The following is a 57,671-nucleotide window of genomic DNA, read 5'->3' on the forward strand; positions in this document are numbered from 1 at the left end:
TACCGCAAACAACAGGGGTGGCAAGCTTTTTTTATCATTCATTGCGTAAAATCAACAAAAAATCGGGGTACGTCTTTAAAACTTTTGACAGTACCACCACTTTGCACGGAGTGGCAGGTATGATAGCCTTGTTGACCCGCAGTGAGCTCCCTTCAAAGCTGGTTTCCTAGCAGGGGAGTCATGCCTGCAGGAGCTCCGTGTCAAGCGGTTAAAGATAACAGGCTTATCCGGCTAAGAGAGCCAGTTCTTCTTGAAAGCATTCTGCGTGTGTCTTATAGCTGAGGATCTTATGTGATAGTTGGTTACAGTATCTTTCCACATAGGAGATCGTCGCATTCGACAAGGAGGGAATCGCTTTTCCCTTGGGGACAAAACGCTGGATGAGCCCATGTGACACTCATTCGTTCCTCACAGGAGAGGGAGGTATAAGGATGAGTAAAGTACACCTCGGTTCCTTCCTTCTCCATGGCGAGGTTCAGATCCGCAAATTCCGATCCATTATCGGCCTTAACGGTTTTAAATACGCTGAAGAACAAAGAGCCATAGACCTTTGTGAGTTCGACCATCGCTGTATTGACACTCTTGCTCGCTTTGGATGAAATCTTGAGGATGATCTCATTGCGCGTCTTTCACTCTGTTAGGGTGAAAAGAGCCTCATCCTAGCCTTTTTTCCCGATGACCGTATCGCTTTCCCAATGGCCCAATTCTTGTCGTTGCTTGACTTTGATCGGACGCTCCTCAATACTATGTCCCAGAACCCGTTTGTGTTGGCGGGAACGTTTCTTCTTCGTGTTGAGGCGAACTTTCATGGGCAAATCCATGTTTTTGATGCTCGGGAAGCCTTAGTCAATATAGTGATACAGTGTTTTTGTACAGACGGTCGTCCCCACGAAGAGACCATGCCGTTTCACATAGCCAGAAACGGCGTCAGGGGACTATTGGTCATCCAAGATCTTGGATTCCGCAAATTGGACAGACTCAATGGCTTGATTCAATTTCATCTTTTTCTCTCCACAAGCCTTTCGATTCTCTTCGTACCGGAGTTGCCCTGTTTCGGGGAAGCAGGTCTGAAATGTCTTCAGATCCGATGTAATTTGAGTGACCGGACCGTTCTTCAACTCCCATGAAATGGTGTTCTTATGGCAACCCACCACATCGACCTGCATGGATTTTCCTTCCGTATGGAGTGCGGCAATTTTTCCGCGCCAATAAAGCGGTTAGATGTTTAAACGTCCGTTTCGTTGGGGTAGAATGAGATAGAGGCTATAGATAAACCCTCCGTACGATTTTTGTTTTCGTCGACTTGATTTTATCTATAGTTTTTCACGTTTTTAGCCTCGTTGCCTTTAATTATACATCTAGCCAAAAAGATTCCCCTTAAAAACGCCACCGCTTTGGAAGCAAATCGTTGATAGAGTCCTTCACTTGTTAGGGAGCATGCATGCCAAAGCTCTAAATTCGTACATAGTCGGACAAGGGGTGAGGACCAGCGAAGCATCCTCCCCATGTACATAAGACAAAAAACGCTTCAGCCGTTAAAGAGCGTTGTCGTTGAATAATTCCCCACTTCACAAGCCATATGATTTAACTCCTTTGCGGATAACCATTGGCGAAGCGTTTCGATCCATGGTTTCGTCGACCAAGTGATGTGCATAAAAAACACCTTTTCTAGCTTTTGATTTCGTTAGAAAGGATAATAACTTTTCGTCGTCACTATAAAGTATTTTTTCTAAACTTGATGACTATGGGCTAATTCTCCCGACATACTGGATTGTCCGGTTTTTATTTTCAGTTATATGAAAAAATTATGCAGAAAATTTTGATAAAGTGTTATTTTTTGAATTGACGTTACAATTATTTTTGTATATAATAGTTCCATAAGAAAAAAAGAGAAAATAAATAGGAGATGAACATGGAAGAAATATATAAAAAAATCAGAGATATACGTAAACAGCGTGATTTGACACTGAAAGAGCTAAGCGAAAAAACAGGGCTGTCTATCAGTTTTCTCTCTCAAGTTGAGCGGGGCTCCACTTCTCTTGCCATTACGTCTTTAAAGAAAATCGCTGATGCTCTTGAAGTTCCAATAACAGACTTTTTTGAAAATGAAGAAAATAAGAATTTTGTTGTCAAGCTGGAAAGTCAAAAACCATTCCGAATAGAAGATTCAAGCGCGGAGTACATTCGATTGGGAGGAAATTTCAGTGGAAGATCACTGGAACCACTAATTGTAACCTTGGCACCAGGATTTCAGGGCGATGTATTTAGCCATCCTGGGGAGGAGTTCTATTACATTCTAGAAGGGGCAGTAATTTTTAATGTGGATGGGAAAGAGTATTTAGTTAAAGCTGGAGAATCAATTCATTTTCCATCCAGTTTGCCACATTCTTGGTCTAACCCGTTGCCCCATAAATCAAAAATCCTCTCTATTACAACACCAGCTATTTTTTGAAATAACTGGTGTTATATAAAAATTAACAAAATGTTACTTTATAATTAGGGAAGGTGTTTTTTATGCGCGTAGCAACTGATATTGGCGGAACATTTACTGATCTTGTCTATTTGGATGAAAACGGTCGTATCGGAACTGCTAAAAGTGATACGACTCCTCCTAACTTTGAACAGGGAGTTATCGATGTTATTAAGAAAAGTGGGATTTCTCCAGAGGCGATCACCACGTTTATTCATGGTACAACCGTTATTATTAATGCTTTAACGGAGCGTAAAGGAGCAAAAACTGCATTGATTACGACCAAGGGATTTCGTGATGTCCTTGAAATCGCCCGTGGGAATCGCCCGGATCTATTCAATGTCCGCTATAAAAAGCCGACGCCTTTTGTCCCTCGCTATCTGCGCCTCGAAGTCAGCGAACGCTTGAATTATAAGGGAGAGGTGATTACCGAATTATCTGTGGAAGAAGTAAAGGCAGCCGTTGAGCAGTTGAGAAATGAAGGAGTAGAGGCCATTGCTGTTTCATTCTTGCATTCCTATGCGAATCCTCTGCATGAAAAGTTGGCAGTAGAAATAATTAAAGAGGTTTGGCCAGAAGTTGCTGTAACCGCTTCCCACGAAGTAACCAGAGAATGGCGTGAGTACGAACGTACTAGCACGGCTGTATTAAACTCTTATGTCAAACCGATTGCATCTTCTTACATTGATAAATTGGACAAACATCTTCAGGAAATCGGAGTCACCGGAAACAAATACATCATGCAGTCCAATTCTGGAACGACGACCTTTGAACAATCGAAAGAAACCCCAATCAACATGGTAGAGTCTGGTCCTGTAGCTGGTATTTTTGGTGCTGCCATTTTAGGGAAAATCCTTGGAGAAAAGAATATTATTGCCTTTGATATCGGTGGAACGACCGCTAAGTGTTCTTTGATCGATAACGGGGAAGTGAAAGTAACAACGGAATACAAAATTGAAAGAGATGACCGCAATGCTGGATATCCAATTAAGGTACCAGTGGTTGACATCGTTGAAATCGGCAACGGAGGAGGTTCCATTGCATGGATTGATGATGCAGGTTCGCTGAAAGTTGGCCCGCAATCCGCAGGAGCCATGCCGGGTCCGGTAGCCTACGGCCGCGGTGGTGAAAATCCGACGACAACGGATGCAAATCTCGTAACAGGACGTCTATCGCCTGAAAATTTTCAAAATACAGTTAATATGGATGCAGTTAAGCAAGCGATTGATGAAAAAATAGCGAAACATTTTGGTATCTCCGTGGAAGAGGCGGCTCTCGGTATCATTCGTATTGCCAATTCCAACATGTTGAATGCATTAAAATTGATTTCCGTTCGCAAAGGATATGACCCTCGTGAGTTCTCTTTAGTGGCATTTGGCGGCGGTGGTCCGATGCATGCTTTAGCCCTAGCCAAGGAATTAGGGGTGAAGAAAGTGATTATTCCGGTTGCTGCTTCCGTGTTCTCAGCATGGGGCATGTTGATGACTGATCTCCGGCATGACTACATTCAAACGTACATCCGTCGAGTAAACGAGTTGAATTTAGATGAATTAAATAGCGAATGGTATCAATTAGAGGAAGGAGCCCTAAAGCAGTACTCCCAAGAAGGAATTACTGAAGATAAAGTATTATTTGTTCGCTATGCCGATATGCGTTATGTTGGTCAAGAGCATGCTGTTAAAGTTCCGGTACCAAACGGTGTCATGGATGAAGCAGCTGTTCAGGAGATGGTTTCCCGTTTCCATAACCTTCACGAGAAGCACTACACATTTAAATTAGATGGAGCGCCAACAGAAATTGTGAACTTGCACCTGACCGCATTCGGTGTGGTACAAAAGCCGGAGATCGCTCGACTAGAAAACGTAGGAGACAATGCGGGAGAAGCATTAAAAGAGGTACGCCCAGTTCTGTTCGAAGACCATGGATGGATTGATACTAAAGTCTATTCCAGAGAAGTTCTAAATGCCGGCAGTGTGATTGAAGGACCTGCTATTGTTGAAGAACAATCCTCTTCTACTGTCATTTATCCTAGACAAACTCTAGTTGTAGACGAATACGGCAACTTAATCATTAACACGGGGGTGTAACGCACAATGGAGGCTAAAGTGAAGCGTGATCAATTTACACTTGAGATCGTAAAAGATTCGTTAATTGCTATCGGGGAAGAGATGTTCCACACGCTCGCCCGGACCTCGATGAGCCCTATTATTTATGAAGTGCTTGACTTTGCGAGCGGGTTGACGGATGCAAAGGGTCAACTACTAACCCAAGGAAACGGGGTTACCGGATTTATTGGGATGTTAACCTTTATGGTGAAGCAAACATTGGAGAAGTTCGGTAAAGAGGGAGATTTGAAACCTGGAGATATTATTATCATCAATGATCCATACGGTGGAGGGGGGTCTCACTTATCAGACGTCGGGTTGGTTATGCCTATCTTCTATGATGGAGAGCTAGTAGCTTTTTCTGCAAACAAAGCTCATTGGACGGAGGTAGGTGGTAAAGATCCGGGTTCGTGGACAACAGATTCAACCGAGATTTTCCAAGAAGGACTTCAATTCCCGTGCGTAAAATTGTTCGATGAAGGTAAACTTAATCAACCATTGGTAGATATCATCGCTGCGAATGTACGCTTCCCGGATTTGTCTCTCGGGGATATGTGGGCTCAAGTGGCAGCACTTCGTACCGGTGAAAAGCGCTTCCGTGAGCTATGTGATAAATATGGTAAGGACGTGGTGATGGATTCGATTGACCATCTTTTGGGGCATGGTGAACAACTCGCCTTAAAGGAAATTGCGAAACTACCTAAGGGTACGTTTGAAGCACAGGACTTTATTGACGACGATGGTCTTGGAAACGGTCCTTTCAAGGTTCAAGTGAAGGTAACCATCACGGATGATGAGTTTATTTGTGATTTCCGTGGAAGTCACCCGCAAGTACTTGGTCCGGTTAACTGTTCTTATACAGCGCTTGTTTCCGCTGTACGTACGATTTTCTTAGCCGTGACCAATCCTTCTCAAGATGTGAATGATGGGGTATTCCGACCGTTGAAAGTCATCGCGGATGACCGCTCTATTTTCTCTGCGGAACGTCCTGCTGCCGTATCTACGTATTGGGAAACGATGCTATACGGTGCTGACTTGGTTTGGAAAGCTCTTGCGCCTGTCGTTCCTCACCGTTTGAATGCCGGACATTTATTATCTGTTTGTGGTGTGGTTTTGTCTGGTATTCATCATGATACGAATGAGCCGTTCCTAATCGTTGAGCCTTCCGCCGGTGGTTGGGGGGCCGGAGATGGTTTGGATGGAGCATCGGGGCAATTCTGCATAGGCGACGGTGAAACTTATAACGTACCTGTAGAAGTGGCCGAAACACGTTACGGTATTATGGTTGATGAATACAGCCTTCGAACGGACGGTGCGGGCGCTGGTGAGTTCCGGGGAGGTTGTGGAGTTATCCGCTCATATAGGGCAATGACTGATGGTCAAACTGTTACAGCTACTTTCGGACGTCACAAATTCCTGCCGTGGGGCTTTAGCGGTGGGCACGATGGTTCTCGTAACGAAATTGTAATTGTAAAAACAAATGGAGAAGTAGTTGGACCGTTTGGCAAATGTGCACGTTTCCCGCTCAATAAAGGTGATGTAGTTCGTTTGATTACCGCTACCGGAGGCGGATATGGAAATCCTCTTAACAGACCGGCCGAAAAGGTTGCTTTGGATGCAAAGAACAGCTATATTTCTGTCGAACAAGCAAAAGACATCTATGGCGTCATTCTAAATCCAAAAACATTTGAAGTGGAAGGCCTGACGCCGGTACGCAAAAAATAAAGGGAGAGACATTCAGCTATGATCGTAGTTAACACAGGGTCAGTCAAACCGGACAATCGCCCAGCGGTATCTTTAAAGACTCTATTTTCTGAAAAGGATTTAAATGGCGGCAGAGCCAAATTTGGTGTGATCACCATTCCTCCTAAAACAAGAATTCCATTGAGTGGGACGGGTTGTCATGAGGAGGATGAGTATTCTATTGTCATAAAAGGATCCATTATTACTTGGAGTAATAATCAAGAATACCGGCTGAATGCCGGAGACGCATCCTTAATTCCCGCTGGAGAAGCCCACTGGGCTTATAATGACGGGGATGAAGAATGTGAGATCGTCTGGGTGCTTGTAAAACGATGAACAGTTAAAGGGGGTGTCATCTTCGTGGACAGCCCCTTTAACTCCTTACAGGGAGGATGTAAGTATAGATGAGTGTATGTGTTCAAAGAATGAAAAAAGCGCAAGCGATTTTGGAAAAGAACGGTTGGGAGGCGGTGATCGCTTCTTCTCCAGCAAATTTTTTCTATTTTACAGGAACTTGGCTGGATTCTCATGAAAGACTTCAGGCTGTCGTTATTCCGAGAACGGGATCGGCATCGATTATTGTTCATGAAATGTCACGGGAAGAAATTTCACTGCCAGATGAAGTACAGCTGATCCTTTGGAAAGACGGGGAGTCTGCTGTAAAAACTTTAGCCGGGCTTTTACCGGAATATGGTGTGGTCGCTGTAGATAATCAGTGGCCCAGTGAAAAATTGATTGATCTCATGTCCATTCGTAAACATCTTTCATTTGTTAAGAGTACACCAGTCATAGGTGCTCTTCGTTTAAGGAAAGATGAAACAGAAATTGAACTTTTACGAAAGTCAGGAGAAATCGCCGATCGTGTGATGAAAAAGATCATTTCTTTTGTAAAGCCAGGGATGACAGAGAAGCAAGTAGCTGATGAATTAAAAAGGCTCTTTCAAATAGAGGGTGTTGAAAGACTATCCTTTCAACCTATCATAGGAGCAGGAGCCAACGGAGCCATTCCTCATCATCAATCCGATGAAACTCGCCTTACCGAAGGGGACATGATTGTGATTGATATGGGTGGAATTAAGGATCACTATTGTTCAGATATGACCCGGACAATTGTTATAGGGGAACCGACAGAAGAAATGGTCAAGGTGTATGAAATTGTACGCAAGGCTCAGGACGAAGCGGTTAAAGCGATTAAACCCGGTGTCCCAATGAAGCTCATTGATCAAGTTGCTCGTAGCATCATTTCCGAAGCGGGGTACGGGGAATTCTTTACACACCGAACCGGTCACGGATTAGGAATTGAAGTTCATGAGGAGCCATACTTGACTTCGAATAATGAACAGCTTTTGGAAGAAGGAATGGTGGTGAGCGTCGAGCCGGGCATCTATTTGAGCGGGAAGTTCGGAGTAAGAATTGAGGATATTGTTGTTGTAACGTCAAACGGTGCGGAAAGGTTGAATCATTTTCCGAGGGAACTGATAAGAGTATAAAAACCTGTATGGAGATGGGGCTGTCTCAAAGGGTCATTAAATCGACCTTTTTGAGACAGCCTCTTGATCATTTAAAAAGTATGAGCTAAATCTTTTGCTCGTGCAATGGCATTTTCCTTAATTTCTTGTGCTTTATCAGGCATTGCGGCATGCCCTTCAACAAATAAACCTTCAAAAGAAGGAACGCCAAAAAATTGCATGACTGCACCTAGATAGCGGTGCCCCATTTCCATTTCAGCCGCTGGGCCTTCTGAATAAAAACCTCCACGAGCTTGAATATGTAAGGCTTTCTTATCAGTTAATAGACCTACTGGCCCTTGTTCTGTGTACTTAAATGTTTTACCAGCAACGGCAACAGCATCAATATATGCTTTCATGACTGGTGGGAATGAAAAGTTCCACATAGGAGTTACAAATACATATTTATCTGCTGAAATAAATTGTTCACATAACTCTGACAGCCGGCCGACTTTTGCTTTCTCTTCAGAAGAAAGTTCTTCAAACCCTTTCCCGGATTGAAGTTTCCCCCAGCCGCTTAATACGTCGTCATCGATTTGTGGAATGTTTTCTTTAAAAAGGTCAATATGCACAATTTCGTGAGTTGGGTTTACTTCTTTATAAGTTTCAATAAAAGCCTTTCCTGCTGCCATGCTATAAGATTGGGTGTCATCAAGTGGATGAGCTGTGATGTACAATACTTTTGCCATGTTGTCTCTCCCTTTCATGTAGTTTTAGTCATTTTAGTTTGCGATTAATTTACCCAACTTACCCAGCAAACTTTGAATTAAAATATTTTTAACCAGAGATAAATATATTATATGCGACATTGTTTTTCAACTAATTTGCATTCTATATATAGACCCCCATGCCGAAAAAATTCAATAAGGAGTTTCTCAAGTGATCCCAGACCGGTTAATGATGGGGAATTAGGGATGAGTTAGATATTGTCGATTTCTCAGCGATATGCTAATCTATCCATACATGTGCCTCCTTGTCTGGGTAGCTTGGTCATACAACAAATCGACTCATGTTTCTTTTATGACTAAAATGCATGTTAGTGGATTTACTCAAGTACCGTAATGTAATATAAAAAATAAGATTGAATTTGATGAACTTGGAGGTAGCAATGGAACTTTTGGAGGTATTTAAAGCCTTGTCCAATGAAACAAGGTTGCAGATTGTACAGTGGTTGAAAAATCCTGAAATTCACTTTCCGAAGCCGCAACACGGGGATATACACGAGGACGGGGTTTGCGTGAGCGACATCCATAAAAAAATTGGCTTGTCACAATCGACTGTGTCCCTTTACCTATCCATACTGCAAAATGCCGGATTAATCAAGGCAAAACGGGTTGGACAATGGACTTATTATAAACGGGATGAGGAGAACATCAAAAAAATCATTGAATTGTTATCGAGGGATTTATAAATCAAAACCCTCACTTATCACTTAAATCGTAAGCACGATTACAGAGGCACTTACGATGTTTCCAATCCCTTGGGGACAAAACTTTTTCACCTAAAAATCACTTTATTTATTAATTTTTAAAAAACGGAACTCACGAAAAAACGAGTATCCCCCTGATGTGTCAATCCTGTATAAGGGATTGGTATGATCTATTGGGAGTGCACAAACTCTTGTAAAATCAACATTGCTAAAAGCTTATTAAAATTTTGTTGTTGATTTTTTTTATTTTTTTTTATATTATTATATCGATAATTCTAGATATTTATAAAAACAAGATATCCATAGATGGTTATTTTTTACATTATTATATCGATAATTCTAGATATCTGTAAATATAGATATTGAATAATGAGTATAAACTGATTTGGTAAACATAAATGACGTATACCGTTTGACTGTTGAGTTGTTCTTTCCTTTGGAGTCGTATGAAGGTAGTATTCCAGAGGTGGGCATTGAAAAGCAGTTTGAACTGGCAAAAAGAAATGTAGATGTGGAGGAACGATGATGAACCGATTTGATAAGCATAAAGGATATTCACGCATGTTTAAAGAAAACCATCTGACTCTTGGGCTGTTTTTCCCGATCGAATCATACGAGGGCAGCATTCCGGAGATGAACATTGAAAAGCAAATGAAACTGGCAAAAAGAGCGGAAGAGCTCAATTTTGCAGCATTGTTCGTCAGAGATGTTCCGTTACATGACCCGTATTTTGGGGATGTAGGCCAAATTTATGATCCATGGGTCTATTTAGGGTATATAGCCGCCCATACTAAAAACATTGCTTTGGGCACCGCAAGTATTATTTTAACATTGCGCCACCCTTTGCATATTGCGAAAGCAGCCGCTTCCGTCGACAAACTATCTGGCGAACGCTTGATTCTCGGGGTGGCGACTGGAGATCGTCCGATCGAATTTCCAGCTTTTTCAGTTGATCCTGAGAAGCGTGCCACTTTGTTTCAAGAAGCTGTATTGGTAATGAAAAAAGCGTGGAAGGAGAACTTTCCTACGATCCAATCACCACGAGTCCATATGCTGAACGGGGATCTTTTGCCTAAACCGCGCCTGTCGGACATTCCGGTGCTAGTAACCGGCCACAGTTCTCAATCCGTCGAATGGATTGCCGAAAACAGTGATGGTTGGCTGTATTATCCACGAAATTTGAGATTCCAAGCGGAACTTATTAAAAATTGGCGCTCTCACACTGATGAGTTTAAACCATTCAGTCAGTCCTTGTATATAGATTTGATGGAGGACCCAAATCATCCGCCAGTCTCTATTCATTTAGGATTCCGGGTTGGACGCAATATACTCATTGAATTCCTTGAAAGTCTGAAAAATGCGGGCGTCAATCACGTGATGATCAATTTAAAATATGGCCATCGTCCTGTGGAAGAAGTAATTGAAGAATTAGGAGAAGAAGTTGTTCCGCACTTTCCAGCACTGACCGAAAAGTGACTTAGTAAATCGTAATGTTTCACGAAGAAGGACTGGGGTGCATTACCGTCTTTAAGAATATCATTATTCATGGGGACAGATAACGATATTTTTTTAAGCGTTTACATTGGACATGAAGGAGGTGATAAATCACAAAAGCACGAGTGTTGATTATCTATTATTTTACTTAAAAATACAGAATCGTATGGCTGAACACAAGCTTTTCTGCCACATCCCTCGAACAAGAACGCCAGCGGGCAAATTCATTTGCCCGCAAAGCGTTCATTGTTCGAGGAGGGCATGCGTATAGCATGCCCAGTCGGCAAGCGAATCGCTTGCCGACTTCGGCAGAAAAGCTAGGAATAGAGCCATCCAAACTGGTTTTTATTGGTTAATCAACACGCCTGTCGCAAAAGATAACCTGCTGCTAGTACGAACATCGAGAAAAAATAATCGTCCGATGTCGTGGGACGAAATAGTTTTATCAGTTATAGTAGAAGCCTGTGAAGATAAGAATCAAAGGGAGAGGAGACGGTCAAGCATGATACGGGATATTGATTTACAATCGATTCAAGAAGTAAGGGACTACCTTGAGCAAGCGAAATCAGCGCAAAAAATTATCGAAAAAATGACACAAAGCGAAATTGATAAGATTGTTGAAAACATGGCGAAAGCGGCACGTGAGGAAGCAGAACGACTAGCGGCTATGGCTGTAGAAGAGACTGGGTTTGGTAAAGTTGCCGATAAAGTCGTGAAAAATTTGTTCGCTGCTAACGACGTTTACAACGCCATTAAAGATATGAAAACGGTTGGAGTGATTCGTCGCGATGAACAAAATCGCGTATGGGAAGTCGCACACCCTGTAGGGATCGTTGCAGCCATCGTCCCATCTACAAATCCAACGTCAACAGCCATCTTTAAATCACTAATCGCAGTTAAGGCAAGAAATGCCATTGTTTTTAGTCCGCATCCATCGGCTGCCAAATGCACAGCGGAAGCGGCAAAAATCATGCAAGAAGCAGCGGAGCGCGCTGGAGCTCCAAAAGGTCTGATTTCTTGCATTACGCAACCGACATTGGCTGCGACGAATGAATTAATGAGACATAAATTAACAGACGTCATCCTTGCAACAGGCGGCATGGCTATGGTAAAAGCGGCTTACAGTTCTGGAAAGCCTGCATACGGCGTAGGGCCTGGGAATGTACCAGTCTATATTCATGAAAGTGCCAATATTGCCAAAGCTGTTCAACAAATCATCCAAAGTAAGACTTTTGACAACGGAACCATTTGCGCTTCCGAACAAGCACTGATAGTTGAAGAATCTATTAAAGCACAAGTTGTTTCTGAATTGAAGAAACAAGGAGCTTACTTCTTAACTGAGGAGGAAAAACAGAAGGTAGCCTCCATCATTATGGTAAATGGGGCGTTAAACGCAAAGATCGTTGGAAAATCGCCGCAAGTAATTGCGGAAATGGCTGGAATTGAGATTCCATCGGACGCGAAGTTACTTGTTGCCGAAGAGACTAACGTAGGAAAAGAATATCCATTCTCAGTAGAAAAATTGTCTCCAGTTCTAGCTTTCTATACTGTAAAAGGTATGGAAGAAGCAAGCGCTATTGCTGTAGCGTTGCTTGAATTAGGTGGACTAGGTCACACTTTAGGAATTCATGCTGAAGACGAAAAGGTAGTAGAAGCGTTCACGATCGATAAGCCAGTTTCACGTGTAATTGTAAATTCTGGTACGACATTTGGCGGAATCGGTGCCACTGTGGCAATCCAGCCATCCTTGACATTGGGATGCGGTTCGTTTGGTAATAACATTACTTCTGACAATATTGGAGCTCAGCATCTGCTCAATATTAAACGTGTGGCATTTGGAATTCGCGAGATGCCGGAACAAGAAACAAATTTGAATGAGGAAAATCCTGCACTAGTCTAAAAAAAGCAATAAAAACAAACCCAGTGATAAACTGGGTTTGTTTTTATTTGAGATGTTATTGCGGTATAGTAGGTTTCCGAATGTAAGGCAGCATGAGCAATCTGCTTGGCACGGAAGATGCCAGGGAATTCGGTTTGCTGCAGATCATCTTTTTTGTGCCGTTCCGTTCGATAAGTGAACAGAGATCCACTTAACTGTGTCGTCAACTTGAGTTGCATTTCGTTTAGCCGTAACATAAGTCATAAGAAGTAAAACGAACATGGAGGTAAACCAACAGTTAAATAAATTTTATAATTTTTTATAAAATTCTATATACAATTTTTGTTTTTGCGACATAATTGTATATAGAGGTGATCTTGATTGAAATATTATAGCATTGGCGAATTTGCTAAACGGATCGGCAAAACACAACAAACATTGAGAAATTGGGACAAAAACAATGTTCTAAAACCTGCGTATGTCGCACCATCGGGGTTTAGATATTATTCAGAACAGCAACTTCATCAAATTCTTGGCATAAGAAAACCTATTCTTCCTAAAAAAGTTATCGGTTATTGTCGAGTGTCAAGCCAAAAACAAAAAGATGATTTGGAAAGACAAGTGCAATATGTTAGAGAATACATGATTGCGAAAGGTTATCAATTCGAGATCATCACGGATATAGGTAGTGGAATCAACTATAACAAAAATGGCTTAAACAAACTGATGGATATGGTAACGAATGGAGAAGTTGAAAAGATCGTCATTCTTTATAAGGATAGGCTTGTTCGGTTTGGCTTTGAACTGATCGAAAATATATGCAATAAATACGGAACGGCGATTGAAATCATAGACCACACAGAAAAGACCGAAGAACAAGAACTTGTCGAGGATTTGATTCAAATCATCACCGTTTTTAGCTGTAAACTACAAGGAAAAAGAGCGAATCAAGCCAAGAAAATGATTAAGGAGCTGACTGAAAATGATTAAGACGTACAAAGTCATGCTTCTGCCCAACCATAAGCAAAAGACAAAGCTATTTCAATGCGCTGGTGTTGCCAGATGGGCATATAACTTTGCATTAGCACAAGAACAAGAAAGCTATAAGCAGGATGGTAAGTTTTTAGGTGATCGCGAAATAAGAAAAAGGCTGACGAAGCTGAAACAAACGAAAGAGTACGGTTGGCTGAATCAATTCTCGAACAACATCACAAAACAAGCGATCAAAGATGCGACAACTGCCTACAAAAACTTTTTTGAAGGACGGGCCAAGTTTCCAACGTTTAAAACAAAAAAACGAACGCGACCAAGCTTTTATCAAGATACCGCAAAAATCAAAGTGACCGATACGCACGTGAAGCTAGAGAAACTCACACCTTCGAAAAAGAAAAACAAACAAAAATTCAATTGGATTCGTTTGGCGGAACGAGGTCGTATCCCACATGGAAAACATGTAAAATACGTGAACCCACGAATCGTGTTTGATGGGTTGCATTGGTTTTTAACAATCGGTGTAGAAGAAGTCGAAGTGAAGCATGAAACGTACACGGAAGGCATCGGGATTGATTTAGGAATAAAATCTCTAGCTACCGTCAGCAATGGCATGGCATTTCCGAATATCAACTATACGCCGAAAGTGAAAAAGCTTGAAAAACAAATCAAGCGACTACAAAGAAAACTGTCGCGAAAATATGAAATGAACAACATTCAAACAGAAGGAGGTGAATTCCGTTACAGAAAAACGGAAAACATCAAGAAACTTGAATTCCTTGTGTTGAAAAAACGCCGAAGGCTGAAAAACATACAGCTAAACCACACCCACCACATCACAACAGCGTTGGTGAAAACCAAGCCAGCGTATGTCGTGATGGAACATTTAAATACAAGTGGCATGTTAAAAAACAAAAAGCTATCCAAAGCGATCCACCAACAAACATTCCACGAGTTCAAACGACAAATGACGTACAAATGTGCATGGCATGGCATCGAGTGGATCGTGGCAGATCGTTTTTATCCTTCCAGCAAAAGGTGCAGCAATTGCGGTCATGTGAAAGAGAAACTTTCTCTATCCGAACGAATATACCGCTGTGAAGAATGTGGGATGGAAATCGATCGCGATGTAAATGCGAGCATCAACTTGAAACAATATGCCGCATCCATCATATAGCACGACATGTACCCATACGTTAGTGGGGAAGTAAAGCCTTCGGAGCGCCACATAAAACGAGAGTAGCTTTGGCGAAATCGGGCGCGATGAACAAGGAAGGAAACGTAAACTTTATAAATTTTACAAGATAGTTTATAAGGTTTTGTAAGTTTTCTGTAACGGAGAAAAAATGGTGCAAGCAAAGACAAATGCGATGCGTATCCTTGATAAGAAAAAAATCTCTTACAATGTTATTGTCTACGACAGTCACGATGGAAAAATCGACGGCATGTCTGTTGCTCATAAAATTGGGAAAGACCTTCAATGCGTATATAAAACATTAGTAGCGCAAGGGAGCAGCGGAAGCATTTATGTATTTGTTATCCCCGTACAATCGGAACTGGATTTGAAAAAAGCAGCGAAAGTAACGGGCGAGAAAAATGTCGCACTCGTACCGATGAAAGATATACAAAAGTTGACGGGCTACATTCGCGGAGGGTGTTCACCGATCGGCATGGTAAAACCTTATCCGACCTTTATTGATTCCAGCGCTTCTCAACTTGATGAGATTGTTGTCAGCGGCGGAAAAATCGGGGTGCTAATCGAACTTAGCGTGGAAGATTTACAAAGCGTAACAGAAGCTGTGCTGCAAGAAGTGGTAAAATAAAGCATGAATAAATGGAAAGATTAAGTGCCTGTCACTTCTAAGTTTGATGGAATCGGGGGTGGCAGGCACTTATTTTAACAGCTTTTTATTCGACTTCATCTTTCCAATTCATCCTGTCACTTGAAAACCGCGTTCACTTAGCCATTCGCAAGCAAGACTGCTTCGATTGCCAGAGCGGCATACGATAATATATTCTTTCGCTCGGTCAAGTTCATTTAGGCGCTGTAATCGTTCGCCAAGCGGAAGGTGGCGTGCCTCGGGAATCTTCCCTTGTGTCATGTTCATGTACATCAAGTACTTCCCGTATGACATTGTTCTGCTAGAATGGATTGTATTTTTTCAGGGTGTATATGTTCGAACATCATCCACCTTACTTTGCTCCGAACACTGAAGCATATAATTTATAGCCGCCGTCTAAGTTTTTCGCCGCAAACCCGTTTTCTTGCAAAATGCGTGTCGCTAAATAGCCGCGCAAGCCGACTTGGCATGTGACATAAATCGTTTTATCTTTCGGAAGTTCGCTCAACCGTTCGCGAAGCTCATCGAGCGGAATATTGACCGCGCCGCGAATTGCTCTGTGCGCGACTTCTCCCGGCGTGCGGACGTCAATGAGAAAACCGCCGTTGGCGACGATATCGTCAATTTCATGCCATTGAACGGTTTCTGCCATTCCGTCTATGATGTTCGAAGCGACATAACCGGCCATGTTCACCGGGTCTTTGGCAGATGAGAACGGCGGAGCGTAAGCAAGCTCTAAATCAGGCAATTCGCGAACCGTTAAGCCGCCTTTAATAGCGGTAGCGATCACGTCGATCCGTTTGTCGACTCCGTCTTTTCCGACCGCTTGTGCTCCGTAAATATTGCCTGTTTCTTTATCGAAAATGAGCTTTAACGTCATTTGTTGGGCGTTTGGATAATAACTTGCATGGCTCATCGGATGAGTGTGCACGACTTCGTACGGAATACCGAGCTGTTTTAACGTTTTTTCGTTATTTCCGGTTGCGGCAACCGTTAAGTCAAACACTTTGGCGATCGCCGTTCCGAGCGTGCCGTTATATTTTACATCAAGCCCGTGAATATGGTCAGCGACAAGGCGTCCTTGCCGGTTGGCCGGCCATGCGAGCGGTACGAACGTTTCAAACCCGTGAATATAGTTTTTCACTTCAATCGCATCGCCGATAGCGTAAATGTTCGGATCTGACGTTTGCAAATGTTCGTTCACTTTAATCGTGCCGCGGATGCCTAACTCAAGACCAGCTTCTTTTGCCAATTGGCTTTCCGGCTGAACGCCGATCGCTAAAATGATCATATCTGCTTCAAGCACACGTCCGCTCGTTAATATGATGCGGCGGCCGTTATGTTCAAACGCTTGCACCCCATCTTCTAAAATGAGCTGTACGCCATGTTCTTGCATATGAGCGTGAACAATCGCCGCCATTTCATAATCAATCGGCGCCATGACTTGGTTAGATCGTTCAATAAGTGTAACGTTCACACCGCGTTCGACTAAGTTTTCGGCCATTTCAATGCCGATGAAGCCGCCGCCGATCACAATAGCATGTTTCGGTTTTTGTTCGTCGACATATGCTTTAATTTTATCCGTATCTGGCACGTTGCGGAGCGTAAACAACGCTTTTGCTTCTTCGATTCCTGGAATCGGCGGAACAATTGGTTTTGCCCCCGGTGACAATAATAAGATATCGTACGTTTCTTCGTATTCTTCCCCCGTCTGGACATTTTTTACCGAAACCGTTTTCCGGTCGCGATGAATCGCTGTCACTTCGCTGAAGTTGCGAATATCAAGACGGAATCGCTTCGACATTCCTTCAACGGTTTGTACTAATAACTTTTTTCGGTCGGTAATGACTTCCCCGATATAATACGGCAACCCGCAGTTGGCGAATGAGATATATTCGCCTCGTTCAAACATGACGATCTCGTATTGTTCGCTTAACCGACGAAGACGTGCCGCCGCAGTAGCTCCCCCTGCTACTCCGCCGACAATCACAATTTTTTTCATAAGCTAGCCCCTCCCATATAGATTTACGCGGTTTTTATCTTTGTCTGAACTTGTTGTTCCACACAGCAAACTCCTTTGACTCGAAAGCCGTATCGCTTTAGCTTGCGCACTCCCAGATTTGTCGTGATGGAATCCGATGTCACAACAATGACATCTTTGTAAGGGAGTTGCTCATAGTTGCGCTTTAAATACGATAGCGGCAAGGAAATCGCTGTTTCGATTGGCAACGTCGTCATATCGTTATAATCGCGTAAATCGACGACGGCAATGTTTTCTTTTTTTATAATGGATAGTTGCTGTAAAGAGACCGTCGGAATACGGCAAACGGGAACATATCGCACATATAGGTTGTATATCAAGGTTGCTATGAATAGAAAAAACAAAAACTCCATTTCGTTCTGTTGATCCCTCCAATCATATACCCTATAAGGTATATTAACGATTGTTTCGATTTTTGTCAATGATGTTCACATTTACGTAAAAAACATGGTTGTTTTCACCATATTTTCACCATTCTTTTTTACAATGAAATCAGCAAAAGGAAGAACAAAGTAAAAAGGAGTGGTACGATGAACATGCAACAATACGAGTATACGAATCGTCCGCCGAAAAAAAGAGGATTTTTCTCGTTTTTATCCGCTTCGATCGTTGGAGCAGTGATAGGGAGTGGGGTTACTCTTTACATCGCTCCTGTTTTAGGGATTTATACGCAAGTAGAAAGCAAGCAAACAGCGGTGGCACAACAAGAAACGAAGACAAACAACACGTTGCCGCTTCAGCAAACGGCCAGCACTTCGAACAACATGGTTCAAGCGATTGATCAAGTAGCGGAAGCGGTCGTAGGAGTGATTAACATTCAGAAACAAACGGATATGTTTTCGAACGTTTCTCAAGAACAAGAAGCAGGTACAGGATCAGGAGTAATTTTTAAAAAGGATGGAAACGTGGCATATATTGTGACGAACAATCATGTTATCGAAGGAGCCGATAAAGTGGAAGTATCCTTTGCGAAAGGAGAACGCGTCAAAGCCACTGTTGTCGGTGCCGATCCGTTAACGGATTTAGCGGTCTTAAAAATGGATGGACAACATGTCCAAAAAGTCGCGAGCTTTGGCGATTCGTCTTCGCTTCGTATCGGGGAGCAAGTCGCTGCGATTGGAAATCCGCTAGGGCTAGATTTATCGAGAACGGTGACAGAAGGAATTGTGAGTGGAAAACGAACGATTTCCGTTTCGACATCAGCAGGAGAATGGGAATTAAATGTCATCCAAACCGATGCGGCAATTAATCCAGGCAACAGCGGGGGGGCGCTCATTAATAGCGCCGGACAAGTTGTCGGTATTAATAGTTTAAAAATTTCGCAGGAAGGTGTAGAAGGATTAGGGTTTGCGATTCCAAGCCAAGATGTGAAACCGATTATTGAACAGTTAATGCAATATGGAAAAGTGAAGCGCCCGTACCTTGGTGTGGGGCTGCAAGATTTAAGTGAGATTCCAGCACAGGTTCGGTTTGAGCAACTAGGTTTGCCTGAAAATGTAACAAAAGGGGTCGTAATCACAGCGGTTGAGCCTTCTTCTCCAGCCTCCCGTGCAGGGCTTCAAGCGAAAGATGTCATTGTAGCGATCAATCGAACAAACATCGATAGTGTGAGCGCATTAAGAAAGTATTTATATACAAAAACGAAAATCGGGGAGAACATTCAAATGCAGATTTTGCGCAATGGAAAAAGTATGACCGTATCTCTTCAATTAAGCGAGCGCGGGGAACGTCAATAAATATAAATGAAAATGAGGGATGAAAATGGCAAATGGAAAATGGTTAAAATGGTTCGTCGGCCTTTCAAGCGTTGCGATGTTTACAGGTTTTGTCGGTTTGTCACAACAATATGATGAAAAAAGTGTGACCGTGGCTACAAACGATTCGAATGATCAAGGATTGACAAACAATGAAAATAGCGAAAATGTCTTTCCTGATTTCGGTACTTCTTTTGACGACCGTTCATCGATCGAGGGGCCAAATTCATTTCAAGCCCCTCAAACAGATCATGAACAAAGTCAATATCGGGATTTTAGACAAGATCATTCGTTTAGCGGCAATACTGATCAGGGCCGCATCCGTTCCAGAGCTTCTTAACAAGGAAGGGAAAAATGATGCATGAATTTCGCGCGATGAATACGACGATTTGTACGTTTGGGCTGAGGGAAAAAGAAAGGAAGCAAGTTGAGCAATGGTTTGCGTTTGTGGAAAAAACGTTAAGCCGGTTTCGGGAAGATAGCGAGCTTTCGCAATTGAACCGTTCCAACGGCCGGCCTTTTTTACCTTCGAATTTGTTGTTTCAAGTTATGATTGAGGCGGATTTTTATTATGTGGAAACAGGTGGCGTGTTTAATCCGTATCTTGGCCACGTGTTATGCGGGATCGGATATGACCGCAGCTTTGAAACGATCTCGCCTCATTTTTTATATACGCGGCAAGAAAAACACGAAGTTTCCCGGCCTGTGATGATTGATCAACGGATGAAAAGCATCACATTATCTTCAGGCGTCTCTGTTGACCTTGGAGGAATTGCGAAAGGATGGAGCGCTGAGCAGATGAGCCGTCAACTAAAACAAAACGGTGTTTTGCGAGGGGTCATTGATGCAGGAGGAGATATTGTCATATGGGGAGAAAATGAGAAAGGATGGGAAGTGTATATTGCGGACCCCTTTCACCCAGAGAACGATCTTTTGTTTTTGAAATTACATCGAGAAGCAGGAATTGCGACAAGCAGCACGATGAAGCGGCGTTGGCGTGACCAAAATGGTACGATGTTTCATCATATTATCGATCCACAAATCGGGCAATGTAGCGACTCTGATCTCGTGCAAGCAACCGTTTTTGCCCCAGATGTAACAACAGCGGAAGTATACGCAAAATGCTTGCTTATTCTTGGTTGGGAAAATGGGATCGCATGGATGATAGAAAAACGAGCTGATCTTGGCGCCATTGGTGTTCGGACAGACGGTTCGATCGCAATAGGCGGACAACTGTCTAATTATTCAGAGGAGGTGCATAAACTTGGACAGGTTTTTAGCAACAGTTAGTGATGTGTTGCCAATTTGGAATACAACAAGAGCTGCGGGGCTCACCTCGTATGTTCTTTTGTTTGTATCGATGGTCGCCGGCATGTTGCAAAGTTTTTCGTGGATGACACCAAGCGGCCGCAAAACGCTTAACATCTTGCATCAATCGTCCGGTTGGTTTGGCTTGTTGTTTGGAATGGTGCACGGATTCGTTTTATTTTTTGCTCAAGAGAAGGGTCTTTCGTTAAAAGAAATTTTTGTTCCATTTGCAGCTCATACTCGCTCACTGCAGATCGGATTAGGGATCATCGCGTTATATATGGTCATTTTAGTTATGGTCACATCCGATTGGATGAAACAATTCGGGAGAAAAGTATGGAGATCGATCCACTATCTTTCGTTTCCTGCCTATCTGTTCGCGCTTGCTCACGGAGTATTGCTCGGACCGGATACGCAATACCGTGAAATAGTCATCATGTACGTAGTGACAGCAGGAATCGTCGTGATTTTGTTCGTGCTGCGCATGACACAAGGGACGTCTCGAAAACATGCATCGTTCGCTAAATAAAAAATAGCGGTCATCGTTTTATTCAAACGGATGGCCGCTATATTGTTTTTTTGAGAAGATGCAACGAAAAATAAAAGTGGTTGGGCAGTAGGCAAATAGATACAATTTCTATAAGGTCGGGCGATTGTTTTTTTACCGAATTATATTGTGAATCGTGGAAAAAGAATGTATGATAAAAATGACGGTATTTTCCACGAATCGGATGTATTGGTAAAGAATATGTTAATAGTAATTATGTCAAAAGGGGAGAGATACATGGTGACAAAACCAGCGGGCTTTTGGAAAAGGTTTCTCGCAAGCCTTTTAGATGGCATCATAATCGGTATTCCGTTAGCAGTGATTAGTTATTGGATAAAAGGAGATTGGGGAGGAGACGCTTTTACATCCATCATAAATGTCTTATACTTCTGGGTTGTTCCTGTTATATGGTCTGGTTATACAGTTGGGAAAAAAATCATCGGTATTCGCATTGTGAAAATAAACGGGGAAAAGCTCGGATTCGGCGCGATGTTTTTGCGCTCGATTGTTGCTTCTCTTCTTTATGGTATTACGTTAGGTTTCGCCCTGCTAATTAGTGCGATTATGGTCGCAGCGCGCGAGGACAAACGGGCGATTCACGATTTTATCGCCGGAACGTATGTAACGACAGAATCACCAGCCAGTTCGTAGATGGTATACGCCGAAGCGAAGAAATGATGTGTATTGATAAAAATAAAATCACCTCGAGTTTGAAACAGGCACCCGGACAAGGGGCCTGTTTTTTTGGTACAATCATTGTGGCAAAAGATTAATTAAAGGATAAGAGGGACGTATGTTGAGCAAACAAGAATGGTTATGGAACGAAGCAGAACAATTTATTCGCTTATGCTATCAGGAACTAGGAAAAAGTGGCGAAGAAACAGAACGGCGTTTGCGGGAAATTCAACAAGATATTTTCCGTACCGGCACGTATATTCATACATATGAAGAGCTGGAGCACGGCGCAAAAATGGCGTGGCGCAACAGCAACCGCTGCATCGGCCGCTTGTTTTGGCAGACGTTGTATGTGTTTGATGCGCGGAACGCTGAAACAGAGGAAGACGTAGTAGAACATTTATTTCATCATATTGAATTTGCAACAAACGGCGGAAAAATTCGCCCGACGATTACGGTGTTTAAGCCGAATGGAGAGGTGCGCATTTGGAACCACCAGCTCATCCGTTATGCAGGGTATGAGACAGAACATGGCGTGATCGGTGACTCGTCCTCACTTTCTTTTACAAAAGCATGCGAACAGATGGGATGGAAAGGAGAACGAACGAACTTTGATTTATTGCCTCTCGTCGTTCAAATTAAAGGGCGGCAACCGAAGTGGTTTGAAATCCCACGCGAGCTCGTGCTAGAAGTGCCAATTGTGCATCCAGAGTTTGCTTGGTTTCAAGACTTGCAGCTGAAATGGTATGCGGTGCCGATTATTTCCGACATGTGTCTAGAAATCGGGGGCATTCGTTATATGGCCGCTCCATTTAACGGATGGTATATGGAAACGGAAATTGGCGCCCGCAATTTGGCCGACGATTACCGCTACAACATGCTTCCAAAAATCGCTTCATGTATCGGGCTTGATATGAGCACGAACGCAACACTTTGGAAAGATAAAGCGTTAATTGAACTGAATGTGGCGGTTCTTCATTCCTACAAAAAAGCAGGCGTTAGCATTGTCGATCATCATACGGCAGCGCAGCAGTTTAAGTTGTTTGAACAAAAAGAACAAGAAGCGTGCCGCCACGTAACAGGGGATTGGACATGGCTCATTCCACCTGTTTCGCCGGCGACAACGCACATTTTCCATAAAAACTACGACAATACGATCGTGACACCAAACTTTTTTTACCAAAAACGACCGTATGAATAAGGATTTCACTCATATTTGCTTCTTTTCTCCCATATATTGAACCGAGTAGAGCGGATCGGGGGGATATGAATGCAATTTTATTACGGCCAGCAAATGCCGTTGCGCATTTTAGATGAAGCGGAATTTTGGAAGCATCAAGAAGAGGAACATACGGTTGTCATTCGTGAACTTGTGGCAGGGCTTGAGCAATCGTTTGTAGAGGCATTGCAAAGATGGGAAGAAGCGCTATCGACTACCCATCAGCAAATCGTTCGCTATATCGAATCCGTTGTCCGCGCCGGAACATATTTGTCCAACGAGTTGTATCAGCAAGTGCTGCACTTAGTGGCATACTGTTTGCAACAAAGTTTAGCCTTTATCCAGCTATGCCGGCAGCTGAAAACAGAAAGCGCCGCTGTAAGCCAAAACTCAACCGCAAAAGTCGTGTTGAACCATATTATCCGCGAATCCGAGTATTTTGTCGGAATTGCACAATTGTTGTTATATGGAAAATAATCGAGGCCTATCGTTCACAACGACAGGCCTTAAACCTTCTTATTTCATTATACCTGTAAAACAAAAAAAGAAGATGGGGAGTTTATATGTTTTATTATGTCGTTCTTTAACAATATATTATAATAAAAATTCTCTTTCATTTGTTAAGAGAAGTGATATAATAATAAATAAATTCTTAATTTACAGAAAATTTGGAGGGGGAAAAGGTGTCGCTTTCGAGCTATATTATTCGTACCTTGCTTGTCGTCATTCCGGGTACGTCGTTAATTGGTTTAGGGGTATGCATTGGAAATGGTGTGAATGGACTGGCTTTTTGGTGGACGATGGCAGCGACCGTATTGTTTGGCATCATTCTTGGGACATTATCTGCGACATTGAACTATCGCCGCTTTGTTGCGCCGATTGCTGTCATTAATGCACATTTGGAAAAGATGACGGAAGGGGACTTATCGATACGCGTTCCTATAGATCGCGTCAGAGAGTTAAAGCCAATTGCTGTTTGCATGAATCAAATGGCTGAAACGTGGAGAGCGATCATGGCAAATATGAAGCGCCATTCCGATGAGATGGCGTTGTTTTCCGAACAGCTTTCCCGGATTGCAGAGCAAACGACGAAAGCGACTGAACAAATCGCTACAACGATGGAAGACATCGCATTGCATTCGGAACAACAAGTGAAAATGGTTCAAGAAACATCGAGCTCGATGAACGATATTTCGAGCGCTTTGACGCAAATCGCTGCCAATACGCAGCAAGTATCCACGAATGCAGGGGAAACGTTAGTAAAGGCAACGACAGGCAAACAATCGATCGAACAGATGGAAGAACAAATGAATTTTATTCACGAACATGTTCAAGCGCTTGGAGAAGTCGTCAAAGGGTTAGGGGAGCGTTCGAATGAAATCGGGCAAATTACACAAGTGATTACCGGAATTGCTTCACAAACGAACTTATTAGCATTAAACGCTGCCATTGAAGCAGCACGAGCAGGAGAACAAGGGAAAGGATTTGCGGTTGTAGCGGATGAAGTGCGCAAGCTAGCTGAACAGTCGGCACAGTCCGCTCAACAAATTACACAGCTTATCGGCGATATTCAAAAAGAAACAGAAAACGCGATCGAATCGATGAAGACGGTCGTTGGCGAGGTTTCCCAAGGACTTCATGCGGTTCAAACAGCTGGTCTTTCGTTTGAACAAATCCACCAGTCGATCAATAGATTCAATGAACAAATTGAACACGTTTCTGCTGTCATTCAACAAATGACAAAAAGCGCCCAACAAGTTGCAGCTTCGATTGAAAGCGTTACCGCGATTGTGGAACAGTCGTCCGTAGGCTCGACCAATATTTCCGCTGCCACCGAAGAGCAAATGGCTTCCATGCAAGAAATCGCTTCTTCTGCCTCCTCATTAAGCAAAATGGCTGAAGACATGCAATCTTTATTGCGGAGATTTAGCGCATGAAAGTACAAAAAACGTTTACATGGATGAATAAATATGCTAAAATTTTAAAAAAATAAATAAATGACTGATCTACTAGGGGAGTCCAATAGCTTGGACTGAGAGAAGAACGCGTTGAAGTTCTTTGACCCTTTGAACCTGATCTGGGTTATGCCAGCGTAGGGAAGTAGATAGTGGGAGTATTGTAATATACTTGCGCTATTGTACATTCCATCGGGTTCTCTTTTTAGAGAATCCGATTTTATTTTTCCATACGTTTTGGTGTAACTTCGGATCAAAAAAATTAAGAGGAGGAAGTTGCATGCAAAACGTTTTATCTTCTATGCCGTTTCCTGCAAGTAAAAAAGTGTATGTCGAAGGCTCTAGACCAGATATTCGCGTTCCGATGCGAGAGATTACATTAAGCTCAACAAAAACAGAGGCAGGGACGTTTGAAAATGAACCTGTCCGCGTCTATGACACAAGCGGCCCGTATACGGACCCGCAGTTTCATCCCGATATTCATAAAGGGTTGCCTGAATTGCGCAAACGTTGGATTTTAGAGCGCGGCGATGTTGAAGAGTACGAAGGGCGGCCGGTAAAGCCGGAAGATAACGGTCTGCGCAATGGAAAGCAATCAGAAATTGTTCTTCCGTTCCAACGCAAACCGCTACGTGCGAAAAAAGGGCGTGCGGTTACACAAATGCATTACGCAAAAAAAGGAATTATTACGCCGGAGATGGAGTTTGTCGCGATTCGCGAACGTATGGATCCAGAGTTTATTCGCCAAGAAGTTGCAGCGGGACGGGCGATTATCCCTTCGAATATTAATCACCCAGAAAGTGAGCCGATGATTATCGGAAGCCGGTTCCATGTCAAAATCAATGCGAACATCGGGAACTCGGCGGTCACGTCATCGATTGAAGAAGAAGTCGAAAAAATGCTGTGGGCGGTCCGCTGGGGAGCGGATACGATTATGGATTTATCGACCGGAAAAAATATTCATGCGACAAGGGAATTTATTATTCGCAACTCCCCGGTTCCAGTTGGGACGGTGCCAATTTATCAAGCGTTGGAAAAAGTAAATGGCGTTGTTGAAGATTTGACGTGGGAAGTTTACCGCGATACGCTCATTGAACAAGCAGAACAAGGGGTGGATTATTTTACGATTCACGCCGGTGTTTTGCTTCGCTACATTCCGTTGACGATCAACCGGACGACGGGCATCGTCTCTCGCGGTGGATCGATTATGGCGCAATGGTGTTTAGCTCACCATGAAGAAAATTTCCTTTATACGCATTTTGAAGAAATTTGCGAAATTTTAAAAGCGTATGATATTGCGGTTTCGTTAGGGGACGGCTTGCGGCCTGGCTCGATTGCCGATGCGAACGATGAAGCGCAATTTGCCGAGTTAGAAACGCTCGGAGAACTGACGGAAATTGCATGGAAGCACGATGTGCAAGTGATGATCGAAGGACCTGGGCATGTGCCGATGCATAAAATTAAAGAAAACGTCGATAAGCAAATCGAAATTTGCAAGGGTGCTCCGTTTTACACATTAGGACCACTGACAACGGATATTGCACCGGGCTATGACCATATTACATCGGCGATCGGGGCAGCGATGATCGGCTGGTATGGGACGGCGATGCTTTGTTATGTGACGCCGAAAGAACATTTAGGATTGCCGAATAAGGAAGATGTACGCCAAGGGGTCATTGCCTATAAAATTGCGGCACATGCAGCTGATTTAGCGAAGGGGCACCCAGGAGCGCAATTGCGCGATGATGCGCTATCGAAAGCGCGCTTTGAATTTCGCTGGAACGATCAGTTTAACCTTTCGCTTGATCCGGAACGGGCGCGGGAATACCACGATGAAACGCTGCCGGCGGAAGGAGCGAAAGTCGCTCACTTTTGCTCAATGTGCGGACCGAAGTTTTGTTCGATGAAGATTTCGCATGATTTGCAAAAGGCTGTCAAAGAAGAAGGGATGAGACAAAAAGCGAAGGAGTTTGTCGAGAATGGATCAGCCCTTTACCAATAAAGAAGATGTCGCGACGTTGAAGCAAGAAGTGATTCGGCTCAAAGAGCGGATTGCTCAGCTTGAACAGCAAATTGCAGAAATTCAGCAAAAATGCCGGCACGTGTTTTTTGAAACGCCTGTCATGCGCAAATGTGTCAAATGTCATTACACCGAAAGCTTATACTATTAGAAATAGAAAAACGGGGGTGGCCGTTCATTGGTCAGCCCCGTTTCATTTTAAAGTTTCCACCCAGTCTGGTGCTATATAAATGCAATTTGGAACTTTAACGTTTTCGTCTTTTATGGAGTAATCGGTATGTTTCGACTGTCGGATGACCGAACAACACCGCTTCCAGACAAATGCATTTGTCTGTGAAGCGGTTGGTTGTTCGGTCCTCTGTCACGCGAAGGCGTGACGAAGGCCAGTCACAGACTTGCCTCCGACAGTCGAAAAAATAGGGAGTCTACTTTTTCGTCCGCCATAAGTTAAACCTCCCAGTTGTATTTATATAGGTGTTAGCTTGTTTGCGAAAAGGAATGATGTTGTTTCTTTGGCAACAAAAAGGCACAGGCGATTAGCGACAACGCCATCGCGATCATAAATGGCGCTTTGCTAGAAAAGGCATTCCCAATCACTCCTGACAAAACCGGTGCGACCGCTGCCCCCATCCAGCGCACAAAGTTATATGTACCGGATGTAATGCCGCGCTCATATGGCGATGCTTCCATCACATAGCTTGTAAACAAGGCATTATTTAATCCAGATACAAGCCCTGATAAAATAATACAAACGATGAATGCCCATTTGTTAGTGACGAAGAATAAAAGAAATAGAAACATTACAAACAAAAGTAAGCTATATGGCAACAATTGTTTCGGTGTATATGCTTTTTCTAGACGATGCGATAAAATTGCCGATCCATATGCAAGGCAGAGGCCCCAGCCGAAAAAGACAAGTCCGATTTGAACAGCGGATAACTTTAACACTAATGGTGAGTATGCTAGCACAACGAAAAAACCGTAATAATAGAGCATGGCGGCGATCGCTCCTTTTACAAACGGAGGAAACGATAGAAGGTGTCCCATTTCTCTAAAACTAGCTGCTTTTCGTGTGCTTTTTTCTGTCGGCTCGTAGACAAACAAGAAAACAAGCAATAGAGCAGTGAAAATGAGTCCACTTGTCGCAAAAAACGGATATCGCCATGAAAGTTGCCCGAGAATGCCTCCAACTAGAGGTCCGCCCGCCATTCCAAGTCCGATCGCTGCTTCGTATAGACCGACGGCCGTTTGCACTTTTGGAGTAAGCGCAATTAACAATGTCATCGCCGTCGCAAAAAACATCGAATTGCCAAGACCCCATCCGGCTCGAAAAATAGAAAGTTGCGGAATGCTGTTTGATAGGCCGCATAATAAAGAAAACACTGTAACGACGGCAAGGCCAGAGACCATCATTTTCTTGTCTCCGAGTCGGCTTGTGAACATACCAGATGGAATCATCATGATCGCCATCGTAAAAATATACGCCGTAAACAACATTTCCACTTGCCAATGGCTCGCTCCAATGCTTTCGGCAATGACCGGTAAAATCGGGTCAACAATGCCGATCCCCATAAACGCCAAAAACGTTGCAAATACGGTAATCCAGCGAGCGCGTGTTTGTCTTTCTTCCATTTTCTTCATCTCCCATATTAAACCAATTTGATATAACCTTACTCCGAATACTGCGTTTTGTCAATGATCGTGTTATATCTCAGGGCGGGCTTGTCCATTGTAGTATACTCCGCTTACGAGCGGTCAAGCTCATAAGCGGAGAAAATTAATCGTTTTCATGTTTTTTCGCTAACACCGATTTGACCGCTTGCTCGATTTCTTGGTAGCTTGTGCAGCGGCAAATGTTCGATTCAAGCCATTCTTGGATTGTTTCGTCATCCGCGTCAGGATGCTGTTTAGTCAAAGCATAGGCGTTTATTAAAAACCCGGGTGTGCAGTAGCCGCATTGAAAGGCGAATTGTTCAATAAATGCGCGTTGAATCGGAGTGTCGCATAGCCCTTCAATCGTAGTAATAGGTTTTTCCGCTGCTTCTATGGCGAGCATCATGCACGACTTAATCGGCGTTTTATCAACTAATACCGTGCATGCGCCACAGTCGCCGTTTAAGCAGCCCGGCTTTGCTCCAGTCAGGCCAAGTTGGTTGCGGAGAACAAAGAGAAGCGTATCGGCTTGGCGGGCGATAATGGAGTGGCTTTCCTCATTGACAGTAAGCAATATTTCACATTTTATCACTTTTCCTACCCCTCCTCGAGTGGAATAAGAATGTCAGAAAGGGCGTTCATCAGCACAAATAGTCGGTATTCCACGGAGCCTTCGGTATCGTTTAAGATCGGTTTTGGCAAGTATTGCAACGCCCGGCTGATCCGCGTTTCAATCGGAAGGTGCCGTGCGTTCAGTTGTTCCTCAACAGTTTTTGAACGAAACGGAAACGGACAGACGCCGCTGAAGGCAACGTGCAGCCGTTCATCTTTTTTGATAGCGGCGACCGTCACAAGCGGATAGCCGACTTTCCCTTGCTTGCGCCGTTTCGTATGGGCGTGCGGAAGCGATACATATGATAAATCGATTTTTACTTGAACGAGAAATTCCCCATGTTCCAGACGCATGCGCTGCTGAAACACTTCATGAATGGAACGCTGCTTTAAACCGTCTTTTCCGGCGATGACGACATGGCAATCGGCAAGCAATAAAGGAAGGACGGTTTCACGGTAAAAAATTTGCCCGCAAACGTTGCCGCCGAGCGTAATTTGGTTACGCGCCGTGCGGTCAGCGACTTCGCTTGCGGTCTTTGTCAATAACGGAAAAGGATTGGCTTCTTCAATAGATGTCAGCGAAAGCGCTGCGCCAAGCGTTAATTCATTCTGTTCAATGCGAAGCACGCAGCATTCAGGAATATGTTTGATGTCAATGACCGCATCGGCAAACGCAAGATTTAAGCGTGATAGCGTGATAATCTCGGTGCCGCCGCCATAGTAGAGCGGCGTTTTTCCTTGCTTGTGGAGTCTTTCGAACAGCCGGACGGCTTCTTCGATCGATGACGGACGATGATACGTAAAATCAAATGGAACCATATTGCTTTCCTTCCTTTGTTCGCCAAATGAGTTCAGGAAACAACGGCAGCTCGTTAAGTGGAACTTCAGCAGCGACAGATAAAGCATTTGCCAGCGCTGCTGGCATTCCGATCAGACCGTGCTCGCCGACACCGCGGGCCCCGTATGGTGCGTCGATTTGCGGCGTTTCAATGAATTCGACCATATATTCCGGATGTTCGCCGAACCGGATCGGTCGGTATGTTCGCAATTGCGCGTTCAAAATCCGCTCATACCGGTCGAACAAAAACGTTTCACGACTGGCGAAGCTGAGTCCCATGCTCATCGCTCCCATCACTTGCCCGAGCGCAGCTCTCCGATTAAGCACTTTGCCGATATCAATGACCGAAGCGGCTTTGATGATTTGGTACGTGTAGTCGCGTTTGTCGAACTCAATTTCCACCGCATGTGCGCACACCGTCCATTCCGGTCCCGGTTTTCCCGCACCGGTTTCTTTGTCGAGCGGGGTTAAATGACGTAAAATGTAGTGGCCCCTTCCAATGAGTTGACCGCCGATCGCGTTTCCGTTCGGGTACTTATAGCCGTAGACAATGTCTTTAATCGGAACGTAGATGCTAGGATCATCGCGTAAAAATACTTTGCCGTAGCCGACTTCTAAATCTTCGGCGGAAGCGCGGAGGACGCATGCGGCGATTGCTTTTAACTGGCGGATGGCATCGTCCGCTGCTGATAATACGGCCCGGCCTGCCATAAATGTGCCGCGGCTAGAAACCGTTTTCCAATGCTCCGGTGTCGTTTGCGTATCGATGTCCATTTTCACATGGATGTCATCAATATCCATTTTTAGCTTTTCGGAAAGGATTTGCGCCAAAACGGTTTTCGTTCCTGTTCCGATTTCCACGACACCGGATATAAGATTGACGCTTCCGTCCGGATTAAATGTTAAAATTGCTCCAGAGCTCGCATCGGTATCGATCGTTGATGTTTTCCAGCCGCAGCTGACTCCTTTGGCGCGTACGGTGCGGGAATTGATTTCGATGCGCTGCCATTCGTCCCATTGGATGAGTTCGCGCAGTCGTGCGATGCAGGCCGGCAAATTGCCGACATTGCTTCGATTCAGTACAACTTGGGTCGGGGTCGTATGGCCGGGACGAATCGCGTTTTTCATTCGCAGTTCCAGCTTATCGATGTTCAGCTTTTCTGCAAGCAAATCAATCGTCCTCTCGATCGCAAAAGCCTGTTCGCAGTGACCGAAACTGCGAAACGGGGAGGCGTATGGATGGTTTGTATAAACGCATAACGAATCGCACCATACGTTTTCGATATGATACGGACCGGTGCAGTCAACTGCTGCCGCGCGAGTGACGTCAATGGCCTTATCGGAATAAGCACCGCCGTCAAACAAAAATAAAATTTCTGCCGCTTTAATATAACCGTCCGCCGTACAACCGATCTTGACGGTTGCCTCCATGCCAATGTGCACCGGTGATGTGATCATGTCTTGTTCTCTTGTATTCCAGACGCTTACTTTCCGTCCGCCGACCGCTTTAGAGGCGAGATAGGCGAGAAGTTCTAATTGGACAGGGGCTTTTCCTCCGTAAGCCCCGCCGACAAGCGGGGTATGGACGATGACTTTGCCGACATCTTCGCCAAAATATTCTCCGATGAGCCGTTTAATCATAAAAGGAGCTTGCGAAGAAGCGATAATGACGATCGTGCCATCTTGGCGAATCTCGGCGGTGGCGCATCTTATTTCCAACGCTGCGTGATCCGATGGGGCAAAAGCAAAGCTTGCTTCGATAACAACATCGCTTTCCGCCCAGCCTTTCTCCATGTTGCCTTTACGGATTTTGGTGCGATGCGCAATATTTGTGCCCGGTTCAGGATAACTGTATTTTCCTTTTTGGTAGTTTGCTAAATTTTCATGAATGAGAGGCGCCCCTTCCTGTAATGCTTCACGCGGCGAACCGACGGAAGGGAGAGGTTCATATGCGACATGAATGAGATTCGCGGCTTTTTCGGCCTGAACAAGCGTATCGGCTACCACCACAGCGACTACTTCGCCGTGGTAACGAACTTTATCAAATGCAATTGGGGGACGGTCGCGCAAATCTTCTCCTGTCAACGGCAGCCCTTCACCGGTAACGATCGCGCGTACGCCGGGAACGGAGCCGGCTTTTTCGGTATGGATTTCACGAATGCGCGCATGGGCATACGGGCTTGTGACGAGCTTGGCGTGCAGCATTCCCACTTCGAAGTAATCATGTGTGTATTTCGCTCTTCCGGTTACTTTATCCCATGCTTCTTTGCGAATGACGCTTTTTCCGATCATGATACAATCCCCCTCGTGTCCATTGTTTGATCGACCATTCGTAATTTTCGTTTGTATCAATATCGAAAAATAAGTCGGCATCATGGCCTGAAAGCAGCGTTCCAGCTGCTATGGTTGCGGATCATCTGCCGTACTGTACATTGGGCCAGTCAGAAAAGGTTGTGACACTCAATAAAACCGGAGAAAGCGGCATCGCCTTTTCCGCAAATACGACGTAATCGATGCGATACCGGCTGTAACAATGGATCAGTTTTTCGTTTTTGACAAGCGGTTAGTCTGATAATAAAACGAGTGCGGCTTCAGCGTGTAAATGGATTGCTTGGTGAAGCCCACAACGCAATGAATGCGTTTGCCCGGACGAAGAAGCGCAGCGGATAATCGTGCATTTTTCTAGTGCGATTCAATCCAGTAGGTCGTCTAGTTGGACGACCAACGAGAACGTCGGATTGACAGTTTGATCGGAGAAGGAAGAGACGTCGGAGTAAGGATTCTCCCTCCATTGTCATTGTATTAATTACTTTATTCGTATATGTGTATATATAAGTTGAAATTTTGTTTTACATCCAGCCGATCACTCGCCACGTTATATCATAGTCGGCTTTATGGAGATAAAAACAAAAACGAAAAATCGGAAATTCTTTATTGCAACTTATATAGAAGCGAACAAAATCGAGAAAGAATGGCTTGAACGGTTACAGATCGTTTGCTTTGATGAAGAAACGCGCGTTCAGGAACAAGCATATACGGTTTATGCGTCCGTTGTGTAAAACGAGCTGAACTGATTGAATATTTTGCAGGGAAAAGCGGGGGATATGATGTAGTTAAAAAGAAATATGTTTTTTAGGAGTGTTTGCGATGGAACGAATGATTCATGGAAAACGGTTAAAAGATTGGCTGCAAATGTATCCGATATTAAAGTCTATCATATTATCGGAAGAAGTGTTTTGGCTGAATCCGAATTATAGGCGGTTTTCTGACGTTGTGAATGAATTGCCGTTTGTCGAGCGCGATGTGCTGGAAGCAGAAGAGCGGCTAAAACGGTTTGCGCCATTTATCGCGGCTGCTTTTCCAGAAACAAAAGGTTCAAAAGGGATTATCGAATCACCGCTTGTGGAAATCGAAAATGTCCAAAAAGAAGTAGCGGCTATGTTTCAGCAATCGATACCGGGAAAGCTGTTGTTAAAATGTGACAGCCATTTGCCGATTGCCGGTTCCATTAAAGCAAGAGGTGGGATTTATGAAGTTTTAAAACATGCAGAACAGCTCGCTCTAGCGCATGGATTGCTTTCTGTAGAAGACGACTATTCGATGTTTGCAAGCAATCCATTCCGCGAATTTTTCTCGCAATTTTCGATTACAGTCGGCTCTACAGGCAATCTCGGTTTAAGCATCGGCATTATTAGCGCCAAACTCGGCTTTCGCGTCAATGTGCATATGTCGGCAGAGGCAAAGCAATGGAAAAAAGATTTATTGAGAAAAAACGGAGTCAATGTCATTGAACATCAATCGGATTACAGCCGTGCAGTTGAAATGGGAAGAAAAGAAGCGGAAAAAGACCCGAACAACTACTTTATTGATGACGAAAATTCAACCCATTTATTTCTCGGCTATGCGGTAGCGGCTTTCCGTTTAAAAAAGCAACTAGAAGAATCGGGGATTGTAGTCGATCAAGACTATCCGTTATTTGTTTATCTTCCGTGCGGAGTAGGAGGAGCGCCGGGAGGCATTACGTTTGGATTGAAGTTAGTATTTGGAGATGATGTTCATTGCTTTTTTGCCGAGCCTACCCATTCGCCGTGCATGTTATTAGGAATGATGACAGGGCTTCATGATCAAGTATGCGTCCAAGATTTCGGGATCGATAACAAAACAGAAGCAGACGGGCTTGCGGTCGGACGGCCGTCCCGATTCGTCGGAAAAACAATTGAAAAGCTGGTGAGCGGAATTTATACGGTTGATGACCGGAAGCTGTTTATGCTGCTGGCGTTAATGAACGATCAAGAAGGAATTTCGCTAGAACCATCCGCGCTTGCAGGCGTATATGGCCCTATTCAGCTTTTGAGAGAAAAAACAACGTATATTCAGCGTCATGGGCTGGAGAGAAAAATGGAACATGCGACACATCTATGCTGGGCTACTGGCGGCAGTCTCGTTCCAATAGAAGAAATGAAAACATATTATAAGAAGGGAGCGCATTACATAAAAAACGGAAAAAAGTAACATTGCCAATAACCGAATTTTAAAAGTATGAAAGTAGTTCAAAAGTCCATTTTTTCGTGTCTTATGTATAGTTACACAGACAAGCTACACTCCCGATGCATAGTATGTAGTCACAAACAAAGAGGAAGTGAATGTTTATGGGATGCGCTTGTTGTATGACAAATTGCATAACTAGCCGGAATCAACTCGTCGCGTGTACGATCAAAGGAGTAATTCAGCAAAGTTGTCCTAGTGGTGAACAAGTCTACGTTCAATGTGTCCACCCTGTTCCAATTACTGTATCCATATTAAATACTGGTGCTCCAGGAGTTAGTTGTAATATTATTGCTCGGTTGAAAGGTCCGAGTACGACTGCTACGGTAACAATTGAACCGCTGCAACAAAAAACACTTTGTAGCGATAAAGCGACGCAACTGACTATAGAGTGCACTGGAGGTGGGGTATTAGGCAATTGCGTAGGAACGTTTGAAGGATGCATCGGAGCAGTAAATACTGCATAACTACGTAACGCCCTAATCATCATAATTAGGGCGTTTTAGATTTTATTAGTTAAGTCTATAGCGAGGAGTTACGCAAATTTCTCCTTCGAAAGTTGCTGTTGTTAGCAGAGCTGCTGGAATAATAACTTGAATTTCGTCAAATCTAGCAGCTGTGAACGTCAGGCATCCGCCTTCATCTAACGTAATAGGGCTGCCAACGACTGTTCCATTAATTAAAAATTGAACTTGAATTGGAGTATTAGGAACACCGCAGCCATATTTTACAAACCCTGATGCAAACAATGGACATTTTAAACTATTAATATAAATTGTTCGTGTAGTGGCTAAACCAGTTTGGCTCGTCGTTTTCCATTCACAGCAAACTTGATCTTGCACAAAATTTTTGTTAGAGCAACAACTAAAACAGCAATCTCCGTTTGTTTGATTACATGTACAGTTTTTACTCAATGAGGTCACCTCTACTTTTAATTAGAATCCCTTGATGACTCTAGTCTGATGACTAGGGTTTTTATTGTTTCACCTCCCAAAAATGAGGGTGCGAATAAATGAAAAATCTGTCATTTTCCCTCACTATGTTTAGTAAAAAATCTCCTGAAAGAGAGCTTTTTCTTTGCAAAGCGCTTATCATCCCTCATAAAATCCCCAGATTTAAGGTTCTATTATAGGTTAGGACTTTGCGTTTCTATATGATTTTATTAGATGCAGGTGATGGTTGTTCCGTATAGGTGATTGTTACGAATCATTGCCCATTTTTGTACGTTTGGACGCGATGTAATTCATCTATGAATTTTTTAATTACTGTAACTAAAAGGGAACAGGTGTCATAATATAAATATACCTGTAGTGGAAGGGGGGATTGAATGGCATGAATATAAACACACTTGAAAGGCATTGTATTAAAGCATTAAAAGTCTTTGATTGGGTGAATAGTGTCTTAAATATTCAACTGAAAGAAATCACGAAAATAAAAGAAGATAAGTTCGATGATTTGATTTGTTGTGATTTTCAAGTACCTTGTAATTCAAAAGTCCCCTCGACAATTTGGACAGGATTAGGCGTTGAAAACATATCAGGTACCATAAACATTGTTTTTCATTGCGGCTGTGGTGGAATAATGGATGTGATCGTAAATGGAGAAAAGCTGATCTCCCTCATAGAAGGGGCGTCGTTTTGTGCAACAATTTCTGATTTGCAATCAATAAACGTTCTTTGTCACAGTCCATCTGATCAATTAGGTTTTTGTAAAGGGGAACTAAAAATGGTTCTCCATTTTAATCCGTTTAAAAATAAAGGAAGTTGTATTGATTTAAAGAAAACAAAATGTTTTTTATCCGATAGCTGTGGAAACCCTCTTGATCCTACTGTACCGGGTTCGATCATTTGTGAAGAACTTCAAGAGGAAAATGGAAGGAAAAACGTAGGTGCCATGCTGCCAAATGGGCAGTTCGTTGTTCTCCAAAAGGTTAAAGTGTTGAAAAGGGGATTTGTAACTGTTGAGTTTTTCGATGAGAAAGGAGATATATGGAAAAAATGTACCATTCCGTTTTCCGAAATCGAAACGTTTTTCCTTTGTGCACCTATCGGAACAGTATTGAACTGTAAAATAACCGATTTTGATTGTGAAACATATATTATTCCATCGCTAGATAGCGAATGGTTTGAAATGATCATTTTTATAAAAATATGCCAAGATATAAGAATATTAGGTGAAGTAAAAATTGAAGTAGTGGGAAATTTTTGTGAACCACGTAGAGCTATAGAAATAAAAAAAACTTGTTCAGCGCCGATTCCCCCATCTCAATGTTTCTCCACTTTTTGAGCATACTTCATTTATTAAAATCTCTCGTTCACTGCACATGAACGAGAGATTTTTTTATTAAAGGGAGAGAATGTCAAGGCGGTACAAGAAGGTTGCTCTCCTTAGCTGTTTCGTATAAGATGAGAGAAGATAGTTAGTTTTTCAAAAAGGAGAAATAACATGGACGCGTTTTTGTCTTCTGAAGCGTTGGCGGCGTTAGTCAAAATTATTATGATTGATATCATTTTGTCTGGTGATAATGCAGTTGTCATTGCGATGGCGACGAGAAAGCTTCCGAAAGAGCAACAAAATAAGGCGATTTTTTGGGGGACAGGCGGTGCGGTTGTTTTACGGATTGCCTTTGCGGCGATTATTGTTTTTCTATTAAACATTCCATTTGTACATTTAGTTGGCGGGATTTTGTTGCTTTGGATTGCTTACAAGGTGCTTGTCGAGCAGGAAGAGGAAGCGAACATTGAATCGTCGGATCGCCTGTTCAAAGCAATTTGGACGATTATTGTTGCAGACGCGGTCATGAGCTTGGATAATGTTGTCGCTGTGGCAGGAGCATCGGAAGGGCATATCGGCATGATCGCCTTTGGCGTAGCGATCAGCATTCCGATTATGATTTTCGGCTCGAAAGCGATTATGGCGATGATGGAAAAATATAAGTGGATCGCTTACGCCGGCTCTGGCATTTTAGCGTGGACAGGCGGAAAAATGATGATGGAAGATGAAGGATTTGCGAGCCTTCTTCATATCCCACACGGGCCTCTTACGTATGCGATTACCGCAGGGCTAACGATTTTCGTTTTATCGGCTGGCTATATGACAAATAAAAAGGCGGAAGCGCAAGGCAAAAAAGAACGAATCGTATAATATGTGGAAAGGCTAGTATCTTCTTTTTCGAAGAGATACTAGCCTTTTTCTTATCGATCGGTGACGACGATATAAGTTGCTTTCACAGGACCGTGGACGCCGACGACTAAGTTCATTTCAATATCGGCAGAGTTGCTCGGTCCGGTAATAAAGTTGATACAAGAAGCCACTTGTTCGCCATTTTCAATTTGCTTATGAATGTACGCAGCTGCTTGCGTCATGCGCGGAACGATTGTGCTTTTTGGAATGATCGCGATATATGTTTGCGGCAAAAAGCTGACGGTCCGGCCTTTTCCACTATTGCTAAATAAAACAACGGTTCCAGACTCTGCTAATGTAATATCGCTGAAAGTAATACCGACGTTCGCTTTTTCCGCCCATTCAATATTTTTCCTGCCGGCGGAGGCGTCCCAAATATGAACATCGATCTGTTCATTTGGCCATTCGGATTGCAATAACGGCATTAATCTGTATTCCGCAAAACGCGGGTCGTTCCATGTGACAACAGGTCCGCCACCATATTGCGCTACCGTTTGTTTAAGCGTTGCGGCAAGAGCGTCAGCAGTTGTCGCCACAAAATCGGTATGAATGCGGGAGCATTGCGATTTCAGCACTTCGAGCAAATCGTCTTGGCTATATCCTTGAAAAACGGTCCATTGCGGTTGATGTTTCCAAGCAGGCCGCGATACTGCCGATGTGCGCGGTTCGCGCCCCAACCTTTTGGCGATCGTCTGTAGAAAGGTGTCGCGGTTATGAATCGCTCCGTTTGCCATTATTGCTCTCCTCCTTTCTTATGTTCACGAAACCAGTCGCGGAATCGTTCTTTATTTGGCGCAGGAAACTCGCGAATTTCCGTCCAAGCTTTTAACGGGCCAATTCCTTTTGTGATGCGCTGATCGGCCGTGAACGGCTGGAGCGCACTTGGAGCTACTTTGGAACCGAATTTGTAAAGCAGCGATGAAGCGGCACCTAAGCCGAATGCTTTCATTGCTAATTTTTCGGAAATTGGTGCTTTTCCTTCTCGCTCAACGATCACTTGCCGATGCTTGAGCAACAACTCATGAAGCGGGATTTTGACGGGGCAAGCTTCCGTGCAAGCGGCACATAACGTTGATGCATATGGAAGTTCTTTATAATCATCGTATCCTCCAAGAAGCGGTGAAAGGACAGCGCCGATCGGACCGGAATAAATGGATCCGTATGAATGTCCGCCAATGTGGCGATAAACAGGGCAGACGTTGACGCAAGCCGCGCAACGAATGCATTGCAATACCGATTGAAATTCTGTTCCGAGAATATCAGAACGACCGTTATCGACGATGACTAAATGAAACTCTTCCGGGCCGTCGACATCTCCTTCGTCGCGCGGACCGGTTAAAACGGTGATGTAGCTTGTTAATTTTTGACCAACGGCGCTACGTGTGAGCAAGCTGACGAGCACTTCCATTTCTTCAAATGTCGGTACAATCCGCTCCATACCCATAACGGTAATTTGCGTTTTTGGTAAGGCAGTGACTAAATCGGCGTTGCCTTCGTTTGTTACGAGTGTGATCGATCCGGACTCAGCAATGGCGAAGTTACAGCCGGTAATGCCGATATCGGCTGTTAAATATTCATTTCGCAACATTTTCCGGGCGTGCGATGCAAGCTCTTCTGGTTTTTCTGTTTTGTCATAGTCTAATTTTTTCCGGAAGACGTCGCGAATTTGTTCTTTATTTTTATGAAGGGCAGGCGCGACAATATGCGATGGAGGATCGTGATCGTCAATTTGCAAAATGTATTCGCCAAGGTCGGTTTCAATCACTTCACATCCAGCCGCTTCTAGCACAGGATTCAAATGAATTTCTTCCGTCACCATTGATTTTGATTTCACAATTTTCTTTGCGTTCTTTTTGATGACAACATCACGAATGTATTGATTAGCTTCTTCCGCTGTTTGCGCAAAAAACACATGTCCACCGCGTTTGGCAACGTTTTCACTTAATTGCATTAAATAATAATCGAGATGTTCTAACGTATGCTGGCGAATTTCTTCTCCAAGCGCGCGCCATTCTTCCCAGTTGCCGAGCTCTGCTGCAGCATCGAGCCGTCTTGTTCGCAACCGTTCTTGTGCTCCGGCGACAGCTCCGCGCATAAATGAGTTGTTAATTCCTGTTTCTACGCGTTCATGGAACGGGTCTGTTCCAATTTTCATTGACATTTTTATCACCTCCATTTAACGGCTATTGAGCACTTCAGCGATATGCATCACTTGAATTGGTTTTCCTTTACGCTCAATGCGCCCGCCGATGTTCATTAAACAACCGCAATCCGCTCCAATTAAATAATCAGCTTCGGTTTCTTCGATATGCCGGATTTTTTCATCTACCATTTGTTCGGAAATCGGCCCCATTTTCACGGAAAATGTGCCGCCAAACCCGCAACAGTTATGGGCGTTCGGTAACGGCATCACTTCTAACCCTTCAACATGTTTTAACAGTTGAAAAGGCGCATCTTTGACGCCAAGTAAGCGAGTCATATGGCAAGAAGTATGATAGGTCGCCCGTCCTTTTAATTTAGCTCCGACATCCTCGATTTTCAGCACTTCTACAAGAAACTGCGTTAATTCGTATGTTTTCGCTGCTAGCGCTTTCGCTTTTGGTTCCCATTCAGGATCACCTTTAAAAATGTGTGGATATTCTTTAAACATCGTGGCGCAAGAACCGGAAGGAGCGACGACATATTCCGCATGTTCAAACGTGCGAATCATATGTTTCATCGCTTCTTTTGCTTCTTTTACATAGCCGCTATTGTAAGCGGGCTGGCCACAGCATGTTTGCGCCTCTGGAAATTCAACTTCGCAACCTAACCGTTCTAGCAGTTCAACAGTCGCTTTTCCAACGTTTGTGTGAAACAAATCGACTAAACAAGTAATGAATAACGTGACCTTCATGTTCCCTCTTCCCCCTTTGTTTACAAAATGTACGGCTAGCGTCTCGACAAGTCAGCTGGTCATCAGATGACTTTGTTCATAATTATATAACAATTTCGCAAAAAAGAAAGCGCCTAATTGTTTAAGCAGGCGCTTACGAGGACAAAATATATTTTTTGAGTACTCTTTCTACGTTAGATAAATGCTGAAGCATGCGCTCTTGAGCCGCATCGGCATCCCGATCTTTAATCGCTTCAAAAATTTTCATATGTTCATCAAGAAGCTGTTCGCTTGTCGCTTGTTTAGAGAAAAGCCAGATTCTGCGCGTCTCCCGCATTGTTTCAATCATCATTTCGGATACGTTGTTCATCAAACTGACTAAAATCGGGTTTTGTGATGCGGTGGCAACAGCCATATGGAATAAAAAGTCTGCTTTTTCCCCAAGTTCTTCATCTCCGACGTCGATTCCTTGTTTCATTTGCTGAAGAGCGTATTGCATCGCTTCTAAATCTTTTTCTGTCCATTTTCGTGCAGCCACGCCGGCTGCCCCGACTTCTAGCAGTTTGCGAACTTCTACTAAATGGGCAATGTCTTCTTTTTTCATAAGAGCGGCAACAGAGATAGGAAACGAAAGCATCACTGGGTCAAATTCACGAACGTACGTTCCTTCTCCTTGTTTGAGTTCGATTAGCCCCATCGCTTTCAGAGCCGTTAGCGCTTCGCGAATCGCCGCACGGCCGACTTGGAAATTTTCTGCGAGCTGCTGCACCGAATCTAGCTTATCGCCAGGTTTTAACACTCCAGTTTTAATCATATCAAAAATGGCTTCTGCTACTTCTTCGTAAATTTTTTTTGGCTTGATTTGTTTATATTCCAAAAAAGGTCACCTCATACCGTAAAAAACTCATGATAGTTTATTATACAAAAATTTTGACCATAAGGCAGTGAAAGAAATTTCGAAAAATTTTCTTTTTTTGTATTGTTTTTTTTTTAAAGTGGTCATATAATTTGAGTCAGTAGTAATTATCATACGGTCATCAGATGACCTAATTATTATTTAGGGGATCACACGGTTAAACAAAAGGGGAGGTTTTTTTGAGTATGCAGTGGAAACAAGATTTTACGCCAATCGCTGATAATTTGGCATTATCGGCAGTCATTGCTCTTATTCCGATTTTATATTTCTTTTGGGCGTTAGCCGTGAAGCGGATGAAAGGGTATATGGCAGGATTAACTACATTGCTTGTTGCGTTGGTTGTGGCTGTAATCGCTTACAAAATGCCGGTTGGAATGGCTGTCATGTCCGTGACGCAAGGAGCCGTTTACGGGTTGCTGCCAATCGGATGGATTATCATTACGTCTGTGTTTTTGTATAAATTAACCGTGAAAACAGGGCAATTTGATACGATTCGCAACTCGGTGTTGTCGATTACGGAAGACCGGCGTTTACAGGCATTGTTGATAGCGTTTTCATTCGGAGCGTTTCTTGAAGGGGCAGCCGGATTTGGAGCGCCGGTCGCGATTTCCGCGGCGTTGCTTGTTGGTTTGGGGTTTCATCCGTTATATGCAGCTGGAATTTGTTTAATTGCTAATACGGCGCCTGTTGCGTTCGGGGCGATCGGGATTCCGATTACAGCAGTAGCAGGTCCGACCGGCATCCCGGCTATGGAAATTTCAAAAATGGTCGGTCGCCAGTTGCCATTTTTATCTGTATTTATTCCGTTTTACCTAGTGCTTATTATGGCTGGATGGAAAAAGACAGTGGAAGTATTGCCGGCGATTTTAGTATCGGGAATTTCATTTGCCATTACTCAGTATGTCAGCTCGAACTTTTTAGGTCCTGAGTTGCCAGATATTTTATCGGCGTTAGTTTCATTGGTTGCATTAACGATTTTCTTGAAAGTTTGGAAGCCGAAAACGATTTATCGTTTTGCATCGGAAGCTCATTCGGAAGTAGCGGCAGCGGTTCAAGTGCAAAAAACGCATACGAGCGGCGAAGTATTGAAAGCATGGTCTCCGTTTTTAGTGTTAACCGCTTTCATTTCGATTTGGGGAATTCCGCAAGTCAAAGCGGCATTGACGGGGCATTATGAAGGAACGAACAGCATATTGAAAGCGCTCAACACATTAGGACATTATTTCACATTTATGCCGGAAGTTCCTGGGCTAAGCAATAAAATTATCGGTGCAAGCGGTCAGCCAATTCCGGCTGTATATAAATTGGAAGTGTTAGGGGCAGCTGGAACAGCGATTTTGTTGGCAGCGATTGTGACGAAATTTATTGTAAATATCTCTTGGAAAGAATGGACAGCGACATTTGGTGAAACGTTAAATGAACTGAAGTTTCCGATTGTTACGATTGCTTCTGTTGTTGGTTTTGCCTATGTAACAAACGCTTCTGGTATGAGCACAACACTCGGTATGACATTGGCAAAAACAGGTTCGCTCTTTGCTTTCTTCTCGCCGTTCCTCGGCTGGTTAGGGGTGTTTATTACAGGTTCAGATACGTCGTCCAACTTATTATTCGGAAACTTACAAAAAGTTACTGCCACTTCAATCGGAATGGATCCTGTCCTTGCGATTGCAGCAAACTCATCCGGTGGGGTCGTCGGAAAAATGATTTCGCCGCAATCGATTGCAGTTGCTTGTGCAGCTGTAGGTTTAGCCGGCAAAGAGTCGGACTTATTCCGCTTTACGATTAAGCATAGTATTTTCTTAATTATTTTGATTGGCATTTTGACATTTTTGCAATCGAATGTTTTATCGTGGATGATTCCTTAATTTTTTTAGAAAAAGGGCGTTCATACATAGAGGAACAATGGTTTTCTCTATGTAATGAGTCCCTTTTTCCCTTTAGATGCATATTAGGAAAAGTGCAAAGGAAAGGATGAGAGCCGTTGATTTCAGAAAAAGTAAAACAATCGTTCATCCGTATCGTTGGTTCTGAGAATTACGATGATTCGAAAGCAGGAAGGCTTGTCTATTCGTACGATGCCACTCCGCAGTTTCAGTCGCTTCCTGATGCGGTCATTGCGCCAAGGAATACGAAAGAAGTTTCCGAGATTGTGAAAATTTGCAATGAGCATCGCATTCCGCTCGTTCCGCGCGGTTCCGGCACGAATCTTTGCGCAGGAACATGTCCAATTGAAGGCGGAGTCGTACTCGTTTTTAAACATATGAACAAAATTTTAGAAATCGATGAAGAAAATTTGACGGTAACGGTTCAACCGGGAGTGATTACGCAAGATTTGATCAAGGCGGTGGAGGAGAAAGGGCTGTTTTATCCTCCAGATCCGAGTTCGATGAAAATTTCCACAATTGGCGGCAATATCAATGAAAATTCCGGCGGATTGCGCGGTTTAAAGTACGGAGTAACCCGTGATTATGTGATGGCGCTGGAAGTTGTGCTGGCGAATGGAGATATCATTCGGACAGGCGGAAAATTAGCAAAAGATGTGGCAGGATATGATTTAACGCGCTTGTTTGTCGGTTCGGAAGGCACGCTTGGTGTTATTACCGAAGCAACGTTAAAGCTGATTCCGATGCCAGAAACGAAAAAAACAATGCTTGCCCTTTATCAAGATTTAGAAGCAGCCGCTCGTTCGGTTTCCAAAATTATCGCTAATAAAATCATTCCAACGACGCTTGAATTTCTTGATCAGCCAACGCTTGCAGTGGTGGAAGATTATGCGCGGATTGGGTTGCCGACCAATGTAAAAGCCGTTCTTCTCATTGAACAAGACGGACCATATGAAGTAGTAGAGCGCGATATGAAGAAAATGGCGGAAATTTGCCAAGAAGAGCAAGCCGTGTCTGTACAAATCGCTCGCTCAGAAGCGGAAGCAGATGCGCTTCGTACAGCTCGACGTTCCGCTTTATCAGCACTTGCTCGATTGAAACCGACTACGATTTTGGAAGATGCCACAGTGCCGCGCTCGGAAATTGCCAAAATGGTTAAAGCGATCAATGAAATTGCTGAAAAATACAACGTGAAAATTTGTACATTTGGCCATGCTGGAGATGGAAATCTCCATCCAACATGTCCGACAGATGTGCGCGATCGCGAAGAAATTGAACGGGTTGAAAAAGCGTTTGAAGAAATTTTCGCCAAAGCGATTGAGCTTGGCGGCACGATTACAGGAGAGCATGGCGTCGGTGCGATGAAGGCTCCTTACTTGGAATGGAAGCTAGGCAAAGAAGGGATCGAGGCGATGAAGGCGATCAAGCAGGCTTTAGATCCGAATGGCATTATGAATCCCGGGAAAATATTTGCGAAAAGTGAACGCAAACGTGTGGTGGTGACGAGATGACAACAGCAAAAGAACGAGCAACTATTCAGCAACAATTCCAAACAAGAATGAATGAAGACGAACTGATGAACTGCATGCGCTGCGGATTTTGTTTGCCGACATGTCCGACGTATATCGAATCTGGATTTCAAGAGTCACATTCACCGCGAGGGCGTATCGCTCTCATGAAAGCCGTTGTGGACGGGTTGATTGAACCGGACGAAGATGTTGAGCGATCGCTCAATATGTGTCTTGGCTGCCGAGCATGTGAACCGGTTTGTCCTTCCGGCGTCCGTTACGGCCATTTACTTGAAGAAGCGCGTGATATTATTGCACAAAATAAAAAGTACTCTTTATTTGTTCGAATCATTCGTAAAATCGTTTTTAGCGGGCTGTTTCCGCATCAAAACCGCATGCGCCTATTAACAGCGTTGGTCGGTTTTTATCAGCGTTCTGGACTGCAATCGCTCGCACGCCGGTTCGGTCTATTAAATCTGCTGCCGCGCCATCTTACAACAATGGAAAAAGTGCTGCCAACGGTGCCGACATGGAAAGAAATGAACGACCGTCCGAAGCAGCTTACACCTCAAGGAATAAAAAAACGACGTGTTGCTTTCTTTACAGGATGCTTGATGGATACGATGTTTATGAAAACAAATGATGCAACGATGGAGCTGTTGCAACGAGCAGGATGCGAAGTGGTGATTCCTCCTGCGCAAGCGTGCTGCGGGGCGCTACATGGCCATGGCGGGGAAAAACATCAAGCAAAAGAACTAGCGAAGCGAAACATCGAAGCGTTCGAACAATTGAACGTTGACTATATCGTGACCAATGCAGGCGGGTGTGGGGCGTTTTTAGTAGAATACGATCATTTACTGAAAGATGATGCTGATTGGGCGGAGAGAGCGAAAGCATTTACTAGAAAAATAAAAGATATTTCGGAAGTTTTAGTGGAATTGAATTTTCATGAGACGAAATTAAAAGTAAAACCGCAAGTTGTGACATATCAAGATTCTTGCCATTTGCGCAATGTGATGAAAGTAGCCAATGCTCCAAGGCAGTTGTTGCAAGCAATAGAGGGAGCGGAATTTCGCGAGATGAAAGACGCCGATCGTTGTTGCGGTTCGGCTGGTATTTATAATATTGTGGAACCGGAAATGTCGATGCAAATTCTTGATTATAAAATGCAAATGGCCAAGCAGACGAAAGCGACGACAATCGTCACTGCCAATCCAGGTTGTCTTTTGCAAATGAAGCTGGGAATTGAAAGGGAAGGACTGTCTTCTCATATGCGTGCGGTTCATATTGTCGATTTTCTTTTAGAAGCATCAGGGGAATAAAAAATTTTGATTTCCATGAGTATGAAATTATTGAAAATCGGGCAAAAATAATTATGTAAAGTTTTCCAAGTATTCCCCCGATCCCCTATAATTATGTGGAAACCCCTTCGAATTTCGAAGGGTTATTTTTTTTGAAAACAAAAAACTCTCTCTATAATTTTGAACGATTTTCAATAAAATTAACATGATTGTTCGGCCAAAAATCCGTTATAATAAAATGGAAAATGTCAAAGTATGTCGAAGAAATAGGGCGGATGAGGGGAGAAGTCTGCCTATCATTCAGTTTATAATATATAATAAAAAACTCATGGTGAGCGCTATGTTATCTAAAACGATCGAATATATGATATTCATAATCGTTATTCTACTGATCATCATGTTTGTGCAGCATCAAATGAACCGGCTGATTCAAACGAAATTAAAGCTGTCGTTGTTTCAAATAGCGCAGCGGTTGACGACGGTTTTTTATATCTTTATTTTTTTGCTATTAATAGGTGGATTTTGGTACGTTAACCATTTGGAACAAGTTAAACATCAAGAATATGAACGATTTTCGAAATATTTTACAAGAGTATTTGCGTCGGAGCTAATGCAAATGAACCATCATTTGCTTAATGATTCGACAAGCGAAACGAATGATACGTATATTCGCATTTTGCGTGCGATGACCCGCTGGCAGCATGAACATCCGGAAGTGCTCAGCATATATACATTGAAAAAAAGCAAAGATGGGAACAATTATTTTGTCGTCGCGCCAGCAACAGATTACAATCGTAACGGAAAAATTGATGGAAAAAAAGAACAACTTGTACCGATCGGAACAGTGTATAAAGAGCATATCCCAGAATTAGAGAGGGCGTTTCAAGGAAAATTCAGCATGGAAAAAGAGCCAAATTCGGATCAATGGGGAGAAAGCATTAGCGCCTTTTATCCGATATTCGATCAAAACGGAAAAGTCGATGCGGTATTTGGCATTGATTATAATGCAAACGAATATAAAGCACAGATTGAGCGTGAGCGCAATAAAGGAATGGGGATTGTTTTTCTTGTGTTTCTTGTAAGTTATATTCTTTATTTATTGATTGTCTATATCCGGTTGGAAAAGATATTGTTTAGAAAATACAGGGAAGAATTGGAGATTAGCCAGCATCGGTTTAAGCGGCTATCCGAAGTATCAATGGAAGGGATCATTATTCATTCGGAAGGAAAAGTATTAGAAGTGAACGAGGCGGCGTGCCGGTTGTTTGGCTATACGGCGGATGAATTGATTCATATGCCGATCAAAGAACTTGTTGCTCCTGCTTCGTTGCAGGATTTAAAAACATCTCTTGGTGAAGAAGATATGCATGAAATGTATTTGCGGAAAAAAGACGGGGCGGTGTTCCCTGCGGAAATTCTTCGCCGTGAATACGAATACTATTCAAAAAAAGTCAATGTGACAGCGATCCGCGATATTACAGAGCGAAAAAAGCATGAAGAAAGAATGCATTACATTGCTTTCCATGATGATTTGACAGGATTGCCGAATAAAGAACTACTGCATCGAGTGTTGACGGAAAAAATAGAAGAAGCGCGCAGCCAACGGACAAAAAGGCAATCGGCGAAGAAAACATTTTAGGAAGATGGGGAGGCCATGAATTTGTTTTAATTTTGCCTTATATTGAAAAAGAAGAACAAGCGAAAGAGCTTAGCTATCAACTGATTGAAATGATGGAAGACCCGATCATTGTGAACGAACAAGAATTTTTTATGACGTTGAAAATGGGAATCAGCCTCTATCCGAAAGACGGCGATGATAGCAAGACGTTAATTCGCAAAGCCGATATTGCTAGATACGAACTTTCGAAAAAAGCGATTAGCCAATTTCGCTTCTTTGAAAAGCAAATGAACCGGACGATTCATGAAAAAATCCAGATGGAGCGGGAATTGCGAAAGGCGCTCGAGTCAGGAGAATTTGAGCTTTACTACCAGCCGCAAATTCAGCTAACGACAGGGCAGGTCGTCGGAATGGAGGCGCTTATTCGCTGGAATCACCCGGAGAAGGGCATGATTCCCCCGAATAAATTCATTCCAATTGCTGAAGAAACAGGGCTCATCATTCCGATTAATGAATGGGTGATGGAAACGGCATGCTGCCAAACGAAGCAACTTTTAGATCAATATCCATTTTTATCGGTCTCCGTGAATTTATCACCGTATGAATTTGAAAGCAGGCGGCTCGTTTATAAACTTGTCAAAATACTTGAAAAAACGAATTTACCGCCGCATTGCCTCGATGTAGAAATTACGGAACGAATGACGATGGACACGGAAAAAGCGATTCCGATTTTGAAGCGGCTGAAATTGGTTGGCGTCACGATTAGTATTGATGATTTTGGGACGGGGTATAGCTCTTTAAGCTATTTAAAAAAATTACCGATTGATCGGCTGAAAATCGACCGTTCGTTTGTCCAAAATATTCAAGAGGAAAAAGAAGCGGTTTTACCTGCCATTATTTCACTCGGGCATAATATTGGTGTGAAGGTGTTGGCAGAAGGGGTAGAAACAGAACAAGAAGTCGCTTACTTGAAAGAAAAGCAATGTGATGAAGTGCAAGGCTACTATTATGCTAAACCGCTTCCTTATCACGATTTAGTGAAATTTTTAGAGGAACATAAAAAATGAAAAACTACGACCGTTAAAGGTGGATAAAAATGGATATCATTTGGAAAATTGCTGAAGAAAAAATACGCGAGGCGATGGAAAACGGGGAATTTGATGACTTGCCCGGCTTTGGGAAACCGCTCGAGATCGACGATTTGTCACATATTCCGGAAGAGTTGCGCATCGGCTACTTGATGTTAAAAAATGCTGGCTACGTTTCTGAAGAAGTCAATTTGAAAAAAGAGCTGATGACAATAGAGGATTTGCTTCGTTGTTGTGAAGATGAAAAAGAAAAAGAACAATTAATGCGCAAACTGAATGAAAAATTAGTGCGTTGGAATGCGTTGATGAAGAAGCGAAATAAAACTAATTCGGTTGCATTGAGGGAGTATCAACAGAGAATTGATGATAAATTCAGATAATTATATTCAAAATTGGAGATTCGCATATACTAAAGCTTACTGTTTTAAACAGTAGGCTTTTTTATCAATTATCAGTTAAAGAGATTTGATTTATAAATGACCCGTCGAACAAATAAGGAGTGATAAGTAAGAGATGAGCTATCCAATTATGTTAGATATGACGAATAAACAAGCCGTTGTCGTTGGTGGTGGAAAAGTGGCGGAACGAAAAATACGCGGTTTAAAAGAAGCAAATGCGAACGTTGTTGTGGTTGCTCCAGAGATAACAGAGTACATTCAACAGCTCGCTGATGAAGGAGCGCTCGTTTGGCGGAAAAAATATTTTTCACCGGACGATGTGGAAGATGCATTTTTAATTATTGCCGCAACGAATAACCGAGAAGTAAACAAAGCGGTGGCCCAAGCAGCCCAGCCATATCAGTTAATTAACGTTGTCGATACATCGGCACAATCTAACTTTTACGTGCCATCGATTGTAAGGCGTGGCAAGTTAACGATCGCTGTTTCAACAGAAGGGGCAAGTCCGACATTGGCGAAAAAAATAAGTCGGGAAATCGCCGAAATGTATGACGAAGACTATGGGAACTATATCGATTTTCTTTACGAGTGCCGGCAATACATTTTGCAGAATGTGGGTGACTCACACAAAAAACAGCAGCTCCTTCAAGCCATCACCGATGAGGAGTTTCGAAAGGGTGCAAATTGGGAAAAGGAATTTCAGAAGTTGTTTGAGCAGGTTATGGGAGAATGACTCAGTAAATTATATAAATACAACTGGGAGGTTTAGCTTATGGACTCGCTATTTTTTCGACTGTCGGCGGCAAGTGTGTGACTTGCCTTCGTCACGCCTTCGCGTGACAGAGGACCGAACAACCAACCGCTTCACAGACAAATGCATTTGTCTGGAAGCGGTGTTGTTCGGTCACCCGACAGTCGAAACATACCGATTACTCCATAAAAGCCGAAAACGTTAAAGTTCCAAATTGCATTTATATAAACCAATAGTATATTTTTTGTCACTATGTAAAAATAAAGTGCGTACTTTCGAAAATAAATCATACATAGTATACTGATCGCTGTACAAGCAATAAAAAATGCAAGAGACACGAATGCTTGTGCAACAAACAATAAACTTTTATTAGGGGGGAAGAGTTCATGGAACTACAATTAGCATTGGATCTTGTAAACATTCCAGAGGCAAAGAAGCTGGTGAAAGAAGTTGAGGAGTATGTGGATATTGTAGAAATCGGCACACCGGTTATTATTAATGAAGGTCTTAGAGCTGTTAAGGAAATCAAAGAAGCGTTCCCTAATTTAACCGTTCTAGCCGATTTAAAAATTATGGATGCAGCCGCATATGAAGTCATGAAAGCATCCGAAGCCGGCGCTGACATTATCACGATTCTTGGAGCTGCCGAAGATATGTCAATCAAGGGGGCTGTAGAAGAAGCGAGAAAACAAGGCAAAAAAATCTTGGTTGACATGATCGGTGTGAAGAATTTAGAAGAGCGCGCTAAAGAAGTGGATGCGTTTGGCGTAGACTATATTTGTGTACACACAGGATACGATCTTCAAGCAGTCGGAAAAAATTCTCTTGAAGATCTTCTAACAATTAAACGTGTCGTGAAAAACGCGAAAACTGCTATCGCAGGCGGCATTAAATTAAACACGTTGCCAGAAGTGATTAAAGCAAAACCAGATCTTGTTATTGTAGGTGGCGGTATTACTGGACAAGAAGATAAACGCGCTGTAGCTGCTGAAATGAAAAAAATGATCCAACAAGGTGAATGAAGCTATGCAGGCTACACAATATTTAGCGGAAATCATACAAGAGTTAAATCGTACAATAGATTTAATAGCTGATAAAGAAGCTGAAAAACTGGTAAATGGAATTTTGGAATCAAAGAAAATTTTTGTCGCTGGCGCAGGTAGATCTGGATTTATGTCCAAATCTTTTGCGATGCGAATGATGCACATGGGGCTAGATGCCTACGTTGTAGGTGAAACCATCACTCCTAACTTGGAAAAAGATGATATTTTAATCATCGGATCCGGTTCAGGAGAAACGAAAACGTTAGTTTCTATGGCTGAAAAAGCAAAACGATTAGGTGCAACAGTAGCGCTTGTCACGATTTTCCCTGAATCGACCATTGGACAACTAGCAGATTTCACTGTTAAACTACCGGGTTCACCTAAAGATCAATCGGATAATGGATACAAAACTATACAGCCAATGGGATCACTATTTGAGCAAACCCTCTTATTATTTTATGATGCGATCATATTGAGATGTATGGAGAAAAAGGGATTGGACTCCAATACGATGTTTAAAAGGCATGCCAACCTTGAATAGCCGTAAGGAGTCCTAGTCAAAATTTTAAACTAATTCAAGTCATTGATCAAACTGATTTTTAAAGAACAAAAAGACCGCAAAGAGCTCCCTTTAAGGAAAACTTTGCGGTCTTTTCATTAGATGATGTGAAGTATGAAGATTTCTTATCTTTTCGTGAGAATACGCGTCATGACCGATCTAAACATAATAAAAACTATTTTATACCAGCGCAACATGTTGTTTAAATCAAAAAGGCGTCCCCATATAGGAGAGCGCCTTGGCAAAATGATTTTATTTGTTTAACAACTTAATAAATTCGCGCATAAACGCTGGTAAATCTGGCCATGCATGAGCAGATACGAAATTGTCATCAACATGAGTTGGCTCAGATACATAGTTGGCGCCAATCGCTTCCACACCTGGCTTGCAGGCAATGTATGCTGTCATGCTGCGCCCTTTCACGACATCAGGAATGGTTTCGAGCACGAGCGAAGCGTGGCAAATCGCTGCTACTGGCTTGTTAGCCTCAAAGAAATGACGTACGATTTTTGGTAAGTTTTTATCGAGGCGGATATATTCTGGCGCACGTCCTCCCGGAATAACGAGCGCATCGTATTGTGTTGGGTCGATGTCTGCAAATGATGCATGCGCATCAATGAGATAGCCCGGTTTTTCCACAAAAGTATCCCAATCAGCGAAATCGTGAACAACTGTATGCAGTTTCTTTTTCTTTGGTGCAGCGATTGTAACCTCAAATCCTTCCTCTAACAAACGGTAGTACGGATAATACACCTCTAACGCTTCGACTGCATCTCCTGTAACAATTAACACTTTTTTGCTCATTTTGAACAACCTCCTCGCGATTGTAATTATAGGAAGGAAAATGTGCTCTTTTCTTAAAAGGCATCTATATGACAAGTCTCATTAACAGAGCGTGTTGTCACAACCGAATGATAAAAGAATTTTTATGGATTTTTTTCCATTTGGATTTTTCAAATTAAATGACTGCAACGCTAGTACATTAAATATTGAGAAGCAATACAGTATCCTTGGCCTCCAGATTTTCAATCATTTCATACCAAGATTTTGGTTTATTCGGTAAGACGGAATAATAACGTTTCAAAAACTTCACAACAAGATCCGCTGGAAGTTCATTCACGTTATCGTCCATCGGAAGGAAACAAAGGTCGAGCCCTGTTACGGCCTCGCCATCATTGTTCCAAGATGGATGGACATAAGGGAAGTCAAGTCGCTTATAGCCAAGATGGGATAATACTTCACGGCGAACATATGGATCCATCGGCTTAATTCCGCCAAATTCATAATGTTCTACTCGATAAGGATCATAAATTTCAGCAAACATGCCAAATAACTGCTTTCCGTTTGCTGCGGCCCAAGCGTTCAAATCCTCTAGTCTCTTTTGCGCTAAAAATCGCCCGATCCCAAGTCCTGCTTGGCCGATGATCGTGAAATCTGTCATCGCGACATTTAAATCTTCATAATAGCGATACTCGGTCGCACCTACGACATTCCCTTCATGAACTGCCACACATACACGAATCCCCGGATCCTCAAGAGGCTCTTTCCAAAGATCGAATGCTAATACTTCTTCAGGAGGAAATACATCTTGCATCAATTCGTGCATTTTTTTAAATAAAGGGTCTTCAATACTCGTAATTCTGCGATATTCCATTTCATCATTCTCCTTGTGAAGATTTTGATGTATAAAAAGGATTTTTCCATTCCATTAGTGCTGCATAATTACAAGATTCTTCATCCTCTAAATAGTTCGCCACCACTTTCACAGGAGTGCGGCCGCAGCGAAGCAGAAAGGTAATAACAGGATCTTTCAATTCGCCTTTTACGACAGCTTCAAGGTATTGTTCCGCCGTCATCTCATCAGCTTTTTTATGATAGCCAGGCATTCTACCTCCGCCAAGCAGACGTTCCAATCTCAATTGAATGACGACTTCATACATGGATAGCATCAGCCATTTTCCCAGCCCTAATTTGCGATAAGCAGGGCGCACGCCAATATCAACGACATAAAGCGTATTTCCATTTGGATTATGGTTACGAATATATCCATTATCGGTGATCTCTTCCCATGTATGTTCCGGATGGCTAGGATCAAAGTTAACAATTAATCCTGTCATTGATCCCGCAATTTCACCATCAACCTCCACACATAAGGCACCCTCTGGAAAGAGCGTAACATGGTTTTTCAATTGTTCCGTGTTCCACCATAACTCAGAGGGGAACGGTGGCGGGAAACTTTCCTGTTGGATGCGGATTAAGCCAGGAAAGTCTTTTTCTTCATAATTTCGGATCACTGCTGGAACAGGTCGGTCTTGATCAAAGACGTAAAATTCTTTTCGATACATTCTTCCCCCTCCTTGTAGAACAGCTTATTTCCAATCCGGATAGAGATCTGTACGGCGATCACGCCATGTAGTAACCGATCCTTTTTCACGAACTTGGTATAATAATTCTAAATCAAGATCAGCGGTTACAACCATATCATGATTGATTTCTCCTTCGACTAAGATGCCGCGCGGAGGAAATGGAATATCGTTCGGTGTAATCACCGCCGCTTGCCCAAAATTCGCCCGCATAAAATCAACCGTAGGAAGAGAACCAACCGTACCAGTGGTAACGACATAGACTTGATTTTCGACTGCTCTCGCATGGCTTGTGTAGCGGACACGATGGAATCCGTGACGATCATCGGTGCAAGAAGGACAGAAAATAACATCGGCACCTTTCGCTTTAGCCATGCGAACGATCTCTGGAAATTCGATGTCATAGCAGGTCAACATCGCAATCGTTCCTTTGTCGGTCTCAAACACTTGTAGGCCATCGCCAGGTGACATGTTCCATTCCTTTACTTCCGTAGGCGTAATATGAAGCTTTGCTTGCTCTGCGACTCTTCCGTCTGGGTAGAACAAATGAGCAACGTTGTACAATCGGTCGCCTTTACGAATGACATGGGTTCCCCCAATAATATGCATCTTTGTTTGCTTAGCCAAATTTATAAACAAAGAACGATACTGTTCTGTAAAATCTGGAAGATCTTGAATAGTCAAAGGCTGTCCTTGTTCATTGCCAATCGACATGAGCTGAGTTGTAAAAAATTCTGGGAATAAAACAAAATCTGCATCAAATTCTTGAGCCGTTTTAATATAATGCTCGACTTGATTGGCAAATTCCTCAAAAGAATTGATAGTATGGAGATGATATTGAACAGCTGAGACTCTTAGCTTCATAAAGTCTCCTCCTTTCTTGACATAAAAAATTATACCTATTCATGTTATGATAGGTGATACCGTTATTATAAGTGAAAAAATTTTGCTCTATTCATGTTATGGATGATAAGTGATAATGTTATTATAAAGTACATCATCAACTTTACCAAGTACATACTTTTACGTAATATAGTGCGGAAAAGTATACTATAAATAAAAATGTGCAAATTAATGAATGATCAACGTACATGCGGAAAAACCAACGGGAAGCGATCTGCCCGTTGGTTTTTTAGTGTTTGATTCGCTTATCATTTTCATTTTCGTTGCTTTTTTGTTAATCGCTATCTTGGAGGAAGGGATCTCTACAAGATTTTGCGTGTCAATAAAAACGCATAATAATAAAAGAAGGTTTGTTTTGAACCTTTAATTTAAATAGAGAGAGTTTTTACTTGACGGACTCATGAATTTTTACTTGGTCTTTCACAACAGTCTCCATGTAGTTTTTGCCCCATTCATACATAGCATCGAGAATCGGCATTAGACTTTTCCCATATTCGGTCAGTGAATATTCCACTTTTGGCGGAACAACGGGATAGACTTTGCGATGAACAATGAGGTCTTCTTCCAGCTCCCGCAATTGGTTAACAAGCATTCTTTGGGTGATGCCTGGCATGAGAGCCTTCAGTTCACCAAATCGCTTCGTTCCCCCTTTTCCTAGATGCCATAAAATAAGCATTTTCCATTTACCCCCGATGACAGCGAGCGTCAATTCTTTTTCACAGTTATATACCTTACCACAAACATGTCCCATTTCTTTCACCTCCGTATCTATTATAACCGATAGTATACATTTTATCACTATATGCTAAAAGTGCATATACTTACAAACAAACATTATACACATTTAAGTACTTCGTTTCCACAAATGATAGTTGGTGTTTTTTCCTCATGGGTAAAGGTTCATTATGAATATGTCCCATTCATCGTATCTCTTTGTCCATTATAACATTAGGTATACTTTTATATACTATATTGTATTTTTATCACTACATGATAATAAAGTGCGTACTTTTAAAAATATGTTATACCTATTATACTAGCGTCTGTACAACAAATCATAAGTACAGGAGGGAACAACATGAATCGTTTTACTATTCCACGCGATATTTATTTCGGCGAGAATGCTCTCGATGTTTTGAAAACGTTGGAAGGATCAAAAGCTGTTCTCGTCATTGGTGGTAGCTCCGTCAAGAAAAATGGGAATCTTGATAAAATTCAACAACTTCTTTCAGGAGCCAATATAGAAACAACAGTGATCGAGGGGATTACGACGGAACCGACGACCCAAATGGTCAAAAAAGGTGTACGTGTTCTTCATGATTTTCAGCCTGACTGGGTAATTGGAATTGGCGGTGGATCGGTAATGGATGCGGCGAAAGCGATGTGGCTGTTCTATGAGCATCCAGAATTAACATTCGAAGAAGCGACTCGTCCATTTAGCTTGCCGCGCTTGCGTACAAAAGCAAAATTCGTGGGAATTCCAACTACAAGCGGAAGCGCATCTGAAATCTCCAATTTATCGGTGATTACCGACGCGGAAACAGGTGTCAAATATCCATTGGCTGATTTCGAATTGACACCAGATATGGCAATTATCGATCCGGTTATGGTTCAATCCATGCCGAAGCATGTGATAGCTTACAGTGGAATGGACGCGATCACACACAGCATTGAAGCATATGTAGCGAAGCCTCGTACCGTTTTCACCGATTCGATGGCGATTGAAGCTGCTGAAATACTTAAAGAGAATCTTCTTGCTTCTTATCTGGGAGATCTAAAAGCTCGTGAGCAAGTCCATTATGCTCAGGCGATGGCCGGCATGGCATTTGCTAATGCGGTACTAGGGAACGTGCACAGTCTTTCTCACAAAAGTGGCCCAACCTTTAATATCGCGCATGGATGTGCCAATGCGATTTATTTACCATATGTGATTCAATTTAATCGCAAGATAGTCGAGGACCGTTATGCATCAATTGCAAAACGACTCGGTCTGAAAGGTGAAAACAATAAAGAATTGGTAGATTCGCTTATTTCTTGGATTCGTGACTTGAATCAAAACATGAACATTCCAAATACGCTCCAAGAGTATGGAGTATCCGAGGAGATGTTCCACGCACACGTAGATGAAATGGCAGCCAATGCCGTGAAAGATCCATGTACAAGCACCAATCCGCGTGAAACATCTGTAGAAGAAATGAAAAAATTATATATCGCAGCGTTTTATGGTCTGGATGTTAACTTCTAATTGACAAGTATCATCAAAATTTCTTAACCAAAGATAAAAAGATCGGATTCCATTTGAATCTGATCTTTTTATCTCACAGTATTCAAAAGTTTTCGGTTCAAGATGGGGGAATGAAAATTGGATTCTATGACCTTTGTTTTGTTTGGGGCAACAGGTGATTTAGCTAAAAGAAAAATTTTTCCAGCTTTATATCATTTATTTCTCGATCAAAAAATGCCTCATTCATTTTCCATTATTGGTTTAGGTAGAAGAGAATGGTCGGATGATGAATTTCAAACACATGTGGAACATTCGTTAAAAACATTTTCTACACGTTTCATCCACGACCGTTCCAAATTGGAACAATTTCTTCGCGCATTTCGTTATAGTCCTTTAGATGTAACGAATATGGACGGGTATAAAAAGCTATTGGAA

At 42.8% G+C, this 57,671-nt stretch carries 55 protein-coding genes, 1 pseudogene and 1 riboswitch (1 of these 57 running past the window's edge); of the genes and pseudogenes, 36 read left to right on the forward strand and 20 right to left on the reverse strand.

Annotation, left to right across the window (positions count from 1 at the left end):
• Positions 1-223: 223 nt before the first annotated feature.
• Both HNQ34_RS09840 and HNQ34_RS17725 read right to left on the reverse strand, forming a co-directional pair.
• Positions 224-1,251, reverse strand: a pseudogene (locus tag HNQ34_RS09840) (IS30 family transposase); the annotation flags it as partial.
• Between the two features lie 277 nt (positions 1,252-1,528).
• On the reverse strand, positions 1,529-1,654 hold the full coding sequence (locus tag HNQ34_RS17725; RefSeq protein WP_281375972.1) for a hypothetical protein: 126 nt from the start codon (positions 1,652-1,654) through the stop codon (positions 1,529-1,531).
• 258 nt (positions 1,655-1,912) lie between these two features.
• On the opposite strand from HNQ34_RS17725, the gene HNQ34_RS09845 reads away from it, so the two are divergent.
• The 5 genes from HNQ34_RS09845 to HNQ34_RS09865 all read left to right on the forward strand — a co-directional run bounded on the left by HNQ34_RS09845 (position 1,913) and on the right by HNQ34_RS09865 (position 7,808).
• Positions 1,913-2,452 (forward strand): helix-turn-helix domain-containing protein, encoded by a 540-nt coding sequence (locus HNQ34_RS09845; RefSeq protein WP_183254051.1) that lies wholly within the window; start codon positions 1,913-1,915, stop codon positions 2,450-2,452.
• A gap of 62 nt (positions 2,453-2,514) precedes the next feature.
• Positions 2,515-4,557, forward strand: coding sequence for a hydantoinase/oxoprolinase family protein (locus HNQ34_RS09850; RefSeq protein ID WP_183254052.1), 2,043 nt, complete (start codon positions 2,515-2,517; stop codon positions 4,555-4,557).
• A gap of 6 nt (positions 4,558-4,563) precedes the next feature.
• Positions 4,564-6,300 (forward strand): hydantoinase B/oxoprolinase family protein, encoded by a 1,737-nt coding sequence (locus HNQ34_RS09855; protein ID WP_183254053.1) that lies wholly within the window; start codon positions 4,564-4,566, stop codon positions 6,298-6,300.
• Between the two features lie 18 nt (positions 6,301-6,318).
• On the forward strand, positions 6,319-6,654 hold the full coding sequence (locus HNQ34_RS09860; protein WP_183254055.1) for a cupin domain-containing protein: 336 nt from the start codon (positions 6,319-6,321) through the stop codon (positions 6,652-6,654).
• Between the two features lie 68 nt (positions 6,655-6,722).
• Positions 6,723-7,808: a M24 family metallopeptidase gene (locus tag HNQ34_RS09865; RefSeq protein ID WP_183254057.1), complete on the forward strand. Its 1,086-nt coding sequence runs from the start codon at positions 6,723-6,725 to the stop codon at positions 7,806-7,808.
• A gap of 71 nt (positions 7,809-7,879) precedes the next feature.
• Here HNQ34_RS09865 and HNQ34_RS09870 read toward each other — a convergent pair whose 3' ends face one another.
• Entirely contained in the window at positions 7,880-8,515 is a 636-nt protein-coding gene (locus HNQ34_RS09870; RefSeq protein ID WP_183254059.1) for an FMN-dependent NADH-azoreductase, read from the reverse strand.
• A gap of 419 nt (positions 8,516-8,934) precedes the next feature.
• On the opposite strand from HNQ34_RS09870, the gene HNQ34_RS09875 reads away from it, so the two are divergent.
• From HNQ34_RS09875 to ybaK, 6 genes are all read left to right on the forward strand, one after another.
• Complete coding sequence (locus HNQ34_RS09875; protein ID WP_183254061.1) at positions 8,935-9,237, forward strand: ArsR/SmtB family transcription factor; 303 nt, start codon at positions 8,935-8,937, stop codon at positions 9,235-9,237.
• Positions 9,238-9,780: 543 nt separating this feature from the next.
• On the forward strand, positions 9,781-10,731 hold the full coding sequence (locus HNQ34_RS09880) for an LLM class oxidoreductase (protein ID WP_183254063.1): 951 nt from the start codon (positions 9,781-9,783) through the stop codon (positions 10,729-10,731).
• 520 nt (positions 10,732-11,251) lie between these two features.
• A complete protein-coding gene (locus HNQ34_RS09885) occupies positions 11,252-12,649 on the forward strand; it encodes an acetaldehyde dehydrogenase (acetylating) (protein WP_183254065.1) in 1,398 nt (465 codons plus the stop codon).
• Between the two features lie 360 nt (positions 12,650-13,009).
• A complete protein-coding gene (locus HNQ34_RS09890; protein ID WP_183254067.1) occupies positions 13,010-13,618 on the forward strand; it encodes an IS607 family transposase in 609 nt (202 codons plus the stop codon).
• Positions 13,611-14,795, forward strand: coding sequence for an RNA-guided endonuclease InsQ/TnpB family protein (locus HNQ34_RS09895; RefSeq protein ID WP_183254069.1), 1,185 nt, complete (start codon positions 13,611-13,613; stop codon positions 14,793-14,795). The genes HNQ34_RS09890 and HNQ34_RS09895 overlap by 8 nt, the downstream gene beginning before the upstream one ends.
• Before the next feature lie 169 nt (positions 14,796-14,964).
• A complete protein-coding gene (gene ybaK, locus HNQ34_RS09900; RefSeq protein ID WP_183254071.1) occupies positions 14,965-15,441 on the forward strand; it encodes a Cys-tRNA(Pro) deacylase in 477 nt (158 codons plus the stop codon).
• A 108-nt stretch (positions 15,442-15,549) separates the two neighbouring features.
• Here ybaK and HNQ34_RS09905 read toward each other — a convergent pair whose 3' ends face one another.
• From HNQ34_RS09905 to HNQ34_RS09915, 3 genes are all read right to left on the reverse strand, one after another.
• Entirely contained in the window at positions 15,550-15,732 is a 183-nt protein-coding gene (locus tag HNQ34_RS09905) for a rhodanese-like domain-containing protein (protein WP_246364046.1), read from the reverse strand.
• A gap of 79 nt (positions 15,733-15,811) precedes the next feature.
• Positions 15,812-17,461, reverse strand: a complete 1,650-nt coding sequence (cdr, locus tag HNQ34_RS09910) for a CoA-disulfide reductase (protein ID WP_183254073.1) — start codon at positions 17,459-17,461, stop codon at positions 15,812-15,814.
• Positions 17,462-17,484: 23 nt separating this feature from the next.
• Complete coding sequence (locus HNQ34_RS09915) at positions 17,485-17,853, reverse strand: rhodanese-like domain-containing protein (RefSeq protein ID WP_183254075.1); 369 nt, start codon at positions 17,851-17,853, stop codon at positions 17,485-17,487.
• A gap of 177 nt (positions 17,854-18,030) precedes the next feature.
• Between HNQ34_RS09915 and HNQ34_RS09920 the strand changes: the two genes are divergently transcribed.
• The 10 genes from HNQ34_RS09920 (at position 18,031) to HNQ34_RS09965 (ending at position 27,129) form a co-directional block, all read left to right on the forward strand.
• Complete coding sequence (locus tag HNQ34_RS09920) at positions 18,031-19,236, forward strand: S1C family serine protease (protein ID WP_183254077.1); 1,206 nt, start codon at positions 18,031-18,033, stop codon at positions 19,234-19,236.
• A 25-nt stretch (positions 19,237-19,261) separates the two neighbouring features.
• Positions 19,262-19,594 (forward strand): hypothetical protein, encoded by a 333-nt coding sequence (locus HNQ34_RS09925; RefSeq protein ID WP_183254079.1) that lies wholly within the window; start codon positions 19,262-19,264, stop codon positions 19,592-19,594.
• A 17-nt stretch (positions 19,595-19,611) separates the two neighbouring features.
• Positions 19,612-20,544 carry an FAD:protein FMN transferase gene (locus HNQ34_RS09930; protein ID WP_183254081.1) on the forward strand — a complete coding sequence of 311 codons (933 nt, stop codon included), beginning with the start codon at positions 19,612-19,614 and terminating at the stop codon, positions 20,542-20,544.
• On the forward strand, positions 20,519-21,091 hold the full coding sequence (locus HNQ34_RS09935) for a ferric reductase-like transmembrane domain-containing protein (RefSeq protein WP_183254082.1): 573 nt from the start codon (positions 20,519-20,521) through the stop codon (positions 21,089-21,091). Before HNQ34_RS09930 ends, HNQ34_RS09935 begins: the two co-directional genes overlap by 26 nt.
• A 255-nt stretch (positions 21,092-21,346) precedes the next feature.
• A complete protein-coding gene (locus tag HNQ34_RS09940; RefSeq protein WP_183254084.1) occupies positions 21,347-21,760 on the forward strand; it encodes an RDD family protein in 414 nt (137 codons plus the stop codon).
• 142 nt (positions 21,761-21,902) lie between these two features.
• A complete protein-coding gene (locus tag HNQ34_RS09945; protein ID WP_183254086.1) occupies positions 21,903-22,985 on the forward strand; it encodes a nitric oxide synthase oxygenase in 1,083 nt (360 codons plus the stop codon).
• Between the two features lie 69 nt (positions 22,986-23,054).
• On the forward strand, positions 23,055-23,480 hold the full coding sequence (locus tag HNQ34_RS09950; RefSeq protein WP_183254088.1) for a DUF2935 domain-containing protein: 426 nt from the start codon (positions 23,055-23,057) through the stop codon (positions 23,478-23,480).
• Positions 23,481-23,686: 206 nt separating this feature from the next.
• On the forward strand, positions 23,687-24,940 hold the full coding sequence (locus HNQ34_RS09955) for a methyl-accepting chemotaxis protein (RefSeq protein ID WP_183254090.1): 1,254 nt from the start codon (positions 23,687-23,689) through the stop codon (positions 24,938-24,940).
• Positions 24,941-25,004: 64 nt separating this feature from the next.
• Positions 25,005-25,119: riboswitch (TPP riboswitch) on the forward strand.
• A gap of 119 nt (positions 25,120-25,238) precedes the next feature.
• Entirely contained in the window at positions 25,239-26,960 is a 1,722-nt protein-coding gene (gene thiC / locus HNQ34_RS09960; RefSeq protein WP_183254092.1) for a phosphomethylpyrimidine synthase ThiC, read from the forward strand.
• A complete protein-coding gene (locus tag HNQ34_RS09965; protein ID WP_183254093.1) occupies positions 26,938-27,129 on the forward strand; it encodes a coiled-coil domain-containing protein in 192 nt (63 codons plus the stop codon). The genes thiC and HNQ34_RS09965 overlap by 23 nt, the downstream gene beginning before the upstream one ends.
• A 326-nt stretch (positions 27,130-27,455) precedes the next feature.
• Here HNQ34_RS09965 and HNQ34_RS09970 read toward each other — a convergent pair whose 3' ends face one another.
• The 4 genes from HNQ34_RS09970 to HNQ34_RS09985 form a co-directional block, all read right to left on the reverse strand.
• A complete protein-coding gene (locus tag HNQ34_RS09970; protein WP_183254095.1) occupies positions 27,456-28,610 on the reverse strand; it encodes an MFS transporter in 1,155 nt (384 codons plus the stop codon).
• A 145-nt stretch (positions 28,611-28,755) separates the two neighbouring features.
• Positions 28,756-29,223: a (2Fe-2S)-binding protein gene (locus HNQ34_RS09975; RefSeq protein ID WP_183254097.1), complete on the reverse strand. Its 468-nt coding sequence runs from the start codon at positions 29,221-29,223 to the stop codon at positions 28,756-28,758.
• A 5-nt stretch (positions 29,224-29,228) separates the two neighbouring features.
• Positions 29,229-30,062, reverse strand: coding sequence for an FAD binding domain-containing protein (locus tag HNQ34_RS09980; RefSeq protein ID WP_183254099.1), 834 nt, complete (start codon positions 30,060-30,062; stop codon positions 29,229-29,231).
• On the reverse strand, positions 30,049-32,376 hold the full coding sequence (locus tag HNQ34_RS09985; RefSeq protein WP_183254210.1) for a xanthine dehydrogenase family protein molybdopterin-binding subunit: 2,328 nt from the start codon (positions 32,374-32,376) through the stop codon (positions 30,049-30,051). The genes HNQ34_RS09980 and HNQ34_RS09985 overlap by 14 nt, the downstream gene beginning before the upstream one ends.
• A 599-nt stretch (positions 32,377-32,975) precedes the next feature.
• Between HNQ34_RS09985 and HNQ34_RS09990 the strand changes: the two genes are divergently transcribed.
• Both HNQ34_RS09990 and HNQ34_RS09995 read left to right on the forward strand, forming a co-directional pair.
• A complete protein-coding gene (locus tag HNQ34_RS09990) occupies positions 32,976-33,140 on the forward strand; it encodes a hypothetical protein (RefSeq protein WP_183254102.1) in 165 nt (54 codons plus the stop codon).
• Between the two features lie 97 nt (positions 33,141-33,237).
• Positions 33,238-34,593 (forward strand): D-serine ammonia-lyase, encoded by a 1,356-nt coding sequence (locus HNQ34_RS09995; protein ID WP_183254212.1) that lies wholly within the window; start codon positions 33,238-33,240, stop codon positions 34,591-34,593.
• 545 nt (positions 34,594-35,138) lie between these two features.
• Here the strand turns inward: HNQ34_RS09995 and HNQ34_RS10000 are convergent.
• Entirely contained in the window at positions 35,139-35,540 is a 402-nt protein-coding gene (locus tag HNQ34_RS10000) for a DUF3992 domain-containing protein (RefSeq protein WP_183254104.1), read from the reverse strand.
• A gap of 418 nt (positions 35,541-35,958) precedes the next feature.
• On the opposite strand from HNQ34_RS10000, the gene HNQ34_RS10005 reads away from it, so the two are divergent.
• Positions 35,959-36,912 (forward strand): BMQ_0737 family morphogenetic spore coat protein, encoded by a 954-nt coding sequence (locus tag HNQ34_RS10005; protein WP_183254106.1) that lies wholly within the window; start codon positions 35,959-35,961, stop codon positions 36,910-36,912.
• A gap of 159 nt (positions 36,913-37,071) precedes the next feature.
• Positions 37,072-37,770: a TerC family protein gene (locus HNQ34_RS10010; protein WP_183254108.1), complete on the forward strand. Its 699-nt coding sequence runs from the start codon at positions 37,072-37,074 to the stop codon at positions 37,768-37,770.
• A 50-nt stretch (positions 37,771-37,820) separates the two neighbouring features.
• On the opposite strand, the gene HNQ34_RS10015 is transcribed toward HNQ34_RS10010, so the two are convergent.
• The 4 genes from HNQ34_RS10015 to HNQ34_RS10030 all read right to left on the reverse strand — a co-directional run bounded on the left by HNQ34_RS10015 (position 37,821) and on the right by HNQ34_RS10030 (position 41,558).
• Positions 37,821-38,543: a LutC/YkgG family protein gene (locus tag HNQ34_RS10015; protein WP_183254110.1), complete on the reverse strand. Its 723-nt coding sequence runs from the start codon at positions 38,541-38,543 to the stop codon at positions 37,821-37,823.
• Positions 38,543-39,970, reverse strand: a complete 1,428-nt coding sequence (locus tag HNQ34_RS10020) for a LutB/LldF family L-lactate oxidation iron-sulfur protein (protein ID WP_183254113.1) — start codon at positions 39,968-39,970, stop codon at positions 38,543-38,545. The genes HNQ34_RS10015 and HNQ34_RS10020 overlap by 1 nt, the downstream gene beginning before the upstream one ends.
• Before the next feature lie 15 nt (positions 39,971-39,985).
• On the reverse strand, positions 39,986-40,702 hold the full coding sequence (locus HNQ34_RS10025; protein WP_183254114.1) for a (Fe-S)-binding protein: 717 nt from the start codon (positions 40,700-40,702) through the stop codon (positions 39,986-39,988).
• A 133-nt stretch (positions 40,703-40,835) separates the two neighbouring features.
• Positions 40,836-41,558 carry a FadR/GntR family transcriptional regulator gene (locus tag HNQ34_RS10030; RefSeq protein WP_183254117.1) on the reverse strand — a complete coding sequence of 241 codons (723 nt, stop codon included), beginning with the start codon at positions 41,556-41,558 and terminating at the stop codon, positions 40,836-40,838.
• A 224-nt stretch (positions 41,559-41,782) separates the two neighbouring features.
• On the opposite strand from HNQ34_RS10030, the gene HNQ34_RS10035 reads away from it, so the two are divergent.
• From HNQ34_RS10035 to hxlB, 9 genes are all read left to right on the forward strand, one after another.
• Positions 41,783-43,462: an L-lactate permease gene (locus HNQ34_RS10035; protein WP_183254119.1), complete on the forward strand. Its 1,680-nt coding sequence runs from the start codon at positions 41,783-41,785 to the stop codon at positions 43,460-43,462.
• A 116-nt stretch (positions 43,463-43,578) separates the two neighbouring features.
• Positions 43,579-44,991 (forward strand): glycolate oxidase subunit GlcD, encoded by a 1,413-nt coding sequence (glcD, locus tag HNQ34_RS10040; RefSeq protein ID WP_183254121.1) that lies wholly within the window; start codon positions 43,579-43,581, stop codon positions 44,989-44,991.
• Positions 44,988-46,310, forward strand: a complete 1,323-nt coding sequence (locus tag HNQ34_RS10045; protein WP_183254123.1) for a (Fe-S)-binding protein — start codon at positions 44,988-44,990, stop codon at positions 46,308-46,310. The genes glcD and HNQ34_RS10045 overlap by 4 nt, the downstream gene beginning before the upstream one ends.
• A gap of 319 nt (positions 46,311-46,629) precedes the next feature.
• Positions 46,630-47,928 carry a PAS domain S-box protein gene (locus HNQ34_RS17515; protein ID WP_246364049.1) on the forward strand — a complete coding sequence of 433 codons (1,299 nt, stop codon included), beginning with the start codon at positions 46,630-46,632 and terminating at the stop codon, positions 47,926-47,928.
• Between the two features lie 32 nt (positions 47,929-47,960).
• Positions 47,961-48,974 (forward strand): putative bifunctional diguanylate cyclase/phosphodiesterase, encoded by a 1,014-nt coding sequence (locus HNQ34_RS17520; protein WP_246364053.1) that lies wholly within the window; start codon positions 47,961-47,963, stop codon positions 48,972-48,974.
• Positions 48,975-49,003: 29 nt separating this feature from the next.
• The gene (locus tag HNQ34_RS10055; RefSeq protein WP_183254124.1) at positions 49,004-49,375 is read left to right on the forward strand and encodes a DnaJ family domain-containing protein; all 372 of its coding nucleotides are present in this window, start codon (positions 49,004-49,006) and stop codon (positions 49,373-49,375) included.
• Positions 49,376-49,508: 133 nt separating this feature from the next.
• A complete protein-coding gene (locus tag HNQ34_RS10060) occupies positions 49,509-50,126 on the forward strand; it encodes an NAD(P)-binding protein (RefSeq protein WP_183254126.1) in 618 nt (205 codons plus the stop codon).
• A 404-nt stretch (positions 50,127-50,530) separates the two neighbouring features.
• Positions 50,531-51,166 carry a 3-hexulose-6-phosphate synthase gene (gene hxlA, locus HNQ34_RS10065; protein ID WP_044895732.1) on the forward strand — a complete coding sequence of 212 codons (636 nt, stop codon included), beginning with the start codon at positions 50,531-50,533 and terminating at the stop codon, positions 51,164-51,166.
• A 4-nt stretch (positions 51,167-51,170) separates the two neighbouring features.
• Entirely contained in the window at positions 51,171-51,728 is a 558-nt protein-coding gene (gene hxlB / locus HNQ34_RS10070) for a 6-phospho-3-hexuloisomerase (RefSeq protein ID WP_183254128.1), read from the forward strand.
• A 270-nt stretch (positions 51,729-51,998) separates the two neighbouring features.
• On the opposite strand, the gene HNQ34_RS10075 is transcribed toward hxlB, so the two are convergent.
• From HNQ34_RS10075 to HNQ34_RS10095, 5 genes are all read right to left on the reverse strand, one after another.
• A complete protein-coding gene (locus HNQ34_RS10075) occupies positions 51,999-52,550 on the reverse strand; it encodes a DJ-1/PfpI family protein (protein ID WP_183254130.1) in 552 nt (183 codons plus the stop codon).
• 178 nt (positions 52,551-52,728) lie between these two features.
• Entirely contained in the window at positions 52,729-53,400 is a 672-nt protein-coding gene (locus HNQ34_RS10080) for a GNAT family N-acetyltransferase (RefSeq protein WP_183254132.1), read from the reverse strand.
• 4 nt (positions 53,401-53,404) lie between these two features.
• Positions 53,405-54,091, reverse strand: a complete 687-nt coding sequence (locus HNQ34_RS10085) for a GNAT family N-acetyltransferase (protein ID WP_183254134.1) — start codon at positions 54,089-54,091, stop codon at positions 53,405-53,407.
• Between the two features lie 24 nt (positions 54,092-54,115).
• A complete protein-coding gene (locus tag HNQ34_RS10090) occupies positions 54,116-54,973 on the reverse strand; it encodes a carbon-nitrogen hydrolase family protein (protein ID WP_183254136.1) in 858 nt (285 codons plus the stop codon).
• A gap of 424 nt (positions 54,974-55,397) precedes the next feature.
• Complete coding sequence (locus tag HNQ34_RS10095) at positions 55,398-55,763, reverse strand: winged helix-turn-helix transcriptional regulator (RefSeq protein WP_183254137.1); 366 nt, start codon at positions 55,761-55,763, stop codon at positions 55,398-55,400.
• A 327-nt stretch (positions 55,764-56,090) separates the two neighbouring features.
• On the opposite strand from HNQ34_RS10095, the gene HNQ34_RS10100 reads away from it, so the two are divergent.
• Positions 56,091-57,257, forward strand: coding sequence for an iron-containing alcohol dehydrogenase (locus tag HNQ34_RS10100; protein ID WP_183254139.1), 1,167 nt, complete (start codon positions 56,091-56,093; stop codon positions 57,255-57,257).
• A gap of 117 nt (positions 57,258-57,374) precedes the next feature.
• A protein-coding gene (zwf, locus tag HNQ34_RS10105; protein WP_183254141.1) for a glucose-6-phosphate dehydrogenase crosses the window boundary here: on the forward strand, positions 57,375-57,671 show its start. 1,161 nt of this gene lie beyond the right edge of the window; 297 of the gene's 1,458 nt are visible here — the first part of the coding sequence; it begins with the start codon at positions 57,375-57,377; its stop codon lies off the right edge, out of view.

The sequence above is a fragment of the Anoxybacteroides tepidamans genome (genome assembly GCF_014201465.1).
Lineage (GTDB): Bacteria > Bacillota > Bacilli > Bacillales > Anoxybacillaceae > Anoxybacteroides > Anoxybacteroides tepidamans.

Coding starts and splice junctions, on each gene's coding strand:
- HNQ34_RS09870 (WP_183254059.1), bottom strand. CDS start 8,515: ATGGCAAAAGTATTGTACATCACAGCTCATCCACTTGATGACACCCAA.
- HNQ34_RS09925 (WP_183254079.1), top strand. CDS start 19,262: ATGGCAAATGGAAAATGGTTAAAATGGTTCGTCGGCCTTTCAAGCGTT.
- HNQ34_RS10035 (WP_183254119.1), top strand. CDS start 41,783: ATGCAGTGGAAACAAGATTTTACGCCAATCGCTGATAATTTGGCATTA.
- HNQ34_RS09940 (WP_183254084.1), top strand. CDS start 21,347: ATGGTGACAAAACCAGCGGGCTTTTGGAAAAGGTTTCTCGCAAGCCTT.
- HNQ34_RS09860 (WP_183254055.1), top strand. CDS start 6,319: ATGATCGTAGTTAACACAGGGTCAGTCAAACCGGACAATCGCCCAGCG.
- ybaK (WP_183254071.1), top strand. CDS start 14,965: ATGGTGCAAGCAAAGACAAATGCGATGCGTATCCTTGATAAGAAAAAA.
- hxlB (WP_183254128.1), top strand. CDS start 51,171: ATGCAGGCTACACAATATTTAGCGGAAATCATACAAGAGTTAAATCGT.
- HNQ34_RS09905 (WP_246364046.1), bottom strand. CDS start 15,732: ATGTACATGAACATGACACAAGGGAAGATTCCCGAGGCACGCCACCTT.
- HNQ34_RS10010 (WP_183254108.1), top strand. CDS start 37,072: ATGGACGCGTTTTTGTCTTCTGAAGCGTTGGCGGCGTTAGTCAAAATT.
- HNQ34_RS10025 (WP_183254114.1), bottom strand. CDS start 40,702: ATGAAGGTCACGTTATTCATTACTTGTTTAGTCGATTTGTTTCACACA.
- HNQ34_RS09965 (WP_183254093.1), top strand. CDS start 26,938: ATGGATCAGCCCTTTACCAATAAAGAAGATGTCGCGACGTTGAAGCAA.
- HNQ34_RS10090 (WP_183254136.1), bottom strand. CDS start 54,973: ATGAAGCTAAGAGTCTCAGCTGTTCAATATCATCTCCATACTATCAAT.
- HNQ34_RS09915 (WP_183254075.1), bottom strand. CDS start 17,853: ATGGAGTTTTTGTTTTTTCTATTCATAGCAACCTTGATATACAACCTA.
- HNQ34_RS10020 (WP_183254113.1), bottom strand. CDS start 39,970: ATGTCAATGAAAATTGGAACAGACCCGTTCCATGAACGCGTAGAAACA.
- HNQ34_RS09845 (WP_183254051.1), top strand. CDS start 1,913: ATGGAAGAAATATATAAAAAAATCAGAGATATACGTAAACAGCGTGAT.
- HNQ34_RS10015 (WP_183254110.1), bottom strand. CDS start 38,543: ATGGCAAACGGAGCGATTCATAACCGCGACACCTTTCTACAGACGATC.
- HNQ34_RS09885 (WP_183254065.1), top strand. CDS start 11,252: ATGATACGGGATATTGATTTACAATCGATTCAAGAAGTAAGGGACTAC.
- HNQ34_RS09920 (WP_183254077.1), top strand. CDS start 18,031: ATGAACATGCAACAATACGAGTATACGAATCGTCCGCCGAAAAAAAGA.
- HNQ34_RS09945 (WP_183254086.1), top strand. CDS start 21,903: ATGTTGAGCAAACAAGAATGGTTATGGAACGAAGCAGAACAATTTATT.
- thiC (WP_183254092.1), top strand. CDS start 25,239: ATGCAAAACGTTTTATCTTCTATGCCGTTTCCTGCAAGTAAAAAAGTG.
- HNQ34_RS10005 (WP_183254106.1), top strand. CDS start 35,959: ATGAATATAAACACACTTGAAAGGCATTGTATTAAAGCATTAAAAGTC.
- HNQ34_RS09970 (WP_183254095.1), bottom strand. CDS start 28,610: ATGGAAGAAAGACAAACACGCGCTCGCTGGATTACCGTATTTGCAACG.
- cdr (WP_183254073.1), bottom strand. CDS start 17,461: ATGAAAAAAATTGTGATTGTCGGCGGAGTAGCAGGGGGAGCTACTGCG.
- HNQ34_RS17515 (WP_246364049.1), top strand. CDS start 46,630: ATGTTATCTAAAACGATCGAATATATGATATTCATAATCGTTATTCTA.
- HNQ34_RS09980 (WP_183254099.1), bottom strand. CDS start 30,062: ATGGTTCCATTTGATTTTACGTATCATCGTCCGTCATCGATCGAAGAA.
- HNQ34_RS17725 (WP_281375972.1), bottom strand. CDS start 1,654: ATGCACATCACTTGGTCGACGAAACCATGGATCGAAACGCTTCGCCAA.
- HNQ34_RS09930 (WP_183254081.1), top strand. CDS start 19,612: ATGCATGAATTTCGCGCGATGAATACGACGATTTGTACGTTTGGGCTG.
- HNQ34_RS10075 (WP_183254130.1), bottom strand. CDS start 52,550: ATGAGCAAAAAAGTGTTAATTGTTACAGGAGATGCAGTCGAAGCGTTA.
- HNQ34_RS09880 (WP_183254063.1), top strand. CDS start 9,781: ATGAACCGATTTGATAAGCATAAAGGATATTCACGCATGTTTAAAGAA.
- HNQ34_RS10080 (WP_183254132.1), bottom strand. CDS start 53,400: ATGGAATATCGCAGAATTACGAGTATTGAAGACCCTTTATTTAAAAAA.
- HNQ34_RS09895 (WP_183254069.1), top strand. CDS start 13,611: ATGATTAAGACGTACAAAGTCATGCTTCTGCCCAACCATAAGCAAAAG.
- HNQ34_RS10055 (WP_183254124.1), top strand. CDS start 49,004: ATGGATATCATTTGGAAAATTGCTGAAGAAAAAATACGCGAGGCGATG.
- HNQ34_RS09875 (WP_183254061.1), top strand. CDS start 8,935: ATGGAACTTTTGGAGGTATTTAAAGCCTTGTCCAATGAAACAAGGTTG.
- HNQ34_RS10045 (WP_183254123.1), top strand. CDS start 44,988: ATGACAACAGCAAAAGAACGAGCAACTATTCAGCAACAATTCCAAACA.
- HNQ34_RS09995 (WP_183254212.1), top strand. CDS start 33,238: ATGATTCATGGAAAACGGTTAAAAGATTGGCTGCAAATGTATCCGATA.
- HNQ34_RS09865 (WP_183254057.1), top strand. CDS start 6,723: ATGAGTGTATGTGTTCAAAGAATGAAAAAAGCGCAAGCGATTTTGGAA.
- HNQ34_RS10095 (WP_183254137.1), bottom strand. CDS start 55,763: ATGGGACATGTTTGTGGTAAGGTATATAACTGTGAAAAAGAATTGACG.
- hxlA (WP_044895732.1), top strand. CDS start 50,531: ATGGAACTACAATTAGCATTGGATCTTGTAAACATTCCAGAGGCAAAG.
- HNQ34_RS10100 (WP_183254139.1), top strand. CDS start 56,091: ATGAATCGTTTTACTATTCCACGCGATATTTATTTCGGCGAGAATGCT.
- HNQ34_RS09950 (WP_183254088.1), top strand. CDS start 23,055: ATGCAATTTTATTACGGCCAGCAAATGCCGTTGCGCATTTTAGATGAA.
- HNQ34_RS09850 (WP_183254052.1), top strand. CDS start 2,515: ATGCGCGTAGCAACTGATATTGGCGGAACATTTACTGATCTTGTCTAT.
- HNQ34_RS10060 (WP_183254126.1), top strand. CDS start 49,509: ATGAGCTATCCAATTATGTTAGATATGACGAATAAACAAGCCGTTGTC.
- HNQ34_RS09855 (WP_183254053.1), top strand. CDS start 4,564: ATGGAGGCTAAAGTGAAGCGTGATCAATTTACACTTGAGATCGTAAAA.
- HNQ34_RS09990 (WP_183254102.1), top strand. CDS start 32,976: ATGGAGATAAAAACAAAAACGAAAAATCGGAAATTCTTTATTGCAACT.
- HNQ34_RS10085 (WP_183254134.1), bottom strand. CDS start 54,091: ATGTATCGAAAAGAATTTTACGTCTTTGATCAAGACCGACCTGTTCCA.